General features: G+C 72.1%; 57 protein-coding genes (1 of these 57 running past the window's edge). 20 read left to right on the top strand and 37 right to left on the bottom strand.

Annotated elements, in window-relative coordinates:
* From ABIC52_RS15850 to ABIC52_RS15795, 12 genes are all read right to left on the bottom strand, one after another.
* Positions 1 to 990 carry the 5' portion of an ATP-dependent DNA helicase gene (locus ABIC52_RS15850; RefSeq protein ID WP_354027783.1) on the bottom strand. Its footprint begins 318 nt before the window's first position, so the window shows 990 of its 1,308 coding nt (coding positions 1–990); its start codon is at positions 988 to 990; its stop codon lies off the left edge, out of view.
* Positions 987 to 2,987: a bifunctional copper resistance protein CopD/cytochrome c oxidase assembly protein gene (locus tag ABIC52_RS15845; RefSeq protein ID WP_354027782.1), complete on the bottom strand. Its 2,001-nt coding sequence runs from the start codon at positions 2,985 to 2,987 to the stop codon at positions 987 to 989. The genes ABIC52_RS15850 and ABIC52_RS15845 overlap by 4 nt, the downstream gene beginning before the upstream one ends.
* A gap of 169 nt (positions 2,988 to 3,156) precedes the next feature.
* Positions 3,157 to 3,444: an HU family DNA-binding protein gene (locus tag ABIC52_RS15840; RefSeq protein ID WP_058727660.1), complete on the bottom strand. Its 288-nt coding sequence runs from the start codon at positions 3,442 to 3,444 to the stop codon at positions 3,157 to 3,159.
* 290 nt (positions 3,445 to 3,734) lie between these two features.
* Positions 3,735 to 4,040: a 30S ribosomal protein S14 gene (gene rpsN, locus ABIC52_RS15835; protein ID WP_022903745.1), complete on the bottom strand. Its 306-nt coding sequence runs from the start codon at positions 4,038 to 4,040 to the stop codon at positions 3,735 to 3,737.
* 2 nt (positions 4,041 to 4,042) lie between these two features.
* Positions 4,043 to 4,213 (bottom strand): 50S ribosomal protein L33, encoded by a 171-nt coding sequence (gene rpmG / locus ABIC52_RS15830; protein ID WP_022908193.1) that lies wholly within the window; start codon positions 4,211 to 4,213, stop codon positions 4,043 to 4,045.
* The gene (gene rpmB / locus ABIC52_RS15825; protein WP_022903747.1) at positions 4,213 to 4,449 is read right to left on the bottom strand and encodes a 50S ribosomal protein L28; all 237 of its coding nucleotides are present in this window, start codon (positions 4,447 to 4,449) and stop codon (positions 4,213 to 4,215) included. The genes rpmG and rpmB overlap by 1 nt, the downstream gene beginning before the upstream one ends.
* Before the next feature lie 542 nt (positions 4,450 to 4,991).
* Positions 4,992 to 5,687, bottom strand: a complete 696-nt coding sequence (locus ABIC52_RS15820) for an alpha/beta fold hydrolase (RefSeq protein ID WP_354027781.1) — start codon at positions 5,685 to 5,687, stop codon at positions 4,992 to 4,994.
* 10 nt (positions 5,688 to 5,697) lie between these two features.
* The gene (locus ABIC52_RS15815) at positions 5,698 to 6,111 is read right to left on the bottom strand and encodes a Fur family transcriptional regulator (RefSeq protein WP_081984565.1); all 414 of its coding nucleotides are present in this window, start codon (positions 6,109 to 6,111) and stop codon (positions 5,698 to 5,700) included.
* Positions 6,108 to 7,052 (bottom strand): metal ABC transporter permease, encoded by a 945-nt coding sequence (locus tag ABIC52_RS15810; protein ID WP_209824549.1) that lies wholly within the window; start codon positions 7,050 to 7,052, stop codon positions 6,108 to 6,110. The genes ABIC52_RS15815 and ABIC52_RS15810 overlap by 4 nt, the downstream gene beginning before the upstream one ends.
* Complete coding sequence (locus tag ABIC52_RS15805) at positions 7,052 to 7,882, bottom strand: metal ABC transporter ATP-binding protein (protein WP_354027780.1); 831 nt, start codon at positions 7,880 to 7,882, stop codon at positions 7,052 to 7,054. Before ABIC52_RS15805 ends, ABIC52_RS15810 begins: the two co-directional genes overlap by 1 nt.
* Positions 7,883 to 7,938: 56 nt before the next feature.
* On the bottom strand, positions 7,939 to 8,853 hold the full coding sequence (locus ABIC52_RS15800; RefSeq protein WP_354027779.1) for a metal ABC transporter solute-binding protein, Zn/Mn family: 915 nt from the start codon (positions 8,851 to 8,853) through the stop codon (positions 7,939 to 7,941).
* Between the two features lie 106 nt (positions 8,854 to 8,959).
* Positions 8,960 to 10,225, bottom strand: a complete 1,266-nt coding sequence (locus ABIC52_RS15795) for a PTS transporter subunit EIIC (protein ID WP_126891733.1) — start codon at positions 10,223 to 10,225, stop codon at positions 8,960 to 8,962.
* 160 nt (positions 10,226 to 10,385) lie between these two features.
* Between ABIC52_RS15795 and ABIC52_RS15790 the strand changes: the two genes are divergently transcribed.
* Both ABIC52_RS15790 and ABIC52_RS15785 read left to right on the top strand, forming a co-directional pair.
* A complete protein-coding gene (locus tag ABIC52_RS15790; RefSeq protein WP_274542773.1) occupies positions 10,386 to 10,658 on the top strand; it encodes a PTS sugar transporter subunit IIB in 273 nt (90 codons plus the stop codon).
* Entirely contained in the window at positions 10,655 to 11,107 is a 453-nt protein-coding gene (locus ABIC52_RS15785; RefSeq protein WP_354027778.1) for a PTS sugar transporter subunit IIA, read from the top strand. The genes ABIC52_RS15790 and ABIC52_RS15785 overlap by 4 nt, the downstream gene beginning before the upstream one ends.
* A 126-nt stretch (positions 11,108 to 11,233) precedes the next feature.
* Here ABIC52_RS15785 and ABIC52_RS15780 read toward each other — a convergent pair whose 3' ends face one another.
* Positions 11,234 to 11,968, bottom strand: coding sequence for a GntR family transcriptional regulator (locus ABIC52_RS15780; RefSeq protein ID WP_126891731.1), 735 nt, complete (start codon positions 11,966 to 11,968; stop codon positions 11,234 to 11,236).
* 132 nt (positions 11,969 to 12,100) lie between these two features.
* Here ABIC52_RS15780 and ABIC52_RS15775 point away from each other — a divergent pair, with 132 nt between their 5' ends.
* From ABIC52_RS15775 to ABIC52_RS15760, 4 genes are all read left to right on the top strand, one after another.
* Complete coding sequence (locus tag ABIC52_RS15775) at positions 12,101 to 12,727, top strand: response regulator (RefSeq protein ID WP_209676271.1); 627 nt, start codon at positions 12,101 to 12,103, stop codon at positions 12,725 to 12,727.
* Positions 12,720 to 13,925 carry a sensor histidine kinase gene (locus ABIC52_RS15770; RefSeq protein WP_209824542.1) on the top strand — a complete coding sequence of 402 codons (1,206 nt, stop codon included), beginning with the start codon at positions 12,720 to 12,722 and terminating at the stop codon, positions 13,923 to 13,925. Before ABIC52_RS15775 ends, ABIC52_RS15770 begins: the two co-directional genes overlap by 8 nt.
* A gap of 127 nt (positions 13,926 to 14,052) precedes the next feature.
* Complete coding sequence (locus ABIC52_RS15765; RefSeq protein ID WP_209824539.1) at positions 14,053 to 16,086, top strand: bifunctional lysylphosphatidylglycerol flippase/synthetase MprF; 2,034 nt, start codon at positions 14,053 to 14,055, stop codon at positions 16,084 to 16,086.
* A complete protein-coding gene (locus tag ABIC52_RS15760) occupies positions 16,083 to 17,360 on the top strand; it encodes an alpha/beta hydrolase (RefSeq protein ID WP_126891727.1) in 1,278 nt (425 codons plus the stop codon). Before ABIC52_RS15765 ends, ABIC52_RS15760 begins: the two co-directional genes overlap by 4 nt.
* A gap of 12 nt (positions 17,361 to 17,372) precedes the next feature.
* Here ABIC52_RS15760 and ABIC52_RS15755 read toward each other — a convergent pair whose 3' ends face one another.
* From ABIC52_RS15755 to ABIC52_RS15735, 5 genes are all read right to left on the bottom strand, one after another.
* Positions 17,373 to 17,945, bottom strand: a complete 573-nt coding sequence (locus tag ABIC52_RS15755; protein WP_126891726.1) for a GNAT family N-acetyltransferase — start codon at positions 17,943 to 17,945, stop codon at positions 17,373 to 17,375.
* Positions 17,946 to 18,066: 121 nt separating this feature from the next.
* The gene (locus ABIC52_RS15750; protein ID WP_209676263.1) at positions 18,067 to 19,668 is read right to left on the bottom strand and encodes a dihydrolipoamide acetyltransferase family protein; all 1,602 of its coding nucleotides are present in this window, start codon (positions 19,666 to 19,668) and stop codon (positions 18,067 to 18,069) included.
* Positions 19,669 to 19,699: 31 nt separating this feature from the next.
* On the bottom strand, positions 19,700 to 20,659 hold the full coding sequence (locus ABIC52_RS15745) for an alpha-ketoacid dehydrogenase subunit beta (protein ID WP_209676581.1): 960 nt from the start codon (positions 20,657 to 20,659) through the stop codon (positions 19,700 to 19,702).
* Positions 20,660 to 20,748: 89 nt separating this feature from the next.
* Complete coding sequence (locus tag ABIC52_RS15740) at positions 20,749 to 21,882, bottom strand: thiamine pyrophosphate-dependent enzyme (protein WP_126892019.1); 1,134 nt, start codon at positions 21,880 to 21,882, stop codon at positions 20,749 to 20,751.
* A gap of 23 nt (positions 21,883 to 21,905) precedes the next feature.
* Positions 21,906 to 22,985 (bottom strand): histidinol-phosphate transaminase, encoded by a 1,080-nt coding sequence (locus tag ABIC52_RS15735; RefSeq protein WP_126892020.1) that lies wholly within the window; start codon positions 22,983 to 22,985, stop codon positions 21,906 to 21,908.
* A gap of 50 nt (positions 22,986 to 23,035) precedes the next feature.
* Between ABIC52_RS15735 and ABIC52_RS15730 the strand changes: the two genes are divergently transcribed.
* From ABIC52_RS15730 to purB, 3 genes are read left to right on the top strand one after another with little or no spacing between them, the layout of a single operon-like run.
* Positions 23,036 to 23,434, top strand: a complete 399-nt coding sequence (locus ABIC52_RS15730) for a phage holin family protein (RefSeq protein WP_126892021.1) — start codon at positions 23,036 to 23,038, stop codon at positions 23,432 to 23,434.
* A gap of 41 nt (positions 23,435 to 23,475) precedes the next feature.
* Positions 23,476 to 23,988: a low molecular weight protein-tyrosine-phosphatase gene (locus tag ABIC52_RS15725; RefSeq protein ID WP_126892022.1), complete on the top strand. Its 513-nt coding sequence runs from the start codon at positions 23,476 to 23,478 to the stop codon at positions 23,986 to 23,988.
* Positions 23,985 to 25,370, top strand: coding sequence for an adenylosuccinate lyase (gene purB, locus ABIC52_RS15720; RefSeq protein ID WP_209676261.1), 1,386 nt, complete (start codon positions 23,985 to 23,987; stop codon positions 25,368 to 25,370). The genes ABIC52_RS15725 and purB overlap by 4 nt, the downstream gene beginning before the upstream one ends.
* Positions 25,371 to 25,516: 146 nt before the next feature.
* Here purB and ABIC52_RS15715 read toward each other — a convergent pair whose 3' ends face one another.
* Entirely contained in the window at positions 25,517 to 26,431 is a 915-nt protein-coding gene (locus tag ABIC52_RS15715) for a LysR family transcriptional regulator (RefSeq protein ID WP_209676259.1), read from the bottom strand.
* Between the two features lie 71 nt (positions 26,432 to 26,502).
* Here ABIC52_RS15715 and ABIC52_RS15710 point away from each other — a divergent pair, with 71 nt between their 5' ends.
* Positions 26,503 to 27,462 (top strand): EamA family transporter, encoded by a 960-nt coding sequence (locus ABIC52_RS15710; protein WP_354027777.1) that lies wholly within the window; start codon positions 26,503 to 26,505, stop codon positions 27,460 to 27,462.
* Here the strand turns inward: ABIC52_RS15710 and ABIC52_RS15705 are convergent.
* Entirely contained in the window at positions 27,431 to 28,423 is a 993-nt protein-coding gene (locus ABIC52_RS15705; protein WP_126892026.1) for an epimerase, read from the bottom strand. The genes ABIC52_RS15710 and ABIC52_RS15705 overlap by 32 nt on opposite strands.
* Positions 28,420 to 29,127 (bottom strand): DUF4166 domain-containing protein, encoded by a 708-nt coding sequence (locus ABIC52_RS15700; protein WP_209676248.1) that lies wholly within the window; start codon positions 29,125 to 29,127, stop codon positions 28,420 to 28,422. The genes ABIC52_RS15705 and ABIC52_RS15700 overlap by 4 nt, the downstream gene beginning before the upstream one ends.
* Positions 29,128 to 29,174: 47 nt before the next feature.
* On the opposite strand from ABIC52_RS15700, the gene ABIC52_RS15695 reads away from it, so the two are divergent.
* Positions 29,175 to 30,089, top strand: coding sequence for a cation diffusion facilitator family transporter (locus ABIC52_RS15695; protein WP_209676245.1), 915 nt, complete (start codon positions 29,175 to 29,177; stop codon positions 30,087 to 30,089).
* A gap of 40 nt (positions 30,090 to 30,129) precedes the next feature.
* Here the strand turns inward: ABIC52_RS15695 and ABIC52_RS15690 are convergent, their stop codons facing one another.
* Complete coding sequence (locus ABIC52_RS15690) at positions 30,130 to 30,759, bottom strand: hypothetical protein (protein WP_209676242.1); 630 nt, start codon at positions 30,757 to 30,759, stop codon at positions 30,130 to 30,132.
* Between the two features lie 172 nt (positions 30,760 to 30,931).
* Positions 30,932 to 32,200 carry an MFS transporter gene (locus tag ABIC52_RS15685; RefSeq protein WP_126892030.1) on the bottom strand — a complete coding sequence of 423 codons (1,269 nt, stop codon included), beginning with the start codon at positions 32,198 to 32,200 and terminating at the stop codon, positions 30,932 to 30,934.
* Between the two features lie 48 nt (positions 32,201 to 32,248).
* Between ABIC52_RS15685 and ABIC52_RS15680 the strand changes: the two genes are divergently transcribed.
* Positions 32,249 to 33,160, top strand: a complete 912-nt coding sequence (locus ABIC52_RS15680) for a LysR family transcriptional regulator (RefSeq protein ID WP_354027776.1) — start codon at positions 32,249 to 32,251, stop codon at positions 33,158 to 33,160.
* Positions 33,161 to 33,427: 267 nt separating this feature from the next.
* On the opposite strand, the gene ABIC52_RS15675 is transcribed toward ABIC52_RS15680, so the two are convergent.
* The 4 genes from ABIC52_RS15675 to ABIC52_RS15660 form a co-directional block, all read right to left on the bottom strand.
* Positions 33,428 to 33,694 carry a hypothetical protein gene (locus tag ABIC52_RS15675; RefSeq protein ID WP_126892032.1) on the bottom strand — a complete coding sequence of 89 codons (267 nt, stop codon included), beginning with the start codon at positions 33,692 to 33,694 and terminating at the stop codon, positions 33,428 to 33,430.
* Positions 33,691 to 34,332: a DUF308 domain-containing protein gene (locus tag ABIC52_RS15670; protein ID WP_354027775.1), complete on the bottom strand. Its 642-nt coding sequence runs from the start codon at positions 34,330 to 34,332 to the stop codon at positions 33,691 to 33,693. The genes ABIC52_RS15675 and ABIC52_RS15670 overlap by 4 nt, the downstream gene beginning before the upstream one ends.
* Positions 34,333 to 34,489: 157 nt before the next feature.
* Positions 34,490 to 36,358, bottom strand: a complete 1,869-nt coding sequence (locus tag ABIC52_RS15665; RefSeq protein WP_354027774.1) for a lectin-like domain-containing protein — start codon at positions 36,356 to 36,358, stop codon at positions 34,490 to 34,492.
* A gap of 197 nt (positions 36,359 to 36,555) precedes the next feature.
* Positions 36,556 to 38,199 (bottom strand): glycoside hydrolase family 13 protein, encoded by a 1,644-nt coding sequence (locus ABIC52_RS15660; RefSeq protein WP_354027773.1) that lies wholly within the window; start codon positions 38,197 to 38,199, stop codon positions 36,556 to 36,558.
* Between the two features lie 111 nt (positions 38,200 to 38,310).
* Between ABIC52_RS15660 and ABIC52_RS15655 the strand changes: the two genes are divergently transcribed.
* The 5 genes from ABIC52_RS15655 (at position 38,311) to ABIC52_RS15635 (ending at position 42,176) form a co-directional block, all read left to right on the top strand.
* Entirely contained in the window at positions 38,311 to 38,868 is a 558-nt protein-coding gene (locus ABIC52_RS15655) for an NADPH-dependent FMN reductase (RefSeq protein WP_354027772.1), read from the top strand.
* Positions 38,869 to 39,024: 156 nt separating this feature from the next.
* The gene (locus ABIC52_RS15650) at positions 39,025 to 39,537 is read left to right on the top strand and encodes a MarR family winged helix-turn-helix transcriptional regulator (protein ID WP_209676230.1); all 513 of its coding nucleotides are present in this window, start codon (positions 39,025 to 39,027) and stop codon (positions 39,535 to 39,537) included.
* Between the two features lie 121 nt (positions 39,538 to 39,658).
* Positions 39,659 to 40,165, top strand: coding sequence for a Dps family protein (locus ABIC52_RS15645; RefSeq protein ID WP_126891959.1), 507 nt, complete (start codon positions 39,659 to 39,661; stop codon positions 40,163 to 40,165).
* Between the two features lie 9 nt (positions 40,166 to 40,174).
* The gene (locus ABIC52_RS15640) at positions 40,175 to 40,975 is read left to right on the top strand and encodes an SDR family NAD(P)-dependent oxidoreductase (RefSeq protein WP_126891958.1); all 801 of its coding nucleotides are present in this window, start codon (positions 40,175 to 40,177) and stop codon (positions 40,973 to 40,975) included.
* Positions 40,976 to 40,982: 7 nt separating this feature from the next.
* Positions 40,983 to 42,176 carry an NAD(P)/FAD-dependent oxidoreductase gene (locus tag ABIC52_RS15635; protein WP_354027771.1) on the top strand — a complete coding sequence of 398 codons (1,194 nt, stop codon included), beginning with the start codon at positions 40,983 to 40,985 and terminating at the stop codon, positions 42,174 to 42,176.
* Positions 42,177 to 42,340: 164 nt separating this feature from the next.
* On the opposite strand, the gene ABIC52_RS15630 is transcribed toward ABIC52_RS15635, so the two are convergent.
* Both ABIC52_RS15630 and ABIC52_RS15625 read right to left on the bottom strand, forming a co-directional pair.
* The gene (locus ABIC52_RS15630) at positions 42,341 to 43,309 is read right to left on the bottom strand and encodes a beta-ketoacyl-ACP synthase 3 (protein ID WP_354027770.1); all 969 of its coding nucleotides are present in this window, start codon (positions 43,307 to 43,309) and stop codon (positions 42,341 to 42,343) included.
* A gap of 78 nt (positions 43,310 to 43,387) precedes the next feature.
* A complete protein-coding gene (locus ABIC52_RS15625; protein ID WP_126890602.1) occupies positions 43,388 to 43,780 on the bottom strand; it encodes a ChaB family protein in 393 nt (130 codons plus the stop codon).
* A gap of 130 nt (positions 43,781 to 43,910) precedes the next feature.
* Here ABIC52_RS15625 and ABIC52_RS15620 point away from each other — a divergent pair, with 130 nt between their 5' ends.
* Positions 43,911 to 44,882 (top strand): aldo/keto reductase, encoded by a 972-nt coding sequence (locus ABIC52_RS15620; RefSeq protein WP_354027769.1) that lies wholly within the window; start codon positions 43,911 to 43,913, stop codon positions 44,880 to 44,882.
* 310 nt (positions 44,883 to 45,192) lie between these two features.
* Here the strand turns inward: ABIC52_RS15620 and ABIC52_RS15615 are convergent, their stop codons facing one another.
* The 8 genes from ABIC52_RS15615 to zapE all read right to left on the bottom strand — a co-directional run bounded on the left by ABIC52_RS15615 (position 45,193) and on the right by zapE (position 52,926).
* Positions 45,193 to 45,507, bottom strand: coding sequence for a hypothetical protein (locus tag ABIC52_RS15615; protein ID WP_209676999.1), 315 nt, complete (start codon positions 45,505 to 45,507; stop codon positions 45,193 to 45,195).
* A gap of 599 nt (positions 45,508 to 46,106) precedes the next feature.
* Complete coding sequence (locus tag ABIC52_RS15610) at positions 46,107 to 46,460, bottom strand: hypothetical protein (protein ID WP_354027768.1); 354 nt, start codon at positions 46,458 to 46,460, stop codon at positions 46,107 to 46,109.
* 1 nt (position 46,461) lies between these two features.
* Positions 46,462 to 48,507, bottom strand: coding sequence for an RNase A-like domain-containing protein (locus ABIC52_RS15605; protein ID WP_354027767.1), 2,046 nt, complete (start codon positions 48,505 to 48,507; stop codon positions 46,462 to 46,464).
* A complete protein-coding gene (locus ABIC52_RS15600) occupies positions 48,504 to 48,863 on the bottom strand; it encodes a DUF6507 family protein (protein WP_126890595.1) in 360 nt (119 codons plus the stop codon). The genes ABIC52_RS15605 and ABIC52_RS15600 overlap by 4 nt, the downstream gene beginning before the upstream one ends.
* A gap of 57 nt (positions 48,864 to 48,920) precedes the next feature.
* Positions 48,921 to 49,298, bottom strand: a complete 378-nt coding sequence (locus ABIC52_RS15595) for a hypothetical protein (RefSeq protein ID WP_354027766.1) — start codon at positions 49,296 to 49,298, stop codon at positions 48,921 to 48,923.
* The gene (locus tag ABIC52_RS15590; protein WP_209823689.1) at positions 49,295 to 50,350 is read right to left on the bottom strand and encodes a DUF6177 family protein; all 1,056 of its coding nucleotides are present in this window, start codon (positions 50,348 to 50,350) and stop codon (positions 49,295 to 49,297) included. Before ABIC52_RS15590 ends, ABIC52_RS15595 begins: the two co-directional genes overlap by 4 nt.
* Positions 50,351 to 50,435: 85 nt before the next feature.
* Complete coding sequence (locus ABIC52_RS15585) at positions 50,436 to 51,710, bottom strand: ammonium transporter (protein ID WP_126890592.1); 1,275 nt, start codon at positions 51,708 to 51,710, stop codon at positions 50,436 to 50,438.
* A gap of 265 nt (positions 51,711 to 51,975) precedes the next feature.
* Positions 51,976 to 52,926, bottom strand: a complete 951-nt coding sequence (gene zapE, locus ABIC52_RS15580; protein ID WP_126890618.1) for a cell division protein ZapE — start codon at positions 52,924 to 52,926, stop codon at positions 51,976 to 51,978.
* 190 nt (positions 52,927 to 53,116) lie between these two features.
* Between zapE and ABIC52_RS15575 the strand changes: the two genes are divergently transcribed.
* Positions 53,117 to 54,028: a sulfurtransferase gene (locus ABIC52_RS15575; RefSeq protein ID WP_209823690.1), complete on the top strand. Its 912-nt coding sequence runs from the start codon at positions 53,117 to 53,119 to the stop codon at positions 54,026 to 54,028.
* A complete protein-coding gene (locus ABIC52_RS15570) occupies positions 54,025 to 54,474 on the top strand; it encodes a SufE family protein (RefSeq protein WP_126890590.1) in 450 nt (149 codons plus the stop codon). Before ABIC52_RS15575 ends, ABIC52_RS15570 begins: the two co-directional genes overlap by 4 nt.
* Positions 54,475 to 54,608 lie beyond the last annotated feature (134 nt).

Below are 54,608 nucleotides of genomic sequence, written 5' to 3'. Positions count from 1 at the left end.
CGGGTCGTAGGAGTACTTGAACTTCTCCCACACGGACGGCTGGACCTCGAACGGCTCCCCGTCGACGTCGACCCACACGGTGTCCCGGATGGCCGTCACGACGCCGAGCGTGCCGTTGACCCAGCGCTGGTCGGGGTCGTTGCGCAGGAACATCACGTGCGCGCCGGGCTTCAGCTCGAGTGCCTCGTCCGCCGGGAAGTTCCGTCCCCCGAAGTCGCCGTTGACGTCGGCACGGGCGGTCTTCACCTTGCCGGGCAACCGGTCGAGCGCGGCCTTGTTGATCCGCGAGACCGTGTCGTTCCGGGTCGCCAGGGTGATGGCGTCGTCCGGCGACGGTCGGGCACCGGCGGTGTTGAGCTGCCCGGCGATGTCGGCGGTGACCCGCCCGTGCCGCACCGCCGTGAGCATCGCGGCGAAGGCGTCGTCACGCTGCCGGTGCACGGTGGCGAGCTCGACGATGTGCAGTTCGGCCTCGAGCCAGACCTTCGCGTCGAAGAACCACATCGACCGGTAGTGGTCGGTGAAGTACGCGCGCTCGTCCCCGTCGCCGGGCACCGGTGGCAGCTGGTACGGGTCCCCGAACATCACCACCTGGACGCCGCCGAACGCCTCGAACTGGCGCCCCCGGGCCTTGCGGAGTGACCGGTCCATCGCGTCGAGCAGGTCCGCGTTGACCATCGAGACCTCGTCGATGACCAGGGTGTCGATCGTGTTGAGGAGCTTCCGGGTCTCCGGGCCGTGCCGGAGCTCGGCGTCCGCGATGAGCCCGATCGGCAGCCGGAAGAGCGAGTGGATCGTCTGACCGCCGACGTTCAGCGCCGCGACGCCGGTCGGGGCGCAGATGACGACCTGCTTCTCGGTGTTCCACGACAGGTGGTTGAGGAGCGTGGACTTGCCCGTCCCGGCCCGACCGGTGATGAAGACGTGGTCGCGGGTGTGCTCGATGTACTCGAACACCGCCCGCTGCTCGGCGCTGAGCTCGACGCTCACCGTCCGGCCGTCCCCGGTGCCGGCGTGGTGTCGGCGCCCACCGCGGTGGCCTCGGCCGAGGGCCCGGGGCCGTGCGGGGCGCGTGCGCCGCGTGCGTCGTGCGGGTCGGGCGCTGCACGATCGCCGCGCAGTCGGACCAGCGTCACGACGACGACCGTCACGAGCAGCGCGACCCCCGCGAGGACGAGGACGATGCCGGCCCGTGCCTGGTCTGCGAGCGGGGTGGGACCCCACTCGCGGCCCATCGCGCCGAACCACGACGCCTGGAGCAGCCCGAGCGGCCCCTGCATCGCGATGCCGAGCGAGACGGTGCCCGCAGCCACGACGACCGCGCCGACGATCCGCACGAGCGCCGCGCCGGTGCTCGCCGTCCGGGCTCCGGCGGCGATCGGCGTCAGGAGCGTGGGCACGGCGAGCAGCCCCACGACCAGGAGCCCGAGGTCGACCAGGGTGCGGCCGGAGGGGTCGCTCACCGACCACCGGAGGACCTGGGTGGCGTAGAGCCCCCACCACACCGCGGCCAGGAGCACGAACGACGGGAACGGCTGTGCGAGGTACCGGACGACGCCGTTGTCGACGAGCAGGCCCGTCCACTCGCGGACGCCCGTCGACCCGTCGTCACGCGGGTGCACGGCCGCACGGATCAACCGGACGGGCGCCGCGGCCCAGAGGAGTGCGGGGACGACGAGCCCGAGCAGCACGTGCGCGCCGACGTTGGCGGACAGCAGGAAGCGGTCGTACGTGTGCAGCGAGCCGGACGTCGCCAGGACCAGCGTCACGACCGCGATCGCGGCGGCGATCGTGCGCTGCACCGGCCAGGAGACCCCGCGACGCCGCAGTCGGACCACGCCGGCGGTGTACGCGGCGGCGACGAGGACGGCGGCCATCAGCCAGAACAGGTCGACGTTCCAGGCGGTGAGCCATCCCCACGACCCCGGGTCGCCGGGGAGCGGGTCGTCGGTCAGCAGCTCGGCGGGGGTCGGGTTCGTGGTCTTGCTGAGGGCGACCTCGCCGACCGGGGTCGCGGTGCGCCCGAGTGCCGCGGCGAACCCGCTCGCGACCCCCATGACGGCGAGTTCGACGAGCACGAGGGTCCAGAACGGGCCGCGGCGCTCCGGGGCGTCGGTGAGCGACCGGATCGCCCGCCGACGCTGCACCGCGCCGAGCACGCCGATGCCGACCAACGCGGCGGTCTTCACGAGCACGAGCACCCCGTACGGGGTGAGCAGGTTCGCCGGGGTGCCGACACGGATGATCGCGGAGGCCGTCCCCGACCCGGCCACGAGCACGAAGCAGCCGAGCGCGATGCTCGAGTACCGCGCGACGACGAGCGGCAGCCGGTCACCGGGCAGCACGCCCCGCAGGAGCACGACGAGCAGCAGCCCGCCGACCCACAGCGCGGCCCCGACCAGGTGCAGCCCGAGCGCGGTGACGGCCGAGTCGTGGCTGGCGGTGCCGGCGGCGTGCCCCTGCTGCGCGAGCGGCACGAGTCCGACCATCGCGATGCCGGCGGTGAGCGCGACCATGCCACGCCCGCGGACCGCGAAGCAGAGCACCGTCACGGCGGCGGCGACGAGCACGGAGACCAGCCACGAGGTACCGAGGTCGGTCCCGGTGAGGAACACGCCCATCGACTGGCCGAACTGCTCGTCGAGGCTCAGGGCCGACCCGGCGACGGACAGGAACGTGAAGAAGGTCGTGGCCGCGGCGGCGACGGTCCAGACCCCGGCGGCACCGGCCGCGACGTCGATCGCACGGTTCCACTCGGGGCGACTGCGCGACAGTCCGACGACGGTGAGCGCGAGGCCGCCGATCGTCGCTGCTGCACTGAGGTCGACGACCAGCCGGGCGATCGGCAGACCGAAGCGGACGACCGCTCCCGGGTCCGCGATGAGCGCACGGTCCGCCCCGCCGCCGATCACGAGGGCGACGAGGAGCGAGACGAACCCGACGAGCAGCAGCACGGCGGGGCCGGCGATGCGTGCGATCCGGTCCACCCGACAAGCCTAGGCGGTGCCCGGCCGACCACGGCACGCCGGTGGGCCGACCTGTGGGCGGTGGGCGGTGCCTCCCGGCTGTGCAGGAGAGCCGCCCGCCGGATGCAGCGGCCCCGGGAACGACGGAAGGGACGGCCGAGGCCGTCCCTTCCGGTGCTGCTGAGCGGTCTTACTTGACGGCAGCCTTGAGCTTGGAGCCGGCGCTGACCTTGACCGAGTCGCTCGCGGCGATCTCGATGGCGTCACCCGTCTGCGGGTTGCGGCCGGTGCGCGCGGCGCGGTGGGTCTTCTCGAAGGCGATCCAACCCGGGATCGTGACCTTGGTGCCGTCGGCGACCGACGACGAGACGACGCTGAACAGCGCGTCGACGACGCCGTTGACGGTGGCCTGGCTCTGGCCGGACTCCTGCGCGACGGCAGCGACGAGCTCGGTGCGGTTCAGTGACTTGTCAGCCATGGATGTCCTCCTCGGACTTCTTGCAGTGTCGGTGGGACGTCGGGACGCCCGCCCGCCCGGAGCGGGGTGCCCTGGACGTGGTGGTCCCGAGGACGAGCACGCCCGGCGGAACCGTCAGCGAACCTACCAGCCGAGCGGGGTGCGGACGACCGACTCGCCCGGATTTCCGGGGTTGTCGAGGGTATGGAGGGGTCCGAGTGACGGATGTGGCGACCGTGTACCCCGCTCGGGCCCGGGACGACGAACGCCCCGTCCCTCTGCAGGGACGGGGCGTTCGGTGGAGCTGGTGCTTACCAGGAGCTCTTCGTGATGCCCGGCAGCTCGCCACGGTGGGCCATGTCGCGGAAGCGGACACGGCTGATGCCGTACTCACCGAGGTGGCCACGGGGGCGACCGTCGATGGCGTCGCGGTTGCGGTAGCGGACCGGCGACGCGTCGCGCGGGAGCTTCTGCAGGCCGACGCGGGCGGCCTCACGCGACTCGTCGGTGCCGTTCGGGTCCACGAGGGCCTTCTTCAGCTCGAGACGACGCTCGGCGTAGCGCGCGATGACCTCGGCGCGCTGGTTGTTCTTCGCGATCTTGCTCTTCTTCGCCATGCTTAGCGCTCCTCACGGAAGTCGACGTGCTTGCGGATCACCGGGTCGTACTTCTTGAGCACGAGGCGGTCCGGGTTGTTGCGACGGTTCTTCTTGGTCACGTAGGTGAACCCGGTCCCCGCGGTGGAGCGGAGCTTGATGATCGGACGGACGTCCTGACCCTTCTTGGCCATCAGATCTTCTCCCCACGGGCGAGGAGATCCTTGACGACGGACTCGATGCCGCGTGCGTCGATCACCTTGATGCCCTTAGCGCTGAGCGTGAGCGTGACGTTACGACGAAGCGAGGGCACGTAGTACGTCTTCTTCTGCACGTTCGGGTCGAAGCGGCGCTTCGTCCGGCGGTGCGAGTGCGAGATGTTGTGTCCGAAGCCGGGGGTGGCTCCGGTCACCTGGCACACTGCTGCCATGGTTTCCTCCTGAGGTACCGAGCGACCGGACGGCCGCTCCCAAGGTCACTTGCCTGGCGCACACGCGCTCGTCACCGGAGGTGACTGCAGCGAGGGGGTTGTGCGCGCCGCCCAGGCCCGCTGACCCTGTCGAAGGACCGTCGGACACCGCGCGACCGCGGCGTACGCGACGGTCGGAGGGCTTGGAACAACTGGGTCTGCCACGCGGACGCGGCGGACCAGGGGTCAACGTTACGGGACGGCCGCGCGTGTCGCAAGCCGGGCCTCCCGACCGGGTCCCACCGGTACCGGCCTGGAGGCGCGGCTCGGCCCCGTCACGCCGGTTCCGGTCCGGCCCGTCGGCCCACCGAGTGGGTGCCTTCTGTCGCGCTCGACCGTCTCCACCGACGATCTCTGCCCGCGGGGCAGGTCACCGACGGCATGTCGTGCTCGCTCGGTGCCGGCCGCCCGGCGGCTCGGCAGCACCGCACCCGGACGCCCGGACGCCCGGACGCCCGGACGCCCAGCCGACCAGCCGACCAGCTGACCAGCCGCGCCGGCGCCTACGGCCCCGCGGTCGGCCGCGGTGCCAGCGCCTGCACCAGCAGCGCGCCGAGCTCCCTCGGGGCCGTGAACATCGGCCAGTGCCCGGTCTCGAGCCCCAGGATCGTCAGGTCATCCACCGCGACGAGCTCCGTCGTCCACGCGTGGTGCTCGGCCACCATGGCCGCGAGGTCCTCCGCCGGGAGCTCGCACGACACCACCGTCGCGGGGATCGCGTGCCGTGCGGGGTCGGCGTAGTGGAAGGGATCGGTGGGCACGGCCGCGGGCTCCGGGACCGCCCGCCGCTCGAGGTCCTCGCGCCGTTCCGGCGTCATGCCGCGCACCGTCGCCGGCTCCCACACGTCCCACGACGGCAGCGGCACGACGCCGTCCACCACGGGCAGTTCGTCGTTGACGACGGCTCCGTCCGGTCCGGGGAAGGTGTCGACGTAGAGCAGGTGCGCCACGAGCGACGGCCGCTGGTCCGCCGCCATGAGCACCATCGGGCCGGCACCGGAGTGCCCGGCGAGCGCGACGGGCTCGTCCGGCGTCGCCACGGCGTCGAGGACCGCCACGATCCCGGCGACCTGCTCGTCGAGCGTGTCACCGGTCCGCGTGATCGCCTGGACGGAGTGCCCGGCCTCCTGCAGGACGGGCGCCACCTCGTCCCATGCGCTCGCGTCGAGCCAGAACCCCGGGACCAGGATGACGTGCATGCGCGGGAGGTTACTCGCCGGTGCGCGCCGCGGTGCAGACCGCGCACTCGCCGAAGATGTCGACGACGTGGCTGGCGTTCGTGAAGCCGTTCGCCGCCGCGACCTCCTGCGCCCACCGCTCGACCGGGTCCGCCTCGATCTCGACCGTGCGGCCGCAGTTCCGGCAGATCAGGTGGTGGTGGTGCGCGTCGGTCGTGCAGGCCCGGTACAGCGACTCGCCGTCCTGCTGCAGGGAGTCCGCGTCACCCTCCGTCGCCAGGTCGGCGAGTGCCCGGTACACGGTGGCCAGCCCGATCGTGGAGCCGCCGTCCCGCAGGTGCTGGTGGAGCGCCTGCGCGCTGACGAACCCCTCGGTGCCGGACAGTGCGCTGCGCACGGCCTCACGCTGCCAGGTGTTCCGCTTCGGCTTCTGCACGGCGTTCACGCGGTGACTCCTTCCCTGCGGGTCGCGTCGGTCGACGCGTCGGTCCCGGTCTGGAGGCGCGACCCGCCCCCGTCGGTCTGCTCACGGTCCGCGATGCGGTCGCGTCCGCGCCTGTCCCTGCGGCTGCCGACGATCCGGCACACCACCCAGATCACGAACGAGATCGTCGTGACGTAGGGGCTGATCGGCAGCCCACCGCCGAGTGCCAGCAGGATGCCACCGACGACCGACACGACCGCGAACACGGTCGAGAGCACCGGGACGACGACCGGGTGCGAGGTCAGGCGGAGTGCTGCGGCGGCCGGGGTGACGAGCAGCGAGAGCACCAGCAGCGCGCCGACGATCTGCACGGACACCGCCGTGGCGAGCCCGAGCGCGAGCATGAACACGATCGCGAGCGTCCGCACCGGGACCCCGGCAGCGGCGGCGACGTCGGGGTCGACCGACGAGAACATCAGCGGGCGCCAGATGACCAGGAGCGTCACGACGACGATCGCGGAGACGACGATCAGCGAGGTCAGCTGCGGGTTGTCGACCGAGACGATCTGCCCGGTGAGCAGCCCGAACTTGTTGGCCGCCCGGCCCTTGTAGAGCGCCAGGCAGAGGATGCCGAGCCCGAGGCCGAACGGCATGAGCACGGCGATGATCGAGTTCCGGTCCCGAGCCCGCGAGCCGAGCAGGCCGATGAGCAGCGCGGCGACGACCGAGCCGACGAGCGACCCGGTGACGACGTTCACACCGAACAGCAGGGCGGCACTGGCCCCGGCGAACGACAGCTCCGAGATGCCGTGCACCGCGAAGGGCATGTTGCGGGCGACGACGAACGGGCCGATGAGCCCGCCGACGATGCCGAGCACCGCGCCGGCCCAGATCGAGTTCTGCACGAGCACGAGGAGCTCGCCGTAGTCCTGGAACGAGAAGACGGTCGACAGCACGTCCATCAGATGCGCCCTTCGTCCGGGGTGGTGGCGTGCGGGTCGGGGTCGCAGTGGTGGTGCGCGCCGGTCTGGTCGTGGGCCTCGTTCGCGCCGACGATGACGATCCGGCCCATGGTGCGGACGACGTCGACGGGCGTGCCGTACAGGTCGGTGAGCACGTCGGCTCGGAGGACCTCGTCGGGGGCGCCGATGCGGAAGCGTCCGCCGGCGATGTAGAGGACACGGTCGACGACGTCGAGGATCGGGTTGACGTCGTGGGTGACGAACAGCACGGCGGCGTCCTGCTGTCGGCGCTGCCGGTCGATGAGCTCGGTGACGCCGCGCTGGTGGCGGAGGTCGAGCGAGATGAGCGGCTCGTCGCAGAGCAGCAGGGCGGGGTCGGCGGCGATCGCCTGCCCGACGCGGGTGCGCTGCTGCTCGCCGCCGGACAGTTCGGCGACCGGGGCGTCGGCGAACGCGGTGGCACCGACCTCGTCGAGGATCCGGTCGACCCGAGCGCGCTCGGCCCGGCTCGCGGGCAGGACCCCCCACCGGGAGCCGGTCACCCCCTGAGCGATCATGTCCCGCGCGCGCAGCGGCGTGCCGGACTCCATGAGGCGCTGCTGCGGGATGTACCCGATCCTCCGGTGCCCGCGCCGGACGGGCTGCCCGAGGAACGACATCGTCCCGCTCGTCAGGCGCTGCTGCCCGAGGACCGTGCGCAGCAGGGAGGTCTTGCCGGCGCCGTTCGGCCCGAGCACGGCGACGAACTCACCCGGCGCCAGGTCGAGGTCGAGGTGCGACCAGAGCGCGCGGGCGCCGTACGACAGCGCGGCGTCGCGGAGGGCGAGCACGGCGGAACCGCCACGGCCGGGGGCCGCAGCGGTTCGCGAGGGGGTCTGGACCGCGGTCACTTCGTGAGCGCCCCCGTGATCTCGTCGATGTTCGCCTGCTGCCACGAGACGTAATCCTCCCCCTTCGGGAGCGTCTCCGTCACACCGACGACCGGGATGCCGGCCTGGTCGGCGGCCTTCTTGACCTGCTCGGTCTCCGCGCTGGAGGTCTGCTCGTTGTAGGCGAGCAGCTCCACCTGCTTCTCGGTGAACAGCTTCAGGGTGTCGTTGAGCGCCGCCGGCGGGACGTCGTCGCCCTCCTCGATCGCCTCCGAGAAGGCCTCGGGCGTGACGTTGTCCAGGCCCATCGCGTCGAACAGGTACCCGGGCACCGGCTCGGTGTACGACACCTTCTGACCGTCGACCTTCTCCTTGGCCGCGGCGGTCTGCGACTCGAGGTCGTCGAGCTTCGTGGTGAGGGCCTTCGCGTTCCGCTCGAAGGTGTCGGCGTGCGCGGAGTCGAGCTTCGTCAGGCGCTGCTCGAGGTCGGCCACGAGCTTCACCATCGTGGGGTAGTCGTAGAACACGTGCTCGTTGAACTCCGAGTCGCCGCCCTTGTCGAGCCCGGAGAGGTCCACCACGTTGATCGTGTCGGCCTTCGTGTTCGATGCCTTCGCCAGGGTGGTCATGAAGTCGTCGTACCCGCCGCCGTTCTCGATGAGCAGGTCGGCTTTCGACACCGCGAGCTGGGTCTTCGCGCTCGACTCGAACGAGTGCGGGTCCTGCGAGGGGTCGTCGAGGATGCTCGTGACCTCGACGTCGTCGCCGCCGATCTCCTGCGCGATCGAGCCGTAGACGTTCGTCGACGCGACGACCCGGACCGTCCCGTCGCCCGAGGCGTCACCGGAGGCGGAGGACGTGGCGCACCCGGTCAGTGCGAGGGCTGCGGCGCCGACGACGAGCGGCAGGGCGAGGAGGCGGCGGTTCTGCATGCTGCGAGCGTACGGCTTGCTGATAACGGTTGTCAAAATCAACCATCCAACGGTCTGGAGGCGCGGGGCCAGCTGGCACCGCGCCTCCCGTCCGACGAGTGCACGGTCAGGGCTTCGTGGCCGCGTCGATCGTGTTGTCGGCGATCGTGTCGTCCTCGCGGCCGGGTGTCCGCAGGTTCCACTTCTTGATCACGAACGAGAACAGGAAGTAGTAGACGACGGCGTACGCCAGGCCGATCGGGATGAGCCAGATCGCCCCCTCGGCCTTGCCGAAGTTGAGCACGTAGTCGATGGCGCCGGCCGAGAACGAGAAGCCGTCCCGGATGCCGAGCGCGTTGACCAGCGCCAGCGAGGTGCCCGTGAGCACCGCGTGGATGACGTACAGCGGGAACGCCACGAACATGAACGAGTACTCGAGCGGTTCGGTGATGCCCGTGACGAACGAGGTGAGCGCCGCCGAGAGCATGATGCCGCCGACGAGCTTGCGGTTCTGCGGCTTGGCGTTGCGCCAGATGGCGAGCGCACCGGCGGGGAGCGCGAACATCATGATCGGGAAGAACCCGGTCTGGAAGATGCCGGCGGTCGGGTCCCCGTTGAGGAAGCGGGCGATGTCGCCGTGCCAGATCGTGGTGCCGTCGTTGAAGCTCCCGAGCTGGAACCACGGGAAGAAGTTGAGCAGCTGGTGCAGGCCGATCGGGATCAGCATGCGGTTCGCGAAGCCGAAGATGCCGCCGCCGATCACAGCATTGTCGGCGACCGCCTGACCCGCTGCCGTCAGGGCGATGTCGAAGTAGCGGTAGACGAAGGACATCAGGACCGCGATCACGAGACCGGCGGCGGCCGTCAGGATCGGCACCAGGCGGCGACCCGAGAAGAAGCCGAGGAAGTCCGGCATCTTCGTCCGGTGGAAGCGCTGCCACATCGTTGCCGCGACCAAGCCCATCACGATGCCGCCCAGGACGCCGTAGTTGATCATCTTCTGGTCGCCGTTCGCGTCCTCGACGCCCGCCAGGACGATCGGTGACATGACCTTCCAGACCTCGTACATGACCATGTAGCCGACGACCGCGGCGAGCGCCGTGGTGCCGTCCGACTTCTTCGCCCAGCCGATCGCGATGCCGACCGCGAAGAGGAGCGGCAGCCACGTGAAGATCGCGTTGCCCGCGGCGCCGATGACCGAGGCACCCTGCTCGAAGCCGGGGATCGCGCCGAGCATGTCGCTCTGTCCGAGGCGGTTCAGGATGCCCGCGGCCGGCATGACCGCGATCGGCAGGAGCAGGCTCCGACCGAGGCGCTGGGCGTTCGCGAAGAGCTTCGACTGCTTCTTCGGGGTCTTCTTCTCCGGCACGTCCGTTGCAGCAGCGGTGCTCATCGGCGTTCCTCTCGTCATCGGGTGGAGCTGGGGCACTGGGGAGTTGAGTCACGTGCACGGCCCGGGTAGCCTCGGCGGTACCGCCGGGAGCGGTCCTGTCCGGTCATGACCAGTTCCGTAGTCTGAACCGGTGACCAGATGCGTGTCAACCCGGCACGGAATCCGCAACGAGGAGGAAACGATGGCCGACATCAAGGCAGCCGACATCATCGCCGCACTGGGTGGCGCGGACAACATCGACGAGGTCGAGGGCTGCATCACGCGCCTCCGCGTCGAGGTGGAGGACGGCGACCTCGTGGACAAGGCCGCCCTGCAGGCCGCTGGCGCCCAGGCCGTCGTCGGTGGCGGTACCGGGTGGCAGGTCATCGTCGGCCCGATCGCGGACAACCTCGCGCAGGACATCAACGACTCGATCGACGGCGACGAACTGTGACCGCGGTCCGGACCCCCTTCGCGGGCCCGGTCGTCGCACTCGCCGACGTGCCCGACCCGGTGTTCGCCGGGCAGCTCGTCGGCGCCGGGGTCGCGGTCGACCCGTCGGGCGTCGAGGGCGCGGTCACGGCGGTCGCCCCCGTCGACGGGACGATCGTGAAGCTGCACCCGCACGCGTTCGCACTGCAGGGCTCGGCGGGAACGGACGTGCTCGTGCACGTCGGCATCGACACCGTGAAGCTCAAGGGCGAGGGCTTCGAGCTGCTCGCGGCCGAGGGCGACACCGTGCACGCCGGGGACCCCGTCGTGCGGTTCACCCCGAGCGTGATCGAGGCCGCCGGCTTCTCCCCCGTCTGCCCGGTCGTCGTGCTCGGCAGCTCGCCGGACTCGGTCGAGCAGGCCACCGTGGGCACGACGCTGGCCGAGGGCGCCACGCTCTACACCGTCTGACCGCACGGGCCGGTCGCCGCCGCGCCCGAGTCTCGGCTCGAGCGACCGATCTCGGGCGGGGCAGCGCGAGAACCGTCGCTGCACGCGAGACTCGGGCGCGACCGGGCGGGCGGGCGGGCCAGCGGGCTACGCGACCGCCCGGCGGGCGGTGACCTCCATCTGCACCCGGTAGCGGTCCGAGCGGTACCAGGAGCGGGCGTGCTCGACCGGCCGGTCCGCCGAGTACGACACCCGGTCGAACTCGAGCAGCGGCGCCCCGGTCCGCGTCCCGAGCAGCGTCGCGACGTCGTCGGCCGCGGGCTTCGCCGCCACCGTCTGCTGCGCGCGGTCGATCGGCGTGCCGTACGTGTCCGCCGCGAGCGAGTACACCGACCCGGACAGGTCCTGGTCGAGGAGCCCCGGGAACGCCGACGCCGAGAGCCACGCGTCGTCGACCGACACCGGTGCCCCGTCCGCCATCCGCAGGCGCTTGAGGTGGTACGCGGTGTCCTCGGCGTCGAGCCGCAGCGCCGCCACGGTGTCGGCCGGCGGGACCCGTTCCTCGCGGACGAGCACGACGGTCGTCGGCACGTGCCCGAGCGAGCGCATCTCCTCGGTGAACGACGCCAGGTGCAGCGTGGACTGCACGGGCCGGTGCGCCACGAAGGTGCCCTTGCCGCGCACACGTTCCAGGTAGCCCTCGTTGACGAGCTGCCCGAGGGCCTCGCGCACCGTGATCCGGGACACCCCGTACTCGGTGATGAGCTGCCGCTCCGAGGGGATCGCGGCGCCGGGGGCGAGCCGGGTGGTCGCGAGGTCGAGCAGGATCCGCCGGAGCTGCTGGTGCTTCGGCTCAGCGCCCTCGGTGATGCGGCTCGTCATGCGGTCCTCGTGCTCCGGTGCTCGTCGACTCGAGGGCGGTGGTCGCCCAGCTGGTCCTGCGCGGACATGACCAGTCGTCCTCACAGTAGCGACCAGGGTGCGAGAAGCCAACGCCGTGACAAGATGACGCCCGTGACCTCGGTGGTGATCGTGGACGACGAGACCCTCGTCCGGTACGGCTTCGAACTCATCCTCGGCGCAGCGGCGGACATCGACGTCGTCGCGACGAGCGGTGACGTCGACGCCGTCGAGACCGTGCAACGGCACGCCCCCGACGTCGTCCTGCTCGACGTGCGCATGCCGCGGGTGAACGGGCTCGAGGTGCTCGCCGCGCTCCGGCAGCTGCCCGAGCCCCCGGCCGTCGCGATGCTGACCACGTTCGACACCGACACCCAGGTGGTCGCCCGGGCGATGGAGTCCGGGGCGGCCGGCTTCCTGCTCAAGGACACCGACCCGGAGTCGCTCGCCGAGTACGTCCGGGCGCTCGCCCGCGGCGGCATCGTCCTGGCGCCGGGCGTGGACCGGACCCAGCTCTTCGCCCACCGGCCGACGACGCCGGCACCGGAGCTGTCCGACCGGGAGCACGCCGTGGTGCGGCTCGTCGCCGAGGGTGCCAGCAACCCCGAGATCGGCCAGCGCATCGGCGTCAGCACCGGCACCGTCAAGGAGGACGTCCGCGCCCTCCTCGCCGCGTTCGGTGTCACCACCCGCGTCCAGCTCGCGCTCCGCGCGGCGGAGGCCGGGCTGCTCGATGGCTGAGCCGACCACGGCCGGTCGCCTCCGCCGACTGCTGGTGCGGGCGGACGGGAGGCTCGACGCACTCGTCGACGCCGGCCTGCGTCGCGCACGGGCCCACCCCGCCCCCTGGTGGCTGGTCGACGTGCTCTTCCTCGCCGCCGCGGTCGTCGACGCCGTGCTCGACATCGCGGGTGCCACGACGACCGAGATCACCCTGTCGCTCGTCGCTGCCGGCGCGCTCGTCCTCCGTCGGCGTCTGCCCGTCCTGACCTTCGCGCTGACGATGCCCGGCCTGTTCATCGGCTCCGGCGTCGTCGCGGCGAGCATCGCCCTCTTCACGCTCGGTGAGCGCACCGACCGGCGGTGGCTCATGCTCGTCGCCGCGGTCGTGCAGTTCGTGGGCTTCAGCGGCTTCGTCGTCGGACCACCGCAGCAGCTCGACGAGATCGTCGTGTCGGTCGTCTACGCCCTCATCTTCGCGCTCGGTCCGCTCGCGATCGGGCTGCTCGTGCGGACCCGGGCCGTCCTGGTCGACCGGATCGCCGAACTCGGCGCCTCCCGTGCCGAGGAACGACGCCGCGCCGCCGAGGTCGCCCTCTCGCGCGAACGCGCCCTGCTCGCGCGCGAGATGCACGACGTCGTCTCGCACCAGGTGACCCTCATCGCGGTGCAGGCCGGCGGCGTGCAGATGGCCGGGCGCGACGAGCAGGAGCGGGCGTTCGCACGGACCATCCGGCAGCTGTGCGTCGTGACCCTGCAGGAGCTGCGCGAGATGGTCCAGGTGCTCCGGGCCTCCGGCGGCACCGACCGTGAGATCGCACCGCAGCCCGTGCTCGCCGACCTGCCGCGACTCGTCACCGCGAGCGGACTGGAGACCGAGGCGGCCGTCGACCTGCCCGACACCCTGCCCCTGCCCGTGCAGCGCGCGGTCTACCGCTTCGTGCAGGAGGGCCTGACGAACGTCCGGAAGCACGCCCCCGGCGCCGTCGTCCGGATCAGCGGACGGCTGCACGGCGACGAGGTCCTCGTCGACCTCGTGAACGGCCCCGCACGAGCCGACCGCCTCGAGCTGCCCGGGTCCGGGCTGGGGCTCATCGGACTCGGTGAACGCGCGTCGCTCCTCGGGGGACGGCTGGACTCCGGCCCGCAGCCCGGCGACGGCTTCGCGCTGCACCTGCGCCTGCCCGTCGAGCACCGACCGATCGCCCCCGTCCCCTGAGCGACGGGGCGAGCGGGCGGCGGACGAGGGAGCCAGCCCTCCGGAGGACGGCCGGTGGCCGATCGGCCACCGGTGTTCACGCCACCGCCCGATGCACCGACCCGGCAGGTTCGGCTGTGATGGCAGCGTGGTCCAGTCAGCTCTCGTCGCCAGCATCCGTCGACACCCCGTCTCCGTGGGTGTCGGGGTCGCCTCGGTCCTGCTCGCCGTCACGGCACGCGTCGCGCACGCCGAGCCGGACTTCCCGCACCACCCACCGGTCGCCTGGGCAGCCCTCGCGGTCGTCGTGGCCGTCACGGTGCTGGCCGAACGCACGCTCGGGTCGCTGCGCACCGTCCTCGTCGGCGTGGGCGCCCCCCTCGCGGCCGTCGGCGTCACCTTCCTGGCGGTGACGGTCGGGTCGGCGATGGGCGAGGCCCACGCCGAGGCCGCCGCCGGCGAACCGCTGTTCGCCCCGTCCGCCGTCGCGACCGCCCTGCTCGCCGCGGCCTCCGCCACGATGCCGCCGGCACGTCGGCGTCGCGTCCGAGCCGTCCTGTGGACGGTGGTGCTCACCCTGGTGCTGTTCGCCGGTCACGGGTCCGACACCGCTCGTGCCCTGGCGACCCTGTTCGGGACCGTCGCCGGAGCGCTCGTGGTGCGCCGCGCCTCCCGACCGGCACCGACCGCGCCGCGCACCGACCGGACCGTCGCCACCCACCCGCGGTCGATCGTCGTCGCGACGCTCGTCGCCCTCGGTGCGGGCACCCTGGTGACGCTCGTCGTGCCCGAGCCGGACGGCGTCCTGTCGCCGTTCGCCGGCGCCATGAGCGACCGGGCGACCGTGCTCGTCGGGGTGCTCCTGGTCGGGGCCGCCTGGCTCGTCCAGCGCGGCCGTCGCACCGGCATCGTCCTGGCGGCGGGCCTGCTCGTGACGCTCACCGCCGTGCTCGCCGACGTCTTCCTCATCGAGCCGCTGCAGGACGGCTTCGTGCAGTGGCAGGGCATGACCACCGACGAGGTCGAGTGGCAGGTCACGCTGCTCGGCGCCTGGGCCGTCCCCGCCGCCGTGCTCCTGGCGATCGTGGTGCTCCGCGGCCAGCTGGTCCGGGCCCGCTTCCGTGCGACGCCGACCTGCGACGAGGACTACCTCGGCATGCTCCGCGACGGGGACGCGGGCACGCTCGGGCACATGGGTACCTGGCGGGGCAACGCGACCTGGACCCACCCCGACGGGCTCGGTGCCGTCGCCTACCGCGTGCACGGCGACGTCGCCCTGACCGTGTCGGACCCGGCGTGCGCCGCCGCGGACCGGGCCGAGGTGGTCGCTGCGTTCGCCCGAGCCTGCGAGCGGAACGGCTGGACCCCCGCGTTCACGAGCGTGCACGAGCCCGTGCGGGCGATCCTCGCGGCCGAGGGGTGGGCGTCCTTCCCCGTCGGCGTGGAGTCCGTGCTCGACGTCACGACGTTCGACCTGCGCGGCAAGAAGCGCCAGGACCTGCGCACCGCGTCGAACCGCGCCGACCGCGAGGGGCTCCGCGACGAGTGGACGACGCTCGCCGCCCTCGACGCCGACCAGCGCGCGCAGGTCGAGGCGATCTGCACCCGCTGGGCAGCCGATCGCCGTCTGCCGGAGATGGGCTTCACGCTCGGTGGGTTCCGCGAGCTCGAGGACCCGGACGTCCGACTGCTGCTCGCCGTGACCGCCGAGGGTCGGGTGACCGCGGTGACGAGCTGGCTACCCGTGTACGAGCACGGTGCCCTGACCGGGTACACGCTCGACGTCATGCGGCGCGGCGAGGACGGGATGCCCGGGGTGATGGAGTTCCTGATCGCCCGGACCGCCCTGCGTGCGCGCGAGGCCGGCCTCACCACCATCAGCCTCTCCGGCACGCCGCTCGCACCGCACACCGACGCCGGGTCGTGGGTGGCCCGCGGGTCGGCGCTCCTCGCCCGGGCGCTCGAGCCCGTGTACGGCTTCCGGTCGCTGCAGCGCTTCAAGGAGAAGTTCGGCGCGCGCCACGAACCGCTCTGGCTCGTCGTCCCGAGCGCACTGCAGGCACCCCGGGTCGCCCGAGCGCTCACCAGCGCGTACGTGCCCGGGCTCCGTCCCAAGCACCTGTGGGCACTCCGCCAGGCCCACGTCGCACCGGTCGCGAAGCAGCCGGCCACCCGCTCGTGAGCCCCTCCGAGTGGCTGCTCGCGACCCAGCTGCAGGCACCGAACAAGCTCGTGCCCGCGGACCTGGCGTTCGCCGTGCTCGCGACCGCCGTCCTGCTGCCCGCCGTGCGCCGGTGGCGGTCGCGGCAGGCGTGGCGCCGGGCGGCCCTGCGCGCCGGCATCGCCGCGGCCGCTGCACTCGTCGTGCTCGCCGCCTGCTGGTTCACCACGCAGGTCGTCGACCTGTTCGGCGTCGCGCTCAGCCCGATCACGCAGATGTGGAGCGCCTTCGCCGGTGCGGCCCTCGCCCTTGCCGTCACCGGCCTGGTGCAGGGCGGCCGCTGGCGTCGTGCGATCGCGATCGTCCTGGTGCCGGCAGCGCTCGTCGTGCCGGCGCTCGGCATCAACGTCGAGTTCGGCAAGTACCCGACGCTCGGCACGGTCGTGCAGAGCGACCCGTGGCCCGCCTACGACCGGGCCGCCGCTCCCCTCGACACGATGCCCACCGCCGGGGTCGTCCGGACCGCGCGCATCCCCGGGACCCGATCGCACTTCGACGCGCGGCCGGCCGTCGTCTACCTGCCGCCGGCAGCCCTGGTGCGCGACCCGCGCCCGCTCCCCGTCGTCATCGCCTTCTCGGGCCAGCCGGGCGCCCCCGGGGACCTGTTCACCGCCGGTCGTCTGGCGGAACCCCTGGACGCGTACGCCCGCGCGCACGACGGTCGGGCGCCGATCGTCGTCAGCGTCGACCAGCTCTCCGCGCCGGGCAAGAACACGATGTGCGTCGACTCACGGCTCGGGAACGTGGCGACCTACGTGATGCACGACGTGCCGACGTGGATCGCCCGGCACCTGCCCGCGACGACCGACCGGAAGGCCTGGGGGCTGACCGGGTTCTCGCAGGGCGGCACGTGCACGATGCAGTTCCTCACGGGACACCCGTCGGAGTTCGGCGCGGCGCTGGCCGTGTCGAGCGAGCTCCAGCCGACCGACCAGGGCCCGCAGCACAGCGCCGACCAGGCGTTCGGCGGGTCCGTGGCGGCATGGCGGGCGGCGGCGCCGATCGCGCAGATGCGGGAGCACGGGCTCGACGGACACGCCCTCTGGCTGACCGCGGGGTCGTCCGACCGGGAGTTCACCGAGAACGCGCGGAAGCTCGGTGCGGCCGCACGGGAGGCCGGGGCCCGCGTCGAGATCGGGTCGGCGCCGGGCAGCGGTCACGACTGGAACACCGTGCAGTGGTCGTTCCGGTCGTACGTCGGGCCGTTCGCGGACGCGCTGTCCGCAGCGGGGTGACGGGAGCGCGCCTCAGGCGTTGCGGACGAGCCAGGCGAACTGGTCGTCGGCGAGCTCGCGGTCGGTCCACACCTGACCGAGCACGCCGTCCGGGACAGCGACCGACGCCGGCCCCTGCCAGACGAGCGACAGTCCGGCCTTCCGCAGCACCGCGGCCGACGCCGGGTTGCTGGTCAGCACTCGACCGGTGACAGGCACGCACGGTGCTGTCCGGTGCGCCTGGTCGATCGCTGCCGCGGCGACCTCGCTTGCGTAGCCCTGTCCCCACGCCGCAGGAGCCAGTCGGTAGCCGAGGTTCCAGACCCTCGCAGCCGTCATGTCGACGCCGCCGACGCCGACGAACGCACCGTCCGTCGTACGGACCGTCCACGATCCGAGGCCGTGGCGGGCTCGCCCACCGATCTTCCGCTGCACGAGGTCGACCGTCGTGGCGCGGTCGGCGTGCCGGCCGGAGGGCAGGTGCCCCCACGTCCGCGCGTCGGAGAACACCGCGTGCACGTCGTCGATGTCGGCGGGCGTGAGCGGTGTCAGCACCAGGCGATCCGTCCGGATCTCCTGCTGTGGGGTCAGGAGCTGGTGGGCCATGCTCCGATCATCACCCGCACCCCCGACAAGCGGGTGGACACCACGCGACGTCCGCGCGATCCGGCCCGGTCCTGCGGCTTCCCGCAGTACCTGGCCGGACCAGGACCGTCGGAACGCGTGCTCAGTCGAGCAGCAGCGCCGGCTCCTCGAGCACCGAGGCGATGTCGTGCACGAAGCGCGAGGCCACGTCACCGTCGACGACCCGGTGGTCGAAGGACGCGCCGATCGTCGTGACCATGCGCGAGCGGACCTCGCCGTCGACGACCCACGGCTTCGGCTTGATCGTGCCCATGGCGACGATCGCGACCTCGCCCGGGTTGAGGATCGGCGTCCCGGTATCCATGCCGAACACACCGATGTTCGTGATCGTCACGGTGCCGTCCGCCATCTGCTGCGGCGTGGTCTTGCCGTCACGCGCCGTCAGGGTCAGGTCCTCGAGCGCCTTGGCGAGCTCGAACAGGGACATGTCCTGCGCGTCCTTGATGTTCGGCACGATCAGCCCGCGCGGGGTCGCCGCAGCGATGCCGAGGTTCACGAAGTGGTGGACGATGATCTCCTGGTCGGTCCAGGTCGAGTTCACCGAGCGGTTCCGACGGACGGCCCAGATGACCGCCTTCGCGAAGACCAGCAGCGGCGAGACCTTGACGCCGGCGAACGTCGGCGAGGACTTCAGGCGCTTGACGAACTCCATCGTGCGGGTCGCGTCGACGTCGACGAACAGGGACACGTGCGGTGCCGTGAACTTCGACGTGGTCATCGCCTTCGCGATGGCCTTCCGCACGCCCTTGACCGGGATGGTCTCGCGGCGGACGTCGCCCCACTCGGGGGTCTCGATGTTGCGGAAGACGCCGGCCTGCTTCGCGTGGCGGATCACGTCGTCGCGCGTGACCTCGCCGGCGAGACCGGTCGGCACGACCTCGGTCAGGTCGACGTCGAGGTCCTTCGCGAGCTTGCGGATGGGCGGCTTCGCCAGGACGATGCCCGACACGACGGCCTTGCGCGGTCGGGAGCCCTGCTCGCCGACGGCCTGCGAGATGGTGTCCTCGCCCGGGTCCGAAGCAGCCTCGGCCGCGGCGACGGCGTCCGCACTGGAGGCACGGCTCGCCTCGGCCGCGAGCGCTGCGGCCCGGCGGGCGCCCGGCTTCCGGCGGGACGGGGACGTGGTCGCGGAGCCGTACCCGACCAGGACGGCACCGGACGATTCGTCGGAGCCGACGACGGTCGCGTGGTCCGCGACCGGCTGCGCCGGAGACGCGTGCCGCGGCTGCGCGGACGCCGCTGCGGTGGCCGGGGCCGGGGCCGGGGCCGGGGCCGGCGGAGTCTGCTGCGTCGGGGCCTGCTGGGCGGGCGCCGGTGGCGTCTGCGCGACGGGAGCCGGGGCGGCGGGCGCGGCAGGCGGGGTGGCGGCGACGTCCGGCGAGGCCGGGACGCTGTCGGCGACGGGGGTCGGGCCTCCCGGCTGTGCGCTCGACGCGACCTGCACGTCCGAGTCGACCCGGATGATCGGCTTGCCGACCTCGACCGTGTCGCCCTCGGAGACGAGCAGCCCGGTGACGGTGCCGGCGAACGGCGACGGGAGCTCGACGAGCGACTTCGCGGTCTCGATCTCGACCAGGACCTGGTCGACGGCGATCTCGTCCCCGATCGCGACGCGCCACTGCACGATCTCGGCCTCGGTCAGGCCTTCGCCCACGTCGGGCAGGGGGAATTCGGCGGCGGGCACTGCGGCTCCTTCGAACGTTCGGACGGTTCGGTCAGTAGGCGAGGGCGCGGTCGACGGCCTCGAGGACACGGTCCGCGTCCGGCAGGTGGAGGTGTTCGAGCTTCGACACCGGGAAGGGGACGTCGAAGCCGGACACCCGGATCGGCGGCGCCTGCATCGTGTAGAAGCACTGCTCGGCCACGGTCGCGGCGATCTCGCTGCCGACGCTGACGAAGCCGGAGGCCTCCTGTGCGATGACGACACGACCGGTCTTGCGGACCGATGCCAGGAGCGGCTCCCAGTCGATCGGGGAGATCGAGCGGAGGTCGATGACCTCGCAGCTGGTGCCCTCGGCCTCGGCGATGTCCGCGGCCTGCATGAGGGTCGCCACCATCGCACCGTGGCCGACGAGGGTCACCTCGGTGCCGGTGCGGGCGACGCGCGTGGTGTGCATCGGGACGTGGCCGTCGACGAGGTCGACCTCGCCCTTCGGCCAGTAGCGCGACTTCGGCTCGAGGAACACGACCGGGTCCTTCGACGCGATCGCCTCCTGGATCATCCAGTACGCGTCGTTCGGGGTGCTCGGGCTGACCACGCGCAGACCCGGGGTGTGCGCGAAGTACGCCTCCGGGGACTCCTGGTGGTGCTCCACGGCGCCGATGTGGCCGCCGTAGGGGATGCGGATGACGACCGGCAGCGACATGTGCTGCGGCAGGCGGTTCTGCATCTTCGCGAGCTGCGAGGTGATCTGGTCGAAGCCCGGCCAGACGAAGCCGTCGAACTGGATCTCGACGACCGGGCGGTACCCGCGCAGCGCCAGGCCGATCGCGGTGCCGATGATGCCGGCCTCGGCGAGCGGGGTGTCCCGGACGCGCTCGGCGCCGAAGCGCTCCTGCAGGCCCTCGGTGATGCGGAAGACGCCCCCCAGCTGGCCGATGTCCTCGCCCATCAGCAGGACCTTGTCGTCGGCGGCCATGGCGGCGGCCAGGCCGGCGTTCAGCGCCTTGGCCATCGGCAGGGTCTGCACGGGCTCGCTGGGGACCTCGCCGGCACCCGGGTGGGCACGGAGCGTGTAGTCGAAGAGCTGCTCGGTCGTGCTCATCAGTGGGAGCCCCCTTCGTACCCGGCCTCGTACTGCTCGAGCCAGGCCTTCTGCGCGGTGGTGACCGGGTGCGGCTCGCGGTACACGTTGTCGAACATGACGTCCACCGACGGCGGGGTCAGCGCCACGGTCGCCCGCCGGACGTCGGCGGCGATGTCCTCGCCCTCCTCGTCGAAGCGCGCGAGCTGCTCGTCCGTGACGCCGCGGCTGCGCAGGTACGCGGCCGAACGGGCGATCGGGTCGCGCTCGACCCACGAGGCGAGCTCGTCGTCGAGGCGGTAGCGGGTCGGGTCGTCGGAGCTCGTGTGCGCGCCGATGCGGTAGGTCTCGGCCTCGACGAACGCCGGGCCCTGCCCCGAGCGGGCGTGGTCGGTCGCCACGAGGGACGCCGTGTACGACGCGAGCACGTCGTTGCCGTCGACGCGGACGCTCGGGATCCCGAAGCCGCGCGGGCGGTCGACGAGCGGGGTCGGCGACTGCACCGACACCGGCACCGAGATCGCCCAGTGGTTGTTCTGCAGGAAGAAGACGACGGGGGCCTTCGTCGACGCGGCGAAGACGTACGCCTCGTTCACGTCGCCCTGGCTGGTCGCACCGTCGCCGAAGTACACGATGGTGCAGGCGTCGCGGTCGGGGTCGCCGGTGCCGACGTCGCCGTCGAGCTGCTGACCGAGCGCGTAGCCCGTCGCGTGCAGCGTCTGCGAACCGATGACCAGCGTCGAGATGTGCGTGTTGCCGCGCTCGTCCGGGTCCCAGCCGCCGTGCGTCTGGCCGCGGTACATCGCGATGATCTCCATCGGCTCGACACCGCGGTGCATCGTGACGGCGTGCTCGCGGTACGACGGGAAGACGTGGTCCTGTGCACGGAGGGCGAAGACGGAGCCGACCTGCGCGGCCTCCTGTCCGTGGCTCGGGACCCAGAGGCCGAGCTGACCGGTGCGCTGGAGGTTGTGGCCCGCGTGGTCGAACCGACGTGTGAGCACCATGCGGCGGTGCATCGCCAGCAGGGTCTCGTCCGGGATCGCCCGCGCGACGGCGGCGTACTCGGCGTTCTCGTCGGTCTCCACGAACCGGCCCTCGAGGTCGAGGATCCGGACGGTGGCCGTCGCGGGGGCCGCGGCGTGGAATGACATGTCGGTCAGCGTAACGCCAGGGCCTACCGGGCCGCCTGGAGGTCCCCCACAAGCGACCCCGCCGTTTCGAGGAGCGTTTCCACAGCCTCGTGCTCCCCGATCGACACCCGGATCCCCTCGTTCCCGAAGGCCCGGACGATGATGCCGGCAGCTTCGAACCGCTCTGCGGCGTGCGCGGTCAGCTCCCCCGTCGGCAGCCAGACGAAGTTTCCCTGCGCGTCCGGCACGTCCCAGCCCTGGCCGCGCAGCGCGGCGACGATGCGGTCCCGGCTCGCGGCGAGCTCGGCGACCCGGTCGAGCAGCTCGGTCTCGCGCTCGAGGCTCGCGAGCGCGGCCGCCTGGCCCTGCGCCGTCACGGACAACGGGATCGCGCAGGCACGGACGGCGTCGAGCACGTACGACGGCCCGAACGCGTAGCCGACACGGAGGCCCGCGAGTCCGTACGCCTTGGAGAACGTGCGGAGGACGACGAGGTTCGGGTACCGCTCGAGCAGCGGCGTCCCGCGGACCGCGGTGGGCTCGGTGACGAACTCGGCGTAGGCCTCGTCGAGCACCACGAGCACGGTCGACGGCACCCGCGCCATGAACGCCTCGAACTCGGCGCCCGTCACGACCGGGCCGGTGGGGTTGTTCGGCGTGCAGACGATCACCATGCGGGTCCGGTCGGTGACCGCGTCGGCCATGGCGTCGAGGTCGTGCCCGCCGTCCGGCCGGTTCGGCACCTGCACGCTCGTGGCACCGGCGACCGTCACGACACCCGGGTAGGCCTCGAAGGAGCGCCACGCGTAGACGACCTCGTCGCCGGGGCCGCTCGTCGCCTTCGCCAGCTCGTGCAGGATCGCGACGCTGCCCGGCGCGACGTGGACCTCGTCGACGGTGAGCCCGGCACGGTTCGCGAGCACGGCCCGGACGGCCAGGGCGGTGGCGTCCGGGTAGCGGTTGTAGGCGGTCTGCGCCTGCACGGCCTCGACCACACCCGGCAGCGGCGGGAACGGGTTCTCGTTGCTCGAGAGCTTGAACGCGTCGGGCGCGGCCTGCCGACCCTGCTTGTACGCGGGGAGGACGGCCACCTCGGGCCGGATGTGCACGCGCTCGTCAGTCACGCGCACAGGCTACCGGGCACCGTCCGGCGTGCGACGGGCATCATGGCGGCATGCGATTCCTCGTCCGCCTCGTCGTCAACGCCGTCGCGCTCTGGCTCACCACCCTGATCGTGAGCGGCGTCACCGTCACCCCGTTCGGCGACGGCGACACCACCGCCGTCGTGCTCACGTTCCTGCTCGTGGCGTTCGTGTTCGGGCTCGTGAACGCGGTCATCGGCACGATCATCCGGATCGTCGCCTTCCCGCTGTACGTCCTGACGCTCGGGCTGATCTCGCTGATCGTGAACGCCGTGCTGCTGCTCATCGTCGCCGGCATCTCGGACACGATCGGCTTCGGGCTCGAGGTCGAGTCCTTCGGCTGGGGCATCGTCGGCGCGTTCGTGCTCGCCGTGTTCTCGTGGCTCATCGGGCTCGTCGTGCGCCCGGTGCTGGACCGCCGGCGTCCGTGACCGCCGTCGCGGACGTCGCGTCGGTGCGCCATGATGTGCACATGAGCCCGGACGCCGACGCCCCGTTCCGCGTCTCGTTCGTCTGCAGCGGCAACATCTGCCGCTCGCCCATGGCCGGCATCGTCTTCGCGCAGGTCGCCGCCGACGCCGGCATGGCCGACCGCTTCGTCGTCGAGTCGGCGGGCACGGGCGACTGGCACGTCGGCGAGCCCGCGGACGAGCGGACGATCGCGGCGCTCGCAGCGCGCGGATACGATGGCAGCAGGCATCGCGCCCGCCAGTTCGACCCGGACCGGTTCCCGGACCTCGACCTGGTGGTCGCACTCGACCGCTCCCACGAACGCGTCCTGCGCTCGTGGGCACCGACGATGGACGACGCCGCCAAGGTGACGCTCCTGCTGCGGTACGACGACGCCTGGCCCCAGCAGACCGACGTACCGGATCCGTACTACGCGGACCGGCACGAGTTCGACCGAGTGCTCTCGACCGTCGAGCGGGCCTGCCGGGCGCTCTTCCGCCAACTCGAACCGGCAGTCCGTCAGGGAGCCCCATGACCCCCCTTCCCCCGCAGCCGATCAGCCCGCTCGACGGGCGGTACTACCCGGTCGTGCACACGGTGGGCGAGCACCTCTCCGAGGCCGGCCTCAACCGCGCGCGCATCGTGGTCGAGGTCGAGTGGCTCATCTTCCTGACCGACCACGCGATGTTCACCACCTCGCCGCTGAGCATCGACGACAAGGCCGCGCTGCGCCGGGTCGTCGAGACCTTCGGTCACGACCAGATCGCGGAGCTCGCCGAGATCGAGGCCACGACGCGGCACGACGTCAAGGCCGTCGAGTACTTCGTCCGCCGTCGCCTGTCCGAGCTCGGGCTCGACGCGATCGCCGAGCTGACGCACTTCGCGTGCACCAGCGAGGACGTCAACAACCTGTCGTACGCCCTGACCGTCCGCGACACCGTCGACCAGGTCTGGCTGCCCGCCTACCGCGCCGTCCTGGCGACGCTCCGCACGATGGCCGAGCAGCTCCGCGCCGTGCCGATGCTCTCGCACACGCACGGCCAGCCCGCGACGCCGACCACCCTCGGCAAGGAGCTCGCGGTGGTCGTCTACCGCCTCGAGCGCGTCCTGACGCAGATCGAGCACGGCGAGTACCTCGGCAAGTTCTCCGGCGCGACGGGCACCTTCTCGGCGCACCTCGCCGCCGACCCCGAGGCGGACTGGCCCGCGCTGTCGAAGGAGTTCGTCGAGGGCCTGGGCCTGACGTGGAACCCGCTGACGACGCAGATCGAGTCGCACGACTGGCAGGCCGAGCTGTACGACCGGGTGCGCCACGCGAACCGGATCCTGCACAACCTGGCGACCGACGTGTGGACCTACATCTCGATGGGGTACTTCACGCAGATCCCGGTGGCCGGTGCCACGGGATCGTCGACGATGCCGCACAAGATCAACCCGATCCGCTTCGAGAACGCCGAGGCGAACCTCGAGATCTCGTCGGCGCTGTTCTCGACGCTGTCCGAGACCCTCGTGACGAGCCGCCTGCAACGCGACCTGACGGACTCCACGACGCAGCGGAACATCGGCGTCGCGTTCGGCCACTCGCTGCTCGCGCTCGACAACCTGCGTCGCGGGCTCGGTGAGATCGCGGTGAACGAGGGTCGGCTCGCCGAGGACCTCGACGGCAACTGGGAGGTGCTCGGCGAGGCGATCCAGACGGTCATCCGCGCCGAGGTCACCGCCGGGCAGTCGAACATCGAGGACCCGTACGCGATGCTCAAGGAGCTGACGCGTGGCAAGCGCATCGGCCAGGACGAGCTCGTCACGTTCGTGAACGGCCTCGACATCTCGTCGGGTGCCAAGGCGCGGCTGACGAACCTGACGCCCGGCACCTACACGGGGCTGGCCGACGAGCTCGTCGACCGCCTGGACGTATAGGCCGCACCCTTCCGCAACACGCAACGACGGCGGCTCCTCGCAGCGGTACACCCCTGCGAGCAGTCGCCGTCGTTGCGTCCCGCGTGTCCGCGAGCGGGCGGGCCGGACGGGAGGCGCGGGGCGGCCCCGCCGCGCACCGCACCACCTCAGGTGGTGACGGAGCGCGCTTCGGCGACCAGCGCCTCCAGGACGGTGCGGACCGCGGGTCGGACCGCGCGGTCCGGCCGGGCGAGCGCCTCGATGCGCCGGCCGGCCCGCACGTCCGCGAGCGTCGCCAACCGGAACCGTCCCGCCGCACGCGTCCCCGACGTGTACCGCGGCACGAGCGCGATCCCGTGTCCCGCGGCGACGAGGTTCTCGATGACCGGCAGGTGGATCGTGCGGAACGCCACCGACGGCGGGGTGCCGGACGCCTCCGCCAACGCGGTGAGCACGCGGTCGATCGGGTAGTCCTCGGGCACGCCGATCCAGGTCTCGTCGACGACGTCCTCGATGCCGACACGCTCCCGGTCGGCCAGCGGGTGGTCGAGCGGCAGGGCGACGTCGAGCGGTTCCCGCAGCAGGGCGACCGTCCCGACGGCGGCACCGTCGGCGCGTCGGGCGCCGTCCGGGCGGTGGCCGATCACGACGTCGTGGTCGGCGGTCAACGGTGCGAACTCCCCCTCGCTCACGTCCACGTCGGAGAGCTCGAGGACGATCCCCGGGTGTGCCCGCATCCGGGTGAGGAGCCCCGGCAGGAGCAGCTCGGCCGCCGAGGGGAACACCGCCAGGTCGACCGTCCCGCCGACCCCGGCGAGGTGCTCGGACCACGCCGACTCCACCGTGGCGAGCGCCGTGGCGACACCGGTGGCCATGTCGGCGAGCGCCCGTCCGTCCGCGGTGAGCCGCACACCGCGGCCGACCCGCTCGACCAGGGGCACGCCGGCCTGGCGCTGGAGCGTGCGGAGCTGCTGCGACACGGCACTCGGCGTGCGGTGCGTGGCGGCGGCGACCGCGGTGACGCTGCCGCGCTCGGCGAGCTCGCGGAGGACCGGCAGCAGGGCGATGTCGAAGCCGACCATGCAGGGACCCTACAACGACACTGTCGGACCGTGCGCTGGTGCTACCGCTTCGGGTGCGGGACGATCGATCCGTGCTCTTCCGCGACCGCATCCTCGCCCTCGTCGTCGCCGTGGCGTGGGGGCTGAACTTCCCGGCGACCGCGATCGCCCTCGACCACTGGCCGCCGTTCCTGCTCGCGGCCGTGCGCTTCACCCTGCTGGCACTGCCCACGATCCTGTTCGTACCGCGCCCCAAGGTCCCGTTCCGGTGGATCGTGCTCGTCGGCGCGACGCTCGGCGTGCTGCAGTTCGCGTTCCTGTACCTCGGCATGGCAGCGGGGATGCCGACGGGCCTCGCGTCGCTCGTGATCCAGGCGTCGGCGCCGTTCACGGTCGTGCTCGCCGGGGTGCTGCTGCGCGAGAAGCTCACCGCCCGCCAGGTCGTCGGGGTGTCCGTCGCCGTCGCAGCCCTCGGCGTCATCGCGGTGCACCGGGCGCAGACCGCGGCGCTGCTGCCGGTCGTGCTCGTGCTCTGCGGGGCCCTCGGTTGGGCGCTCGGCAACGTCGCGACGCGGCGGACCGGCCCGGTCAACCCGCTCCACCTGACCCTGTGGTGGGCGGTCGTCCCGCCGGTGCCGATGTTCGCCCTGTCGCTGCTCGTCGAGGGCCCGGCGCGGGTCGGGCAGGCGTTCGGCACGGCGTTCACCGCGTCGGCGCTGCCGGCCGACCTCGGCCTGCTCTACATCGTCGTGGCGGGCAGCCTGGTCGGCTACGGGATCTGGTCGCGCCTGATGGGCAGGTACCCGTCGAGCACCGTCGCGCCGTTCTCGATGCTCGTGCCCGTGATCGGGGTGCTCGCGTCGTGGGCGGCGTTCGGCGAGGTGCCGGACGTGGTCGAGGTCGTGGCGGGCGCCGTGGTGGTGGTCGCCGTGCTGTGGTCGTCGCGGACGCGCCGCGTGCCGCCGGCCGTGGCCGCGGTGCCGGTGGTCTCGCCGGAGGACGTCGAGACGCCGCAGCCGGTCAGCCCCGGTGCTGCCGGCGCTCCGCGATGATCCCGGCGAGGGCGCCGCGCAGGTGCGGGTACCGGAACTCGTAGCCCGCCTCGAGCAACCGCGTGGGGACGACCCACCGGCTCTTCAGCACGAGCTCGGTCTCGGTACGGATCGCGAACGACCCGATCTCGAGCATCCACCGCCACGTCGGCAGGCCGAAGCGTCGCCCGACCGCGTCGCGGATGGTCGCCATCACGGTCCGGTTGTCCGACGGCTCCGGGCTCGAGACGTTCACGGGCCCGTCGATGTCCTCGTGGTCGCGCACGAACCGGATCACCCCGAGGACGTCGGCGATGTGCACCCAGCTGAACCGCTGCCGCCCACGCGTGTGCCGGTCGTGGTGGTACGTACCCGCGCGGAGCCGTGCACGCGTCGGGAACCACGGCCCGTCGAACTGCGGCCCGCCGAGGCCGGCCTGGGCCAGTCGGAGCAGCGGGACGAGCGCGCTGCCGTCGCCGAACACGATCGCCATCCGCAGCGCGACCCGGCGGGTGTGCGGCAGGTCCGCGCTGAACAGGGCGTCCTCCCACGCCTTGGCGACCGAGACCGAGAAGCCCTCGCCGAGCTCCCCCGTCACCTCGTCCTGCGGTCGGTCGTCGGCGTGCCGGTAGATGGTCGCGGTCGAGGCGTTCAGCCACAGCGGCGGCGGGTGCTCGGCGGTGCGGATCGCCTCGGCCAGCTCGAGCGTGGTGTCGACCCGGGAGCGCATGATCTCCGCCCGGTTCCGACGTCCGTAGCGGCAGTTCACGCTCTTCCCCGCCATGTTCACGACGATCGCGGCGCCGTCGACGAGCTCGCGGATGCGGAGCGTGTTGCCCCACACCGCGTCCCCGGTGCGTCCGACCGTGACGACCTCGTACCCCTCGTCGCGGAAGGCGCGCTGCAGGTACTGCCCGACGAAGCCGCCCGCTCCCGCGATCACGGCGCGACCCCTGGGTGCGCCGGTCGTGTCGTCGCTCATCGTTGCCCCCGTCGTGCTGTCCGGCCTGGTCCGGTGTCCGGCCCGTTCGCATCGGGCTCGATCCGGTAGCGGAAGGAGCCCTCGTACCGGTACAGCGTGCCGACCAGCGGCGCCGAGAGCCGCAGGGACACGCGCTGCACGTCGGCATCGTCATCGAATCGTTCCACGAGCGTCACGCGCGGGGCGACGACGGCCGGGAGGCTCCGGTCACGTCCCAGCGCGCGCACCGTCACGCGGGTGGAGACCAGGCGCAGGGCGCCCGCGTCCGGCCCGTCCGCGTCGACCTCCGCCCGGAGCAGGGCGCTGACGCGCCCACGGCGACCGAGGTGGTCGACGAGTCCGTGCGGTCCGGCGGCGATGGCGTCCACCATCGTGCGGCTCCCGGAGCGGAAGCGGAAGGTGCGGTGCGCGCGCACGGCGACCGATGCCTCCCGGCCGTCCACGGCGCCGCGGCCGACGCGAGCCGGGCGGTTCTCGACCGTGAAGGGGACGTCCCGCTCCCACACGGGGAACATCACGGCGTCCCGTGCGAAGACGGCGAGGAGCGGCCAGACCCAGCGCCGTGGCGTCCCGACGACGGCGAACACGCCCTCGCCGCGACCGACGTGACCGGACGGCACCGCCCCGAAGTACGTGCGCAGTCGTGGGTGCAGCCGGGCGAGCACGTCCTCCGGCGTCGTCAGCTCGTAGGGCGACCGGGTCACGCTGCCGATCCTGGCACGGTGTCGGCACGGTTCCCTACGATCGAGGCATGGGACACGACCACGCGCACGGGCACGCCGGCGCTTCGGAGCGGGCACTGCTCGTCGCGTTCTGCATCTCGGCGGGCATCCTGCTCGCCGAGGTCGTCGGCGCGGTCGTCACCGGCTCCCTCGCGCTGCTCGTCGACGCGGGGCACATGGTCGTCGACACCGGCGGCCTCGGCATCGGGCTGGTCGCCACCCGGCTCGCGCGCCGCTCACCGACGGCGCAACGGACGTGGGGCTACCAGCGCGCCGAGGTGCTCGGTGCCACGGCGCAGGCAGCCATCCTGCTCGCGGTCGGCGTCTTCGTCGTCGTCTCGGCGATCCAGCGGCTGTTCGTCCCCGCCGAGGTCCACGCCGGCCCGCTGCTCGTGTTCGGTGTGGTCGGACTCGTCGGCAACCTCGTCGCCTACGCGGTGCTCGCCCGGGCGTCGGGCGAGGGCTTCACCTCGCGGGCGGCGCGGCTCGAGGTGCTCAACGACACCCTCGGGTCCGTCGCGGTCATCGCCGCCGCCGCCGTGCTCGCGGTCACCGGGTGGGAGCGGGCCGACTCGATCGCGGCGATCCTGATCGGGCTGCTCATCCTGCCGCGCGCGGTCCGGCTGCTGCGCGAGACGGCGAACGTGCTGCTCGAGTCGACACCGCCCGGGCTCGACCTGGACGACGTGCGGGCGCACATCCTCGAACTCGACCACGTCATCGCCGTGCACGACCTGCACGCGACGCTCGTGGCGACCGGGGTGCCGAACCTCACGGCGCACGTCGTGGTGGACGACCACTGCTTCTCGACCGCCCACGCGCCGCGGATCCTCGACGCGTTGCAGCAGTGCGTCGCCGAGCACTTCGACGTCCCGGTGGAGCACTCGACCTTCCAACTCGAGCCCGCGTCGCACCAGCGGCACGAGCACGAGGTGCACGCGTAGGGACGGCGCGGCACCGAGCCGTGCGGCGCGTGCGGTGTGGTCAGCAGCCGCCGTCGTCGGTGGGGAACGCGGTGATCACCCGGTCGGTCGTCTCCGACACGATCACCCGCACGTTCGGCTCCGCTGCCGGTCGCGACCCGTCGTCGAAGCGCACTGCCGCGGCGTAGCAGACCTTGCCGTCACCGGCGTCCTGCGGGTACCCGGCGGGCGGCGACTCCAGCACGGACCGGACGGCGGTGAGCATCGCGTCGTCCCAGTCCCGTGAGCCGTGGCCCCGGACGACGTCCTGCCAGTCGGCGGTGTGCCGGACGCGGATGTGTTCGTAGCCCTGTCCGGACGTGCCGCACTGCAGTTCGACCGGTCCGAGGGCGGCGGTCTCGTACCGGGCGACCACGGCGCGGCGGTCGGAGTCGCAGCGGTCGAGCACGTCGGCGCCGGGCAGGTCGGGGCCGGTCCGTTCGATGGTGACGGTGCCGTCGCGGGTCATCCCGCCGGCAGCGGGTGCGCTGCGGTCGACCGTGGTGCCCGGGGTGCCGGCAGGGGTCCCGCCGCCGACCACCGGGTCCTCACCGCTGCGCTGTGCCGTGAGGGCGAAGCCGCCGACGACCAGACCGGCCGCGACGACCGCGGCGACGACGGTGACGGCCGGGCGTCGGCGTTGCTGGGGCATGCGCCCCAGTATGCCGGGGCGGTCGGCGGCATCGGCGCGCCGAGGGTGCGCTGCCCCTCCTTCCCGGCGCCGAACCACGAGATCGACATCGAACCAGGGAGCACTGCTGGTTCGATGTCGTGCTCGTGGTTCGATCCATCCGGGACCCCGCGGCACAGCGCGTCGCGGCGGACTACTCCGCGTGGGCCGCCAGGCGCAGACCGGCGACCAGGGCGAGCACGACGACGAACGCCACGTACCCGAGGAGCACCGGGAGCGTCGGCACGACCAGGAGCGCCGCGCCGACCGCGACGACGGGCACGGTCAGTCCCGCGTACGCGATGAGGAACGTGGCCGCGAGCACCCCGCCGCGCTGCTCCGGCCCGACGAGCGACCCTGCTCGGGCGATCGACGCCCGGAAGAGCAGCCCGACACCGGCACCCGCGACGACCCCGCCGCCGATGAAGCCCGCGACCTGCAGGAGCACTGCGGCGACCGCGAGCACGAGGAGACCGCCGACGAGCAGCACCAGACCGAGCCGGATCTGGCGTCGCTGGGTCAGCTTCGCGAAGACGATCTGCGACACGGCACTCGCGGCGAAGACCCCGAACGTGGTGGCGCCCGCGGCGAGCCGGTCGGTGACGTGGAACGTGGTGCCGAGGAACGTCGGCGCCACCGAGGTGAAGAGCCCCTGCACGGCCAGGGCGGCGAAGGCAGCGGTACCGGCGGCCCAGAACACGCCGGCCTGTCCGTCGGGAGCAGCCATCCGCTGCGGTCGGTACGGCACCGGCTGCTCCGGACGCTCGACGGTCTCCGGCGCGGCGAGGACCACCGCGAACGCGACGACCAGGGCGACGACGAACACCACGTACGGCACCACGAGCGGCTGTCCGACGTACTCGGCGAGCGCCCCGCCGACCAGGGCGCCGATCGACAGCCCGCCGAGGTTGACCGCGCCCGCGGCGACGCTCGCTCCCTGCGCCGACGACGACGAGCCGGTCGCACGGACCCGGAGCTCCCCCAGGTGCGCGGTCGCGGTCGCGGTGAGCAGGCCGACGCCGAGTCCGGTCACGAACCGCGCCACGACGAGCCCGGCGACGTCCGACCACAGCAGGAAGAGCACGGCCGCGACGAGCTCGAGGGCGATCGACACCAGGATCAGCGGACGTCGTCCGTGCACGTCGCTGAGGTGTCCGGCCAGGAAGAGCGAGGCGACGACCCCCACGCCGTAGGCGGCGAAGACGACCGTCGTGGTGAAGGTCGGGAACCCGTCACGCGCCTGGTAGATCACGTAGAGGGGCGCCGGGACGGTCGCGAAGGCCATCACCGACAGGAACGCGAAGGCGACGGCCCAGAAGCCGAACCCGTGGCGGCGGCGGGAGTGCGCGCGTCGCCCTCGCGGAGCGGGCACGGTGCGGGATCCGGTCTGCGGAGCCGGGACTGCGGTGGTGGTCGAGGACATGCTCCGATGGTGCTCCGATCAAGTCATCGAGTCCAACGGGCGCTCTTGATGATCGACATCGATCCGGTCGATACTCATCCGATGGAGACCCGTCTGCTGGAACAGTTCGTGGCCGTCGCGTCCGAGGGGAGCGTGACGCGGGCCGCCGAGCGGCTGTGGGCCGCGCAGTCGACCGTCTCCGCCGGCATCGCGTCCCTGGAACGAACGCTCGGCGTGCGACTGTTCGACCGCACGGGCCGCCGTCTCGTGCTCACCACCGCCGGCGAGCACCTGCTCCCCCACGCGCGGTCCGTGCTCGACTCGCTCGACCGGATGCGGGACCTGGCGACCGTCGACGACGCCGACCTGCGGGGCAGGGTGCGCCTGGGGATCTTCACGAGCATGGACGTCGTCGACCTGACCGGGGTGCTCCGACGGTTCCGGCAGCGGCACCCGCTCGTGGCGGTGGAGCTCATGACCTCGCCCACGGGGACGACGGGTCTCGTGCAGGACCTGGTCGCTGGGCGGCTCGACCTGGCGTACACGGCGCTGCCGACGGTGCCGCCCGGTCTGGTGGTCGAACCGTTGCGCGAGATGCCCTTCCGGGTCTTCACCGCGGCGGACCACCCGCTGGCACGTCGCCGGTCGGTGTCGCTGGCCGAACTCGCCGGGGAGCCGTTCGTCGACACGGCGCACGGGTTCGGCAACCGGACGATCCTCGACACGGCGCTCGACCGGCTGGGCATCCGCCGACGGGTCGTCGCCGAGATGAACGACATGCCCGCCGTCGTCCGCTTCGCGTCGGCGGGACTGGGCGTCGGTGTCGTGCCGGACGCGGGTGTCCGGCACGACGGCGCCGTCCTGGAGCTCGAGGACGCGGTCGAGCCCCTGCGCATCGGCCTGGCGATGCGCGCCGATCCGGAGCCGAACCGCGCGACGCGGACGCTGGCCCGCGACGTCGTCGCGGCCCGCGTGCCCTGAGGGCGTGCGGGGTGCGGACGCGACCCACCGGCGGACGGGAGGCACGGGACGGGTCCGCCCCGTGCCTCCCGGTCGTCAGTCCCCCCAGATATCCTCGACGACGGCCGCCAGTGCACGGACGATCTCCTCGTCCGTCTGCGCGGTCACGTCCATCGGTGGTCCCCCTTCACACAGCGGTGTCGGACGGCGTGCCGATCCTGACAGCGAGGGCGTGAACCGGGACGCTCGGGCGTGTCGGCGCGGACGCCGAGGATCGCCGTAGCGGGGTCAGTGGAAGTCGTCGCCCTCGGACCGCTCACCCGGCGACCGGTGGCCGCCGAGCATGTCGTTGTCGTCCTGGTCGCTCGAGGCCGCGAGCTGCAGCATCGCGAGGATCACGACGACCACGATGAACGCGACTCCGAGGAACACCAGGGAGAGTTCGAGCTCTCGCGTGGAGAAGAGCACGACCGCTCCGGTGAACACCGCGACGACCGCCGAGATCACGAGGAGCTCGGCGGGGCGCAGGCGGTCGCGACGGCTGGGGGTGCTCATGCGTGTGGTGCTCCGTCCGGGGCTGCGGCAGGTGCCGTCGTGCCCCACTTGTGCGAGAGTCCGGCGATCACGTGGAAGACCGCCGCGATGGCGAGGTAGGCGCCGAGCAGCCCGACCAGGACGACGGCGGCGTCCAGGGTGCCGGTGACCTGCTCGACGCCGCCGAGCTGCTGGGAGTAGTCCGGCGGTGTCAGCAGGAACGCCACGGCCAGCAGCAGCGTGAGGCCACCGATCGTCGTCCAGTCGCGGGCGAACGGCGATCGACCGCGCGCGCGGACCCCCTGTGCGAGTTCGACGGCGCCGGTCAGCACGGCCCAACCCACGACGACCGTGATGAACGCCGGGAGCCCGACGCCGTTCGTCGCGAGAGCGGCGACGCCGGCGACGAGGGAGACCACCGACTGCACGAGCGTGGTCGCCCGGGACCGCCCGTCTGCGGGCATCCGGCGGAGGGCGGCCCACCCGAGCACGACGGCGTCGACGACCACGAACCCGCCGAAGAGCAGCAGGCCGTAGCCGGCGGCGTGGTTGGACGAGAAGGTAATGACGAGGGCCACGACCGCGGCTGGGACGGCCCGGAGGACGGGGATCGGCCAGTACCGCGCGCGCTGGCCGGCGTCGTCCACGGAGTCGGACACAGGACCTCTTTCGGGCATGCGGATCGTGGTCCGAGTCTACCGCCGGCGCCCCGGACGTCCGACCGGAGCCGCGCTCGGCCGGAGGCGCCGGCACCGGTCGGGGTCCGGCAGCCCTCGACCGGTGGCGGCACCGTCCGTCGTCCGGTGGCGTCGTCGGTCAGTTGGTGTCGTCGGTCGCACGCCTGCGCCGGGCGACCCACCATCCGCTCGCTCCGAGCCCGACAGCGGCAGCAGCCAGGGCGGCGAGGAGCACGAGCCCGTCGGCTCCGGTGTACGCGAGGGCTCCGGTGCCGTTCCCCCGAGCTGCGGTCCGTCCGTCGCCGGCGCCCGTCGACGCGGCCGGAGCAGGCGTGGGCGACGCGCTCGCCACCGGGGTCGGCGGCGGCGTCCCCGCGCCGTCGCCGTCGCCGTCGCCGTCGCCGTCGCCGTCGCCGGGTACCGTGACGCCGATCGACACCTCCGGCGAGGGGTCCCCGCCGTCCGGGTCGGTGGGGGACGTCGCGGTCGCCACGTTCACGACGTCGGACCCGTCACCTCGGTAGTCCGGGTCGAGCACCGCGCGGATGCGGAACGACCGGGTCCCGCCGACCGCCAGCGCCTCGTCGGACCGACAGGTCACGTGCTGTCCCTCGGCGGAGCAGTCGTCGTCGGACCCGCTGAACCGCATCGCCGCCGGCAGGTCGTCCACCACGCCGACCTCGTGCGCAGGGTCCGGCCCACGGTTCCTCGCCGTCACCCGGTACTCGACCTCGTCCCCCGGTGCCACGCCCGTCGAGGGCGACACCGCCTTGTCGGTCTCGAGCTGCGCCTCGGCACGAGGTGCTGGCTCCAGACGACTCGAGGCGACGGACCGGTTGTCCGACTCGTCGACGTCCGCCAGGGACGCCGGCGGAGTGACGGTGGCGGTGCTCTCGAGCGACCCGACGGCGTCGTCCGCGACGGTGCCCGTCACGGTGACCGTGGCCGCGCCGTCCCGGAGCAGGTCGAGCGCGACGTCGACGTCTCCCGTGCCGGTACTCGCGCCGCAGGCGGACCCGTCGGTCGCGCTGCAGGACCACGTCACGTCGCGCAGACCGTCCGGGACGTCCACGTGGAAGGCACTCGGGTCGGATCGGTTCGGACCGGCGTCGGACGCGGTGACGGTGTAGCTGAAGGGCTCTCCGGGCCGGGCCGACGCCGGGAGGTCCTGCGCGACGCCGAGGTCGACGGGCTGGGAGACCCGGACCTCGTCGATCTCGTGGACGTCGGCGTAGTCACCGGTCGCGGCCGAGAATCCCAGTCGCAGCGTGTCCGGCAGCGGCGCCTGCCCCCGCCCGTGGAGCGGGACGCGGTCGAGGACGGTCTGCAGCACGCCGCCGACCTCGAGCCGGACCGTCACGAACAGTTCGCCGCTCGCCCCCGGGACGAGGCTGATCCGGACCCGCCGCGTCCCGGAGCCCTCGGTGAGGGTGCCGCCCGGCGCCGGCACCCCGTCGACGTACCGGTAGCCGGTGGTGCCGTCACCGGACCCCCGCACGACGATCGAGTCCGGGCGACGCCCCACACCCGATCCGTTGATGTCCTGCGAGAAGTTGCCGTAGTGGTCGACCGCGACGGCTGCGAACCCGCCCGGGACCCCCGGGAGGTCGCACGGTGGCCCACCGCCCTGGGTGGCGCTCGACCGACAGGCGTACCCGAGCGCTGCGCCGTAGGCACCGACGCCCTGCTGTGCACGGCCGTCCGCCAGGAAGAGGAGCAGCCCGTCGGCCCCCAGCTCCCCGGTGTCGTTGTCCATCGAGTACGAGAACTCGATGTCGAGTCCGAGGTCCGACCGGAAGGTGTCGTCCGTCGACCAGGCGCCGGCCTGGTGGGTCGTCTGGTCCGTGAGCCGGAGTCGCCCGCCGACGACCTGCGCATCCCCGCTCAGGGTGCCGCCGGCCGCGGAGTCGAAGCGGTTCACGTACGGGAACGCGAGGTCGTCCGCGGAGGAACTCGACGGCAGGAGCGCCGGCGCCGCGAGGACGGTCAGGGCCACGAGGCCGCTCACGAGGGCGCTGCGTGGGCGCCGTCGGTGGCGGCGTCGGCCGTCCGGATGGACCGTTGTCGGGATCGAGGTGTCTGTCATGCCCCGATCGTCGCGAGCGGGGCGCCCTCGTCAGTGGCCGTCGGGTCTTCCTGTGGAGAACGGCTCCTCCGAGCGACGCTGTGCAGGGATGGCCCGGGGACACCCGAGCCGCACCTCGGTCAGGCGAGCCACACCGTGGTCTCGCCGGGCAGCATCCCGTCGCCCGCGTCGAGCGGTCCGGACGCCAGCACCACGGAGCCGGACGGCATCGGCACCGGCGACGTCCCGAGGTTCGACACCGAACGCCAGCCGTCGTGCCGGGCGAACGCCACGACGTCGTCACCGGCACCGAGCCACGTCAGCTCCTCACCCTGCTGCAGTCGTCGCCTGGCGGTCGTCGCCCGGCGGTAGAGCGACAGCGTCGACGTGGGGTCGCCGTCCTCGGCCTCGACCGACGAGTCACCGAAGTCCTCCGGCTGCGGCAGGTGCGGTGCGACGTCGCCGAAGCCGAACGACGGGCCCGTCCGCGTCCACGGGATCGGCACACGGCAGCCGTCCCGGCCCTTCACCGTGTGCCCGGTGCGGATCCACTTCGGGTCCTGCAGCAGCTCGTGCGGGATCGCCGGGGCCTCGTGCAGCCCGAGCTCCTCGCCCTGGTACAGGTACGTCGACCCCGGCAGCGCCAGGACCAGCAACGTCGCCGCGCGCGCCCGGCGCTCCCCGCGCCGGCGGTCCAGCTCGGGCGAGGTGCCGTCGGTCAGCAGCCACGCGTCGGTGTCGGTACCGTCGGGCAGGCCGTACCGCGTCGCGTGCCGGACCACGTCGTGGTTCGACAGCACCCACGTCGAGGAGGCTCCGGACTCGGCCGACATCGCGAGGTTCCGCTCGATGATCGTGCGGAAGGCCCGGGCGTCGTACGGAGCCTCGAGCAGGTCGAAGTTGAAGGCCTGCCCGAGCTCGGTCGGCCGGGCGTAGAGCACGCGGCGGGGCGCCGGCGCCCAGGCCTCGGCGATCGCGGCACGCGGTGGGTCGTACTCGTCGAGCACGGAGCGCCAGGTCCCGAAGATCTCGTGCACCTCGTCGCGGTCGTACAGCGGGTCCGAACCGTCGAGGGGCAGGGCCTGCTCGTTCGAGGGTCGGTACGGCGTCGACAGGTCCTTCGCGAGTCCGTGCGCGACGTCGACCCGGAAGCCGTCCACCCCGCGGTCGGACCAGGACCGCAGCGTGTGCTCGAAGTCCGCACGGACCTCGGGGTTCGACCAGTCGAGGTCGGGCTGCTCCGGCGCGAACAGGTGCAGGTACCACTGCCCGTCCGGCACCCGCGTCCACGCACTGCCGCCGAAGTTCGACACCCAGTCGCTCGGCGGCAGCTCACCGGCCTCCCCCGCCCCGTCCCGGAACACGTAGCGCGCACGCTCGGGAGAGCCGGGTGCGGCCGCCAGCGCCTCGCGGAACCACTCGTGCTGGTCGGACGTGTGGTTCGGCACGACGTCGACGATCACGCGGATGTCGTGCTCGTGCGCGGTGCGGATGAACGTGTCGACGTCGTCGAGCGTGCCGAGGCGCGGGTCGACGTCACGGTAGTCGGCGACGTCGTAGCCGCCGTCGGCGAGCGGCGACGGGTAGAAGGGCGAGAGCCACACCGCGTCCACGCCGAGCGACGCCAGGTACGGCACGCGGCTCGTGACGCCCGCGATGTCACCCAGGCCGTCCGCGTCGGTGTCCGCGAAGCTCCGCGGGTACACCTGGTACACGACGGCCTGGCGCCACCAGTCCGGGTCGGTGGTGCGCGGGGTGCTGGCGGGCGTCCGATGGGTGCTCACCGGGCCAACCTACCCAGCCGGTCCGGACCGGGAATGCAGCGTCCAGGGTCCGCATTGGTTGTCCCTGACACCATTCTGTGACCGAACGGTCACGGACAGAAGGGAACCACCATGACGAACGTCCTCGCTCTCGTCGGCAGCCTGCGCGCCGGCTCGATCAACCGGAAGCTCGCCGAGGCCGCCGAGCAGCACGCCCCCGAGGGGATCACGCTCACCACCTTCGACGGCATCGTCGACCTGCCCTTCTACAACGAGGACATCGACGGCGACACCCCGCCGGCCGCAGCCGTCGCGTTCCGCGACGCCGTCGCCGTCGCCGGCGCCGTCCTGCTCGTCACCCCCGAGTACAACGGCACGATGCCGGCCGTGCTGAAGAACGCGCTCGACTGGGGCTCGCGTCCGTTCGGCTCGTCGCCCCTGTCGGGCAAGCCGCTCGCCGTGATCGGCTCGGCCTTCGGCCAGTACGGCGGCGTGTGGGCGCACGACGACGCCCGCAAGTCCGCGGGCATCGCGGGCGCGACGGTCCTGGAGGACGTCAAGGTCGCCATCCCGCAGTCGGTCGTCCGGTTCGCGGAGACCCACCCGCGCGAGGACGCCGAGGTCGTCGAGCTCGTGCAGGGCGCGCTCCGCGCCCTGGCGGACGCGGCGGACGCACGCGCCGCGGCCTGAGCGACCGGGTCGCCACCCGGTGACCACGAGACGGCCTGGAGGCGCGGTGCCGGCTGGTGCCGCGCCTCCAGGCCGTCCTGCACGGACGCGACGACCCGTCCACAGGATCCGGATCCGCTAGACCACCGAGATACCAGACGGGTTACCCTGAACGGCATGTCGACGCAGGAGATCACGGAGGCGTCGGGGTACTGGTTCCCCGACGACGACGCCACGCAGCGCGGCGTCGCCGTGCTGAACGCCCTGCGTCGCTACCGGGCGGCCGAGACCGCGATGCGGCGACGGACCCGCGACTCGATGGGGATGGGCGAGACCGACCTGCTCGCCGTCCGCTACCTGCTGCAGGCCCAGCGCGCCGGCCGCACGGTCAAACCGAAGGACCTGTCCGCCTACCTGAAGATCTCGTCGGCCTCGACCACGATCCTGATCGACCGGCTCGTGCGGTCGAACCACGTCCGTCGTGACCCGCACCCGACCGACCGTCGCGCGCTCGTGATCACCCCCACGACCGAGACCGACGACGAGGTCCGCGCCACCCTCGGGGTGATGCACCGGCGGATGATGTCCATCGCCGAGGGGCTGTCCGCCGACGACGCCCGCGTCGTCGCGTCCTTCCTCGAGCGGATGCGCGACGCCGTCGACCAGGTCGACCCCGCGCCCGAGCACTGACGGTCGGCGCCGGAGCACGACCGTCGGCCCCACGGGGGACGCCCGGGTGCACGTGCACTGAGAGCGTCGTCCACGCGACCGCGTAGACCAGAAGGGTCACCGACCGCGAAAGGAGCCGATCATGCACGCATCGGACAAGCTCGCCGCCAACCTCCAGGCCGTCCTGGTGGACCTCGTCGACCTGCACCTGCAGGGCAAGCAGGCCCACTGGAACATCCTCGGACACAACTTCCGCGACCTGCACCTGCAGCTCGACGAGATCGTCGACGCCGCACGTGAGTTCGCCGACGACACCGCGGAGCGCATGCGCGCCCTGTACGCGATCCCGGACGGCCGTTCGGCCACGGTCGCCGCGGGCACGCACCTCGACGCCTTCCCGGACGGCGAGATCGACACGCACGACGCCATCGACGCCATCACGCTGCGGCTGTACCAGGCCACCGGCACCATGCGCGACGTGCACGACGAGGTCGACGACGAGGACCCGACGACCGCGGACCTGCTCCACGGCTTCATCGAGCGCCTCGAGCAGCTCGCCTGGATGGTCTCCGCCGAGAACCGCGAGCCGCGGACCCCGCTGGCCGCCGCCACGACCCCGGCCGTCGCCGAGGCCTCCGAGCACGAGTAGGGACGACACGTGGACCTCGGCATCACCGGCAAGGTCGCGCTCGTCTTCGGTGGCGACTCCGGCATCGGCTGGAACACGGCTCGCATCCTCCTGGCGGAGGGTGCGACCGTGGTCGTCACCGACCTCGACCAGGGCCGCCTCGACACGAGCGCCGACCAGCTCGAGGCACCGCACGGCAAGCTCTTCGCCTTCGCCGCCGACGTGACGAAGGCGGACAGTCTCGCCACGTTGCACGAGCGCGTGCGCGACGCCGTCGGTGAGATCGACATCCTCGTGCAGTCGTCCGGCATCACGGGCGCCCAGGGGATGTTCCACGAGATCGACGAGCAGGGCTGGCTCGACACCATCGACGTCGACCTGATGGGCCCGGTGCGCATCACGCGCGAGTTCATCGGCGACCTCCGGAAGGGCGGGTGGGGTCGGATCGTCTACCTCGTCTCCGAGGACGCATCCCAGCCCTACGACGACGAACTGCCCTACTGCGCCGCCAAGGCCGGCGTGCTCTCCTTCGCCAAGGGCCTGTCGCGGTCCTACGCGTCCGAGGGTCTGCTCGTGAACACCGTGAGCCCTGCCTTCATCCACACCCCGATGACCGACGCGATGATGGACAAGCGGGCGAAGGAGCAGGGGACCTCGTTCGACGAGGCGATCTCGAGCTTCCTCGACGAGCAGCGTCCGTACATGGAGCTCGGTCGCCGCGGGGAGCCCGAGGAGGTCGCGAACGTCGTCGCCTTCCTCTGCTCCGACCTGGCGAGCTTCGTCAACGGGTCGAACTACCGGGTCGACTCGGGCTCGGTCGCCACCATCTAGGAGGACCATGACCGACTTCCGCTACCTGATCGTCGGCGGCGGGATGGTGGCCGACGCCGCTGCCCGCGGGATCCGGGAGATCGACGCCGACGGCTCGATCGGCATCGTCAGCGAGGAGACCGACCGTCCCTACGCCCGACCGGCCCTGTCCAAGAAGCTCTGGACCGACCCGGAGTTCAGTTGGGACGAGAAGGTCGACCTGCACACCGAGGAGACCGGGGCGACGTTCGTGCTCGGGACCGTGGTGACGTCGATCGACCGCGAGGCGAGGACCGTCACGACCTCGGCCGGCGACACCCACGGGTACGAGCGCCTGCTGCTCGCGACCGGTGGGAAGCCGCGCAGCCTGCCGGGCCTGTCGCCCTCCGCACGGGTCCTCGACTTCCGCAGCGCCGACGACTACCGCCGGCTGCGGGAGCTCGCCGATGCCGGTGCGCACGTGGCCGTCGTCGGCGGCAGCTACATCGGCACCGAGATCGCCGCGGGCATCGTGCAGAACGGCGCCCGGGTGACCCTCGTGACGCCCGACGAGGTCCTCGGCGGGCACATGTTCCCGGACGACCTCGCGCACGCCTTCCAGCAGCGCTTCGTCGACCACGGCATCGAGCTCCGCACCGGACGACGGGTCGAACAGGGCACGGAGTCGGACCGCGGCGTCAGCCTGACGCTCGACGACGGGTCCGTCCTCGAGGCCGACGCGGTCGTCGCCGGACTCGGCATCGAGCCGCAGACGCAGCTCGCCGAGGCCGCCGGTCTGACCGTGCGCGACGGCATCGTGGTCTCGTCGACGCTGGTGACCGACGACGAGTCGGTGTTCGCCGCCGGTGACGTCGCCGAGTACCCGGACCGCATCCTCGGCACGCGTCGGGTCGAGCACGTCGACAACGCGAAGGAGCAGGGCCGGCAGGTCGGCCGGAACCTGGCCGACGCGGACGAGACGTACGACCACACGCCGATGTTCTACTCGAACGTGTTCGACACGGGCTACGAGGCCGTCGGCCAGGTGTCGACCGAGCTGCAGACCGTGGAGGACTGGCAGGAACCGCTGTCCACCGGCGTCGTCTACTACCTGGACGACGACGACACGGTGCGTGGCGTGCTGCTCTGGAACGTCCCCGACAAGACCGACGAGGCGCGGAAGGTGCTCGCCGAGGCGCACGGCCTGACGCGGGACATGCTGCCGGGCCGCATCACGCCCTGACGCGCGGATCCTGACGCGCGGATCCTGACGCGACGGCCTGGAGGCGGGGGGGGGGCCGCGGGGGGGGGGGGGGGGGGGGGGGGCCCCCCCCCCCCCCGCGCGGGGGGGGGGGGGGGGGGGGCCCGCCCCCCCCCCCCCCTCCCGTCCGTCATCGGCTCACGAGGTCACGCGCGCCGCTTCGGCGTCCGCACCACCTGTCCGGCGTGCGCGAAGCCGCCCCCGAAGCCGAACAGCAGGGCGAGCGCGTCCTCCGGCAGCTCCCCCCGGTGCCAGGCCTTGGACAGTCCGAGGGGCACGCTCGCGGCCGAGGTGTTGCCCGACTCGACCACGTCGCGCACGACGTACTTGTCCGCTCCGCCCAGCGCCGCGGCGAGGGGCTCGATGATGCGCAGGTTCGCCTGGTGGAAGGCGAACACCGCGATGTCGTCGAGGGTCACCCCGGCCGCGTCGACCACCTTGCGTGCGTGGCCCTCGGCCTCGGTGATCGCCCACCGGTAGATCGACCGGCCCTGCTGGGTGAAGTACTCGGGGTCCCGCGTGACCAGGACGGCCTCGTTCAGGTGCGGCACGCTCCCCCACGACACGGGACCGATCTCCGCGGTCTCCGAGGCGCCGATCACGACCGCTCCGGCCCCGTCACCCACGAGCACGCAGGTCGACCGGTCCGTCCAGTCGGCGATGCTCGACAGCGTCTCGGACCCGATCACGAGTGCGGTGTCCGAGGCGCCCACGCGGATCGACTGGTCGGCGAGGGCCATCGCGTACTCGAACCCGCTGCACGCGGTGTTGATGTCGATCGGCGCCGGTCCGTTCGCCATCCCGAGCGCCGCGGCGACCCGACCGGCCGTGTAGGGCGACCGCTCGCGGTGGGTGGTCGAGGCGACGATCACGAGTCCGATGTCGGACGGTTCGAGGCCGGCATCGGCGATCGCCATCCGACCGGCCTCGATCGCCATCGACACGACGCTGTCGTCCGGGCCGGCGATGCGGCGGGTCCTGATGCCGGTGCGGGTGGTGATCCACTCGTCGTTCGTGTCGACCATGGTCGACAGTTCGTCGTTGGTGAGGACCCGTTCGGGCTGGTGGTGGCCGAAGCCGAGGATGCGGCTGCCACGGAGTGCTGGCGTGTTCACCCGCGGCACGCTACTCCCCTCCGCGGGGCGCTCATGCCGGGCAGGGCATGCAGGGACGTCCAGGTGGCCCGCCGGTCCTCACTTCCGCGCGGCCGCCGTCGCACGGTCGTTCGCGCGCTTGATCGCCTGCACGAGTTCGTCCTTGTCCATCGTCGAGCGCCCGCTGACGTCGAGGCGCTTCGCGACCTCCATGAGATGCGCCTTCGTGGCGTTCGCGTCGACGCCGCCTTGGGTCTCCCCGGAACCGCGCGTGCCCGCTGCGCCGTCGTCCGACGGGCCGGACGAGTCCTTCTCCTCCCAGTGGTCGCCGACCTTCTCGTACTCGTGCTTCACCGCGGCGTACGCCGTGCGGTGTGCGCGCTCCCCCGGTCCGTACGTCTCGTTGGCCGAGTCGAGCGTCTCGGTGAAGATGTCCTGCGCGTGCTTCGGCGACCGCTGCAGGGTGCTGGGGATCTCGTCCTTCGCGGGCATGGGTGCGTCCTTCCGTCCGGGGTGTGTCGACCGCTCGCCGTGGAGAGCGGGCCAGTCCCTTCTACGCCGGGCGCATGACCGGTACCCGCAGGGCCTGGTCCGCACACCGGGTCGGGCGTAGACCGGGGTCATGGACTACACACACCTCGGACGGACAGGGCTGTCGGTGTCACGGGCGGTGCTCGGCACGATGAACTTCGGCCCGGAGACCAGCGAGGACGACTCGCACGCGATCATGGACCGGGCGCACGAGCTCGGCGTGAACTTCTTCGACACCGCCAACGGCTACGGCGGCTCGGTGGGCAAGGGCGCCACCGAGGAGATCATCGGCCGCTGGTTCGCGAAGGGCGGCGGCCGGCGCGAGAAGACCGTGCTCGCCACGAAGGTCTACGGCGAGATGACCGACTGGCCGAACGGCGGCAAGCTCAGCGCGCTGAACATCCGGCAGTCGCTCGACGCCAGCCTCCGCCGGCTGCAGACCGACCACGTCGACCTGTACCAGTTCCACCACGTCGACCGGGCGACCCCCTGGGACGAGATCTGGCAGGCGATCGACGTCGCGGTGCAGCAGGGCAAGGTCCTCTACGTCGGGTCCTCGAACTTCGCCGGGTGGCACATCGCCCAGGCGCAGGAAGCGGCCGCCCGTCGGGGGTCCCTCGGCCTGGTCAGCGAGCAGTCGATCTACAACCTCGTCGTGCGCGACGTCGAGCGCGAGGTCCTGCCCGCTGCCCGCGAGTACGGCCTCGGCGTCATCCCGTGGTCGCCGCTGCAGGGCGGCCTGCTCGGTGGCGTCATCGAGAAGACCGAGAACGGGTCCCGGCGCCTCTCCGGCCGCAGCGCCGAGTACGTCGAGGGCCACCGCGACCAGCTCACCGCCTACGAGTCCTTCGCGAAGGAGCTCGGCCACACCCCGGGCGAGCTCGCCCTGGCCTGGCTGCTGCACCAGCCCGGCGTGACCGCCCCGATCACCGGCCCGCGCACCATGGAGCAGTGGGAGTCCGCGGTCCGCGCCGTCGACATCCGTCTCGACGAGGCGGCGCTGGCGCGCCTCGACGAGATCTTCCCGGGGCACGAGACCTCGCCGGAGGACTACGCCTGGTGAGTCGCTGACACGACCGTCGGACGGGAGGCGGGGGGGGGGGGGGGCCCCCCCCCCCCCCCCCCCCCCGGGGGGGGGGGGGGGGGGGGGGCCCCCCCCCCCCCCGCGGGGGGGGGGGGGGGGGGGGGGGGGCCCCCCCCCCCCCCCCGCCTCCCGTCCGTGCGGACTCAGGACCTTCATCGACGCCGGGACGTTTCAGTGCTTCGGATGCTCCGACGATGGTGGTGACGAGGTCGGCGAGGGCCGTCACCGTCGCCGCACCCACCACCTCGAGATGGTCCCCGATCGTGAGCCGCCGGGCCCGTCCGATCGATCAAGCGGCATCTTCCGTCAGGTCGAAGACCAGGCGCGCGAACGCGCGTCCACTCATGTGCAGCTCTGACTCGATCCAGAGGTCCGCTCCCGACAACTCGAGGAAGTGCTCGACCTGCGAGTCAGTCACATCATTCGCGAGCCATTCTGCGGCTTCCTCGTGCACCAACTGCCTGTCTGGATTTCCGTAACGCGACAGGTCCGCTTCCAGAGCCTTGCGAGCGCTGTCGAAGTCGTCGCGCCAGTCAGCGTGAAAAACAGCGTTCAGGAGATTCCACAGGGCGGGCGCTCCGCGCTTCGCCTCCGCACCGGTCAATCTCCGAGGATCCATGCTCATCCTCCTGCTTCCGACATCGGTCACACGCTGGCCGGCGACTCATCCATGTTCGACACGGAGGTCCCCAGCGGCCCAGATGCGCTGGATCTCAGCGCCGAGTTGCCCGAACCGTTGTCGGGCTCGCTCTGGCAGATCGACCTCGATCGGAGCGCCGAACGGATCCGCCACGAAGTCAAGAGCGAACTCATTGGGCTTGTGCACCCTGGTCTGGAAAGCGGCACCAGCTGTGATCGCAGCCCGGAGGAAAGCCCCACTCTCGAACTCGGAGAGCAAGGAGAGGGCAGATCCACGAGCGGGTTCCGCCACGCCATCGACCCGGTAGGGCGAGGCGGCGATCACCCCTCCCCAGGATCGTGCATCCGCACCGGAGATCGTTCGGTCGTGAACAGTCCACTTGTCGTTGAAGGAGGGAAATGCCTCGAGCACCGCGGCCGAAGTCTGGACGATGCGAGCGGCTATGGCATCGCTGGTTCAGCTCGAGCATCCCATTCTGCGACGAGCAGCCAATCACTGACGTCGATCACCACAGTCACCTTCCTTCGGCACTCAGCTGACCCGGGCAGGCTTCGCGGCCTGCGTCAGTTGAAGTGCTTCGGGATCGCACCGCGCTCGAGTTGCCCCAGCCGTTCGCCGATCTCGGCGAGCATCTCCCGCCCACCGCTCGGCCCTCGATCGTTCGAGTAGTTCGCGTTCATCCGCCGGAGGAAAGCGTTGACTTCCGCATCTCGAACGTGGTCGATCTCGAGCAGACGGTACTCATGGGCCATCGCGACGATCTCCTCAGGGGAGAACCCGTCGAGGTAGAAGTCGAGGTAGTCGGCGACAGACGAGTAGTCATCCCACCAGTACGGGAAGAGGTTCTCGATGAATCCACCGAGCAGTGGAAGAAGACTGTCATGATTTGCGTAACTGATGTCGTCGATCCGTGGCATGTCACTCTCCAAAGCGCGTCGGGTACGCGGTACGAACGACGTAACCGCCCGGGCTGTTCTTGTCCCACAGGAGCTGCATCCACATCTGCTTCTCGTCTGTGAACACGCCGTCATGGAACCGTCTGCCGATCGTCTCACTGAACTCGGCCCTGATCGTGAAGACCCTCGGCTTCGGCTTCGGCTCCATGTCCAACCAGGCGCGGATGTCATCAGCCCGACTGTCGATCGCTCGGCCGATCAGCCGGTTCAGATCATCCTCTGCCAGACGGAAGGCACTGCTGCCGGAGCTGGGAGCCGGCTCGCGACTTGCGATCTCCTCATCGGTCTTCGGACCATGCTGGCCGTCGAAGTGATCGCGCAATGTGTGTGCATCCCGGATCCCCTCCTGACCGCGGAGTCCGCCATTGTCGAGGAACGCCTGGGACAGATGAGTGTCATGGATCTGCACCGGAATGCCACCCGGATCGACCACGTCGACCGGCCGTCCCTCGAGAGTCCGTGGACTCGTCCCGTCGATCGAGCTCGCCTCGGAACGCCCTCCCTCAGCCGGCAGCGACGAATCGTGTCCGACCGGGTGACCACCTTCATCCGGCGTCCGCGATCCCCCGCCCTCCACCCGATCCGCCACCGAGTGCAACCAGTGCGACCCCGGCTCCGGGTGCCCCACCTCGATGTGCGGCCGACCGAGCCCGACGCCGAACCCGTCCGGCGTCGCCATCGCGTGCTCCACACTGACCTTGACTGTCGGGATGTTGTCCCCGAGCCCCCTGAGCGCGTCCGCGAAGCTCCCCCGCCCCCGCGACACCAGGTCCCCGAGGCCGTCGAGCGCCCGACCGGGGATCGCCGACAGGGCGTCCCCGACCCGGACCATCGTCGTCCCGGCCGCTGCGATCTTCGACCCGAAGGCCGCGAGCCGGCTGCCGTCCGCCGCCATGGCCGCGACGCGCGAGCCGACGGCGGCGACCTTCGCGCCGGCGCCGATCTCGCCGGCACCCGGGATGAAGAGCGTCCCGATGTTGAAGGCGGCACCACCGGCGGCGTGCGCGGGGTCGTCCCGCCAGTCCTCGGGCGAGCCGACGAAGCCCTCGACGATCGCCTGCTGCTTCGCCGTGATGCCCTGCGCGGTCTCGCGCACCACGTCGGGCAGGACGCCCGGCGGCAGTGTGGCGGCGAGGATCAACGGCGGGCTGCCCATCAGCGCGAGCGCACCGAGCGACTCGGCGAACCCGAGCCACGACTGCCCGGCCCACTCCCCGTCGCCCCACTCGCCGGTCTGCGAGTTGTAGCCGATCAGCCCTCCGAGGCCCTCGACGGTCCCCACGGCGGCGTCGCCGACACCCGAGTCGAACGACTCCTGGCAGGACTGGTCGCCGCGGCCGGTGCTCCCCCACGGCATCGGCTCGTTCGCCTTGACGGCGGTCGTGTAGTCGACGGCCTGCACCTGGGCGATGCACATGTCGGTCCGGAGCCCGTTGATCGCGTTGACGCAGTCGGCCGAGGCCTGCGAGAGCTTCGTCTCCTGTTCGGCGACCTTCGTGAGCAGCTCGTTGTTCTCGTCGACGTAGGGCGTGTACTCGTCCCAGCGCAGGTGCACGTCGTCGAGGATCTCGCCGAAGTGCTGCACCAGGCCGACGGGCCCCTGGTTCGCCGGGTGCTCGGGGTCCCACGGGCCGACGGTCTTGCCCTGCAGTGCCTTCGTCACGAAGGTCTCGGCCTCGGCCTTGAGCTCGACGAGACGACGTGCGATCGGGGCGACGACGGTGGCGTAGTCGCTGATCGCGGTCGACACCTTCTGCATGGTCCCGGCCAGCGCAGCGGTGTCCGTCTCGACGCCGTCCATCACGGTGAGGAGTTCGGCCGAGTCCGGCGTCGTGTAGCTCCCGCCGAGGCCGGCCCACGCCGTCTTCACCTCCGCCCCACGCGTCTGCACGTCGGTGCCGGCGGTCGCGAAGGCGGTCCCGGCCGCGTCGACCTGCTCGGGCTTGATGTTCGCGCCGGGGATCGCGTCCGGATCGATCAGGCCGTCGGCGCGGCACTGCCCCGTCATGCGCCGTCTCCGAGGTCGACTCCGGAGAAGTCGCCCGTACTGGAGGCACGGATCGCGTCGGCCTGCGCCGTCGCGGCCATCTCCTCGTCACCCTGGTAGTAGGCCATGGTCGCGTTGGCAGCGCCGGCCAGACCGGCGGTGATGTGGTTGCCGACGCGCTGCAGCAGCGCCGTGTGGCTCTCGATCAGTGCGGCCACCGCGCCTGCGACCGCCTGGTCGTCACCGACCGCGGTCGTCAGCGCCGCGTGGGCGTCGGCGAGCCCGTCGAAGGCGGTCGACAGGTTCGTCGCTGCCGTCTCCGTGCCCGCGAGCGTCGACTGCACGCCCGCCGGGTCGATCTGCCAGCCGTTCCCCATCGCTCCCCCTCGTCTCGTCTCGCCTCGTCGTCCGGTGACGGGCCGTGTCGGTCCCCGTCAGTCCTCGACGGCGGACCGTGCGACCGGCAGGCCCCCGGCCGCAGCAGCGACGTCCCGCACGATCCGCTCGGCCACCACCCGGAACGGGTCCTGGGCGGCCACGTGGACCGAGGTCCACCATAGCGGCTCGTCACCCCCGAACGAGGGGGTCGCGACCGAGCGCGTCCCGAGGAGACGCTCGGCGTCGGTGGTGCGCTCGAGCCGTCGCGACTGGACCAGCGTGAGGAGCACGACCCCGTCCGGCGTGGTGAGCTGCAGTGCGCTGCCGTCCCACAGCTGCCGGACCCCGAGGTCCGGGTCGACCGCTGCCGCTGTCCCGACGACCACGGCGGCGTCGACGTGCCGTGGTGAGAGCACGACCCACTCGGCACTCATCGTCGGTCCCCGAGGCCGAGCATCTCGACGGCTCGCGGTCCGAGCGCGTCACCGAGCTGGGCCAGCCTGCGCCACCGGGCCTCCGCGTCGGCGCCGCGGGACAGCACCGTCCCGGACCGCACGCCCTCCGGGGTGAAGTCGAGCACCATCGAGGGCACCCGTGCCGGCCCCACCGCCCGGACCCCGGCGGGCAGTGTCCGCGGGTCGATGCCGAGGTCCCGGACGGCTGCGGCCCCGACGACGGCGCCGAGCGGCACCGGCAGCGGGAGCTGGTGGGCGGACACGGTCGCGTCGGGGTGTCCGCTGGTCCTCCAGGCGGTGCCGAGCAGCACCCGCTGTCGCCCGGCCAGGTCCGCGAGCACCGTGGGGCCGTCGTCGTCCGTCGGCAGCGCGTCCGACTCGACGGGTCGCGGCAGCACGAGCCGCGTCTCCTCCGTCACCCCGGTGGCGGAGCGTTCGATGCGGAGCTGGACGGACGCGACCCCGCCGGAAGTGGATGCCACGGCGACCAGGCGTGTCGGTCGGGGCGCCCGGCGGCGGGCGAAGGCGGTGACCTCGGCAACGCTCCAGGCGAGCGTCGCGGGCTCCACCGTGCCCCAGGCATCGGGGCCGCCGTCGGCGAGGCCGGCGAGCAGGAGCTCGGCGGTCCGCCCGAGGGTCGCGGCCTCCGATGCCGGGTGGTGGACCGAGACGAGCGCCTCGACCCAGGGCACCGCGCCCGGCCCGATCGTCGCGGAGCGCGTGACCGCCTGCGGCGCGAGCATCGCGGTGGCGACGTCGTCAGCGACCACGTCCGACCCGGCTGCGCGGTACCGGTCCCCGTCGCGGACGACCCAGCTCGACGCCGTGCGGCGGAGCATCGTCGACATCGCGGCGGTGAGCCGGGAGGTCCCGGGCGTGAGGAGCACGACCACGAGCCCGGCGCGGCGGGCCTCGAGGAGGAGCCCGGTCCGCTCGCTCGAGCACTCGACCACCGCGGCGTCCGTCTCGTGCACGACGAAACCGGCTCCGACCGCGTCGACGAGCGGGTGCGCGAGGGTGACGTCGTCCACGGCGCCACCCTACCGAGCACCCGCACACGACGACGGGCCCCGCGCCTGGTGTGCGCGGGGCCCGTCGTGCGGGTGGGAGCGGTGCCTAGCGGACCGAGACCGGCGTCTTGTCCGACTCCTCGTACAGGACGTAGCCCTCTTCGCCGTGGACGGCGGTGTCGATGCCGGCGACCTCGTCCTCGGTCGTGACGCGGAACCCGATCGTCTTCTCGATGGCGAAGCCGATCACGAGAGCGAGGACGAAGGAGTAGGCGCCGACCGCACCGGCCGCTGCAGCCTGCTTGCCGAGCTGCACCAGCGATCCGGAGTAGATGAGGCCGGTGCTGTTCGCGAAGATGCCCAGGTAGAGCGTGCCGAAGATGCCGCCGACCAGGTGGACGCCCACGACGTCGAGCGAGTCGTCGAAGCCGAGCTTGTACTTGAGGTCGATCGCGAAGCAGCAGACCACACCGGCGAGGAAGCCGAGCAGGATGCCCCAGCCCGGGGTGAGGTTCGCGCAGGCCGGGGTGATCGCGACGAGACCGGCGACGGCGCCCGAGGCGGCACCGACGGAGGTGGCCTTGCCGTCCTTGAGCTTCTCGATGAGCAGCCAGCCGAGGACCGCCGCGGCCGGGGCGGCGAGGGTGTTCACCCAGGCGAGAGCGGCGGTGCTGTTGGCAGCTCCGGCCGACCCGGCGTTGAAGCCGAACCAGCCGAACCACAGGATCGCGGCACCGAGGAGCACGAAGGGCGGGTTGTGCGGCTTGTGCGCACCCTTGGCGAAGCCGACGCGCTTGCCGAGCACGAGCGCCAGGGCGAGGCCCGCCGCACCGGCGTTGATGTGCACGGCCGTGCCACCGGCGAAGTCGATGACGCCCCAGGTGGCAGCCCAGCCCGAGGTGAGGTTGAAGACCCACGAGGCGACCGGGAAGTAGACGACCGTGACCCAGACGCCGGCGAAGATCATCCACGCGCCGAACTTCGCGCGGTCGGCGATGGCGCCGGAGATCAGCGCGACGGTGATGATCGCGAAGGTGGCCTGGAACCCGACGAACGCCAGGTCGGGGTAGGACGCAGCGAGCTTCGTCGCCTGCGACTGCTCGAACGCCTGGCCGAGACCGATCTGGTTCCAGTCGATGCTGAAGAAGCCGACGATGCCGGACACCGCGGTGTGGTCGCCGGTGTTCGCGAAGGCGATCGCGTAGCCGTAGAGCACCCAGAGGACGCCGACGAGCGCGATCGCGCCGAACGACATCATCATCATGCTGATGACGGACTTCGCCTTGACGAGACCGCCGTAGAAGAAGGCAAGGCCGGGTGTCATGAACAACACCAGTGCAGCCATGATCATGATGAAGCCGGTTTGGCCCTGATCGAGCATCTGTTCACCTCTCGCGAATGCTGTGCGGCTCTCGGTCCGCCTCGGGTGTTCAGAGTCTGGCGACGCGACGTTTCGCGAGGGAGCACGATGTGTTTCGCGGGTGTAACGCGTCGGCCCCTCGTGTGAACGATGTGTTTCGGGCCGCTCCGACGGGCCCGTGCGGGAGCGGCGAGGACGCCGACCGACCGGGAGCACGTCGCGCCACGCGCGCGCCGGACGGGAGGCGCGTGGCGGGGCCGCCACGGGCCTCCCGTCCGGCGGTGGCTCAGTCGGCCGCGCGGGACAGCGCGACCACGCGCGATGCGGCCCGCAGGTACTTCTTCCGGTAGCCGCCGTCGAGCATCGCCTGCGGGTAGACCTGGTCGAGGGGCGTGCCGGACGCGACGATGCGGACCTGCCCGTCGTAGAGCCGGTCGACGAGCGCGACCCACCGCAGTGCGTCGGTCTGGTCGGTGAACGCCTGCACGTCGGTGAGCCCGACGGCGTCGAGCCCGTCGACCATGGCGACGTACTTCGACGGGTGCACGCTCGCCAGGTGCGCGACGACCGCGCGGAAGTCGTCGAGTGTCGTCGTGCCCTCCGGCAGGGCACCGGGGACGTCGTCGACCGTACGGGCGGACTCGTCGACCGCGCGACGGCGGTAGTCGAGCCCGTCGATCCGCATGGTGTCGAACCGATCGGACATCGCCTGGATCTCGCGGAGGAAGTCCTGCGCCGCGAACCGGCCCTCGCCCAGGGCACCGGGCGGGGTGTTCGACGTGGCCGCGAAGCGCGTGCCCGACTCGGAGAGCTCCTTGATGAGCCGCGTCATCACCATCGTGTCGCCCGGGTCGTCGAGCTCGAACTCGTCGATGCAGACCAAGGACGTCCCGCGGAGCAGGTCGACCGTCCCCTGGAACCCGAGCGCGCCGACGAGCGCGGTGTACTCGATGAACGTGCCGAAGGTCTTGCGGGACGGCTCCGCGTGGTACGCCGCCGCGAGCAGGTGGGTCTTGCCGACGCCGAACCCGCCGTCCAGGTACACGCCCGAGCGTGCGGGCTGGACGGGTTCGCGGCGGCGGCCGAACAGTCCGCGCTTCGCCGGCTCGGGCCGTGTGGCGACGAAGGCCTCGACCGCGTCGCGGACCGCTGCCTGCGACGGGTACTCCGGATCCGGACGGTAGCTGGCGAACGAGGCGTCGGCGAACTGCGGCGGCGGCACGAGCGCAGCGGCCATCTGCTGGGGTGTCACCTGCGGGTCACGGTCGACGAGGTGTGCAGGCAAGTGTGGCCCCTCCGGGAAGCATGTCGTGCGGTGTCACGTTGCAGGTGGCGGTCGGTACGTCCGCGTACCGTTGCCCGCGGGCACCGAGGACCGATCCTATGCCTCGTCCGCCCCGCTCGTCCCGCACCTGGAGGTACCCCCGATGACCGCACCGGTCGACCCGTCCGAGAAGTTCGCCGCCTACGCCCACCCCGAGCGCCTGGTGTCGACCGAGTGGCTGCAGGAGCAGCTCGACGCCGGTGCCGGCTCCCCCGACCTGGTGGTCGTCGAGTCCGACGAGGACGTCCTGCTCTACGAGACCGGCCACGTGCCCGGCTCGGTGAAGATCGACTGGCACACCGACCTCAACGACCCGGTGCAGCGCGACTACATCGACGGCGAGGCCTTCGCCCGGCTCGTCGGCGGCAAGGGCATCGGCCGCGACACCACCGTCGTGATCCACGGCGACAAGAACAACTGGTGGGCCGCGTACGCCCTCTGGGTCTTCACGCTGTTCGGCCACGAGGACGTCCGCCTGCTCGACGGTGGCCGGGCGAAGTGGATCGCCGAGGACCGTGCGCTCACCACCGACCGCACCGAGGTCACCCCGGTCGAGTACCCCGTCGTGGAGCGCCGCGACGAGCAGGTCCGCGCCTTCAAGGACGACGTGCTCGAGCACCTCGGCAAGCCGCTCATCGACGTGCGCAGCGCTCCCGAGTACTCCGGCGAGCGCACCACGGCGCCGGACTACCCGGAGGAGGGCGCCCTGCGCGCCGGGCACGTCCCGACCGCCGTGAACATCCCCTGGGCGACCGCAGCCGCTCCGGACGGCACGTTCAAGAGCCGGCAGGAACTGGACGCCGTGTACCGCGAGGGTGCCGGCATCGGCGACGCGGACGAGGTCATCGCCTACTGCCGAATCGGCGAGCGCTCGAGCCACACCTGGTTCGTGCTGCAGCACCTGCTCGGCTACGAGAACGTCCGCAACTACGACGGATCGTGGACCGAGTGGGGCAGCGCCGTGCGCGTCCCGATCGCCACGGGCACCGAGCCGGGTACCGTTCCCACCCGATGAGCACCGAACTCCCCCGTCCCCTCGCCGAGATCCGCGACGACTTCCTCGAGCTCTCGCAGCAGGACCGCCTCCAGCTGCTCCTCGAGTTCTCCGACGAGCTCCCCGCGCTGCCCGAGCGGCTGCAGGGGCACGAGGACGAGCTCGAGCGCGTCGAGGAGTGCCAGTCCCCCGTGTTCATCACCGTCACGGTGGGCGCCGAGGGTGATGCGCCGGACGTGGTGCGGATGCACGCGACGGCGCCGCGCGAGGCACCGACCACCCGCGGGTTCGCGTCGATCCTGGCGCAGGGGCTGTCCGGGCTGACGGCATCCGAGGTCCTGGCGGTCCCGGTGGACTACCCGCTGACGCTCGGGCTCACCGAGGCCGTCAGCCCGCTGCGGATCCGGGGCATGGTGGGCATGCTCGGCCGGGTGCAGCGGCAGGTGCAGGCGGCCGCTGCGGGCTGATCGCGGTCTGCTGACGGACGGGAGGCGCGGGGGCGGGGGGGGCCCCCCCCCCCCCCCCCCCCCCCCCCGGGGGGGGCCCCCCCCCCCCGGGGCGGCCCCCCCCCCTCCCCGGCCAACAAAGATGGAAGAGAGCG

This window comes from Curtobacterium oceanosedimentum (assembly GCF_040545555.1).
In the GTDB taxonomy this organism is placed as follows: domain Bacteria; phylum Actinomycetota; class Actinomycetes; order Actinomycetales; family Microbacteriaceae; genus Curtobacterium.
The sequence above is the reverse complement of the archived record's forward strand: the minus strand, read 5'-3'. Positions and strand labels throughout refer to the sequence as shown.

What these genes read in the sequence shown, in the direction of transcription:
- ABIC52_RS15810 (WP_209824549.1), bottom strand. Translation starts at nt 7,052, where the DNA reads ATGGACGTGCTGTCGACCGTCTTCTCGTTCCAGGACTACGGCGAGCTC.
- ABIC52_RS15625 (WP_126890602.1), bottom strand. Translation starts at nt 43,780, where the DNA reads ATGCCCGCGAAGGACGAGATCCCCAGCACCCTGCAGCGGTCGCCGAAG.
- ABIC52_RS15650 (WP_209676230.1), top strand. Translation starts at nt 39,025, where the DNA reads ATGTCGACGCAGGAGATCACGGAGGCGTCGGGGTACTGGTTCCCCGAC.
- ABIC52_RS15605 (WP_354027767.1), bottom strand. Translation starts at nt 48,507, where the DNA reads ATGACGGGGCAGTGCCGCGCCGACGGCCTGATCGATCCGGACGCGATC.
- ABIC52_RS15705 (WP_126892026.1), bottom strand. Translation starts at nt 28,423, where the DNA reads ATGAGCGACGACACGACCGGCGCACCCAGGGGTCGCGCCGTGATCGCG.
- purB (WP_209676261.1), top strand. Translation starts at nt 23,985, where the DNA reads ATGACCCCCCTTCCCCCGCAGCCGATCAGCCCGCTCGACGGGCGGTAC.
- ABIC52_RS15745 (WP_209676581.1), bottom strand. Translation starts at nt 20,659, where the DNA reads ATGGCCAAGGCGCTGAACGCCGGCCTGGCCGCCGCCATGGCCGCCGAC.
- ABIC52_RS15575 (WP_209823690.1), top strand. Translation starts at nt 53,117, where the DNA reads ATGACCGCACCGGTCGACCCGTCCGAGAAGTTCGCCGCCTACGCCCAC.
- ABIC52_RS15780 (WP_126891731.1), bottom strand. Translation starts at nt 11,968, where the DNA reads ATGACGAGCCGCATCACCGAGGGCGCTGAGCCGAAGCACCAGCAGCTC.
- ABIC52_RS15585 (WP_126890592.1), bottom strand. Translation starts at nt 51,710, where the DNA reads ATGCTCGATCAGGGCCAAACCGGCTTCATCATGATCATGGCTGCACTG.
- zapE (WP_126890618.1), bottom strand. Translation starts at nt 52,926, where the DNA reads ATGGCCGCTGCGCTCGTGCCGCCGCCGCAGTTCGCCGACGCCTCGTTC.
- ABIC52_RS15680 (WP_354027776.1), top strand. Translation starts at nt 32,249, where the DNA reads ATGATCGACATCGATCCGGTCGATACTCATCCGATGGAGACCCGTCTG.
- ABIC52_RS15725 (WP_126892022.1), top strand. Translation starts at nt 23,476, where the DNA reads ATGAGCCCGGACGCCGACGCCCCGTTCCGCGTCTCGTTCGTCTGCAGC.
- ABIC52_RS15770 (WP_209824542.1), top strand. Translation starts at nt 12,720, where the DNA reads ATGGCTGAGCCGACCACGGCCGGTCGCCTCCGCCGACTGCTGGTGCGG.
- ABIC52_RS15570 (WP_126890590.1), top strand. Translation starts at nt 54,025, where the DNA reads ATGAGCACCGAACTCCCCCGTCCCCTCGCCGAGATCCGCGACGACTTC.
- rpmG (WP_022908193.1), bottom strand. Translation starts at nt 4,213, where the DNA reads ATGGCCAAGAAGGGTCAGGACGTCCGTCCGATCATCAAGCTCCGCTCC.
- ABIC52_RS15755 (WP_126891726.1), bottom strand. Translation starts at nt 17,945, where the DNA reads ATGGCCCACCAGCTCCTGACCCCACAGCAGGAGATCCGGACGGATCGC.
- rpsN (WP_022903745.1), bottom strand. Translation starts at nt 4,040, where the DNA reads ATGGCGAAGAAGAGCAAGATCGCGAAGAACAACCAGCGCGCCGAGGTC.
- ABIC52_RS15740 (WP_126892019.1), bottom strand. Translation starts at nt 21,882, where the DNA reads ATGTCATTCCACGCCGCGGCCCCCGCGACGGCCACCGTCCGGATCCTC.
- ABIC52_RS15820 (WP_354027781.1), bottom strand. Translation starts at nt 5,687, where the DNA reads ATGCACGTCATCCTGGTCCCGGGGTTCTGGCTCGACGCGAGCGCATGG.
- ABIC52_RS15685 (WP_126892030.1), bottom strand. Translation starts at nt 32,200, where the DNA reads ATGTCCTCGACCACCACCGCAGTCCCGGCTCCGCAGACCGGATCCCGC.
- ABIC52_RS15595 (WP_354027766.1), bottom strand. Translation starts at nt 49,298, where the DNA reads ATGAGTGCCGAGTGGGTCGTGCTCTCACCACGGCACGTCGACGCCGCC.
- ABIC52_RS15620 (WP_354027769.1), top strand. Translation starts at nt 43,911, where the DNA reads ATGGACTACACACACCTCGGACGGACAGGGCTGTCGGTGTCACGGGCG.
- ABIC52_RS15695 (WP_209676245.1), top strand. Translation starts at nt 29,175, where the DNA reads ATGGGACACGACCACGCGCACGGGCACGCCGGCGCTTCGGAGCGGGCA.
- ABIC52_RS15840 (WP_058727660.1), bottom strand. Translation starts at nt 3,444, where the DNA reads ATGGCTGACAAGTCACTGAACCGCACCGAGCTCGTCGCTGCCGTCGCG.
- ABIC52_RS15690 (WP_209676242.1), bottom strand. Translation starts at nt 30,759, where the DNA reads ATGCCCCAGCAACGCCGACGCCCGGCCGTCACCGTCGTCGCCGCGGTC.
- ABIC52_RS15655 (WP_354027772.1), top strand. Translation starts at nt 38,311, where the DNA reads ATGACGAACGTCCTCGCTCTCGTCGGCAGCCTGCGCGCCGGCTCGATC.
- ABIC52_RS15730 (WP_126892021.1), top strand. Translation starts at nt 23,036, where the DNA reads ATGCGATTCCTCGTCCGCCTCGTCGTCAACGCCGTCGCGCTCTGGCTC.
- ABIC52_RS15795 (WP_126891733.1), bottom strand. Translation starts at nt 10,225, where the DNA reads ATGAGCACCGCTGCTGCAACGGACGTGCCGGAGAAGAAGACCCCGAAG.
- ABIC52_RS15610 (WP_354027768.1), bottom strand. Translation starts at nt 46,460, where the DNA reads ATGCCACGGATCGACGACATCAGTTACGCAAATCATGACAGTCTTCTT.
- ABIC52_RS15635 (WP_354027771.1), top strand. Translation starts at nt 40,983, where the DNA reads ATGACCGACTTCCGCTACCTGATCGTCGGCGGCGGGATGGTGGCCGAC.
- ABIC52_RS15800 (WP_354027779.1), bottom strand. Translation starts at nt 8,853, where the DNA reads ATGCAGAACCGCCGCCTCCTCGCCCTGCCGCTCGTCGTCGGCGCCGCA.
- ABIC52_RS15645 (WP_126891959.1), top strand. Translation starts at nt 39,659, where the DNA reads ATGCACGCATCGGACAAGCTCGCCGCCAACCTCCAGGCCGTCCTGGTG.
- ABIC52_RS15675 (WP_126892032.1), bottom strand. Translation starts at nt 33,694, where the DNA reads ATGAGCACCCCCAGCCGTCGCGACCGCCTGCGCCCCGCCGAGCTCCTC.
- ABIC52_RS15715 (WP_209676259.1), bottom strand. Translation starts at nt 26,431, where the DNA reads ATGGTCGGCTTCGACATCGCCCTGCTGCCGGTCCTCCGCGAGCTCGCC.
- ABIC52_RS15600 (WP_126890595.1), bottom strand. Translation starts at nt 48,863, where the DNA reads ATGGGGAACGGCTGGCAGATCGACCCGGCGGGCGTGCAGTCGACGCTC.
- rpmB (WP_022903747.1), bottom strand. Translation starts at nt 4,449, where the DNA reads ATGGCAGCAGTGTGCCAGGTGACCGGAGCCACCCCCGGCTTCGGACAC.